At 71.3% G+C, this 55,882-nt stretch carries 51 protein-coding genes and 2 pseudogenes (2 of these 53 cut by a window edge); 15 read left to right on the top strand and 38 right to left on the bottom strand.

Features of this window, described 5'->3' with window-relative positions:
- From ACZ7L9_RS08235 to ACZ7L9_RS08245, 3 genes are all read right to left on the bottom strand, one after another.
- A protein-coding gene (locus ACZ7L9_RS08235) for a DUF2630 family protein (RefSeq protein ID WP_471413599.1) crosses the window boundary here: on the bottom strand, positions 1-44 show its 5' end (the start). 220 nt of this gene lie to the left of the window's left edge; 44 of the gene's 264 nt are visible here — the first part of the coding sequence; its start codon is at positions 42-44; its stop codon lies beyond the left edge, outside the window.
- A 56-nt stretch (positions 45-100) separates the two neighbouring features.
- A complete protein-coding gene (locus ACZ7L9_RS08240; RefSeq protein WP_471413600.1) occupies positions 101-1,075 on the bottom strand; it encodes an NADP-dependent oxidoreductase in 975 nt (324 codons plus the stop codon).
- Between the two features lie 89 nt (positions 1,076-1,164).
- Positions 1,165-2,049 carry a hypothetical protein gene (locus ACZ7L9_RS08245; protein WP_471413601.1) on the bottom strand — a complete coding sequence of 295 codons (885 nt, stop codon included), beginning with the start codon at positions 2,047-2,049 and terminating at the stop codon, positions 1,165-1,167.
- A 120-nt stretch (positions 2,050-2,169) separates the two neighbouring features.
- Here ACZ7L9_RS08245 and ACZ7L9_RS08250 point away from each other — a divergent pair, with 120 nt between their 5' ends.
- A complete protein-coding gene (locus ACZ7L9_RS08250) occupies positions 2,170-2,580 on the top strand; it encodes a hypothetical protein (protein WP_471413603.1) in 411 nt (136 codons plus the stop codon).
- A gap of 77 nt (positions 2,581-2,657) precedes the next feature.
- On the opposite strand, the gene ACZ7L9_RS08255 is transcribed toward ACZ7L9_RS08250, so the two are convergent.
- From ACZ7L9_RS08255 to ACZ7L9_RS08265, 3 genes are all read right to left on the bottom strand, one after another.
- On the bottom strand, positions 2,658-3,080 hold the full coding sequence (locus ACZ7L9_RS08255; RefSeq protein WP_471413605.1) for a universal stress protein: 423 nt from the start codon (positions 3,078-3,080) through the stop codon (positions 2,658-2,660).
- 143 nt (positions 3,081-3,223) lie between these two features.
- Complete coding sequence (locus ACZ7L9_RS08260) at positions 3,224-3,877, bottom strand: FMN reductase (RefSeq protein ID WP_471414110.1); 654 nt, start codon at positions 3,875-3,877, stop codon at positions 3,224-3,226.
- A 23-nt stretch (positions 3,878-3,900) separates the two neighbouring features.
- Complete coding sequence (locus ACZ7L9_RS08265) at positions 3,901-4,989, bottom strand: LLM class flavin-dependent oxidoreductase (RefSeq protein ID WP_471413606.1); 1,089 nt, start codon at positions 4,987-4,989, stop codon at positions 3,901-3,903.
- Positions 4,990-5,153: 164 nt separating this feature from the next.
- On the opposite strand from ACZ7L9_RS08265, the gene ACZ7L9_RS08270 reads away from it, so the two are divergent.
- Positions 5,154-5,282 carry a DUF6126 family protein gene (locus ACZ7L9_RS08270; RefSeq protein WP_362192816.1) on the top strand — a complete coding sequence of 43 codons (129 nt, stop codon included), beginning with the start codon at positions 5,154-5,156 and terminating at the stop codon, positions 5,280-5,282.
- A 92-nt stretch (positions 5,283-5,374) separates the two neighbouring features.
- The gene (locus ACZ7L9_RS08275) at positions 5,375-6,514 is read left to right on the top strand and encodes a Fic family protein (RefSeq protein ID WP_471413608.1); all 1,140 of its coding nucleotides are present in this window, start codon (positions 5,375-5,377) and stop codon (positions 6,512-6,514) included.
- Positions 6,515-6,585: 71 nt separating this feature from the next.
- Here the strand turns inward: ACZ7L9_RS08275 and ACZ7L9_RS08280 are convergent, their stop codons facing one another.
- Positions 6,586-8,013, bottom strand: a complete 1,428-nt coding sequence (locus ACZ7L9_RS08280; RefSeq protein ID WP_471413610.1) for an FtsW/RodA/SpoVE family cell cycle protein — start codon at positions 8,011-8,013, stop codon at positions 6,586-6,588.
- 479 nt (positions 8,014-8,492) lie between these two features.
- Here ACZ7L9_RS08280 and trpS point away from each other — a divergent pair, with 479 nt between their 5' ends.
- On the top strand, positions 8,493-9,566 hold the full coding sequence (gene trpS, locus ACZ7L9_RS08285; protein ID WP_471413612.1) for a tryptophan--tRNA ligase: 1,074 nt from the start codon (positions 8,493-8,495) through the stop codon (positions 9,564-9,566).
- Positions 9,567-9,604: 38 nt separating this feature from the next.
- On the opposite strand, the pseudogene ACZ7L9_RS08290 reads toward trpS, so the two are convergent.
- From ACZ7L9_RS08290 to ACZ7L9_RS08310, 5 genes and pseudogenes are all read right to left on the bottom strand, one after another.
- Positions 9,605-10,198: pseudogene (locus ACZ7L9_RS08290) on the bottom strand (3'-5' exonuclease); the annotation flags it as partial.
- A 74-nt stretch (positions 10,199-10,272) separates the two neighbouring features.
- Positions 10,273-12,273 (bottom strand): potassium channel family protein, encoded by a 2,001-nt coding sequence (locus ACZ7L9_RS08295; RefSeq protein ID WP_471413613.1) that lies wholly within the window; start codon positions 12,271-12,273, stop codon positions 10,273-10,275.
- Between the two features lie 30 nt (positions 12,274-12,303).
- A complete protein-coding gene (locus tag ACZ7L9_RS08300) occupies positions 12,304-17,316 on the bottom strand; it encodes a DNA repair ATPase (protein ID WP_471413615.1) in 5,013 nt (1,670 codons plus the stop codon).
- 121 nt (positions 17,317-17,437) lie between these two features.
- Positions 17,438-19,558: a flotillin family protein gene (locus tag ACZ7L9_RS08305; protein WP_471413617.1), complete on the bottom strand. Its 2,121-nt coding sequence runs from the start codon at positions 19,556-19,558 to the stop codon at positions 17,438-17,440.
- Between the two features lie 107 nt (positions 19,559-19,665).
- Entirely contained in the window at positions 19,666-20,319 is a 654-nt protein-coding gene (locus tag ACZ7L9_RS08310) for a hypothetical protein (RefSeq protein WP_471413619.1), read from the bottom strand.
- A gap of 305 nt (positions 20,320-20,624) precedes the next feature.
- On the opposite strand from ACZ7L9_RS08310, the gene ACZ7L9_RS08315 reads away from it, so the two are divergent.
- Complete coding sequence (locus ACZ7L9_RS08315) at positions 20,625-21,695, top strand: PucR family transcriptional regulator (RefSeq protein ID WP_471413621.1); 1,071 nt, start codon at positions 20,625-20,627, stop codon at positions 21,693-21,695.
- Positions 21,696-21,888: 193 nt separating this feature from the next.
- On the opposite strand, the gene ACZ7L9_RS08320 is transcribed toward ACZ7L9_RS08315, so the two are convergent.
- Positions 21,889-22,344, bottom strand: coding sequence for a tellurite resistance TerB family protein (locus ACZ7L9_RS08320; RefSeq protein ID WP_471413622.1), 456 nt, complete (start codon positions 22,342-22,344; stop codon positions 21,889-21,891).
- A 175-nt stretch (positions 22,345-22,519) separates the two neighbouring features.
- Between ACZ7L9_RS08320 and ACZ7L9_RS08325 the strand changes: the two genes are divergently transcribed.
- Both ACZ7L9_RS08325 and ACZ7L9_RS08330 read left to right on the top strand, forming a co-directional pair.
- A complete protein-coding gene (locus tag ACZ7L9_RS08325) occupies positions 22,520-23,065 on the top strand; it encodes a BlaI/MecI/CopY family transcriptional regulator (RefSeq protein ID WP_471413623.1) in 546 nt (181 codons plus the stop codon).
- A 7-nt stretch (positions 23,066-23,072) separates the two neighbouring features.
- The gene (locus ACZ7L9_RS08330) at positions 23,073-24,053 is read left to right on the top strand and encodes a M56 family metallopeptidase (protein WP_471413625.1); all 981 of its coding nucleotides are present in this window, start codon (positions 23,073-23,075) and stop codon (positions 24,051-24,053) included.
- A 44-nt stretch (positions 24,054-24,097) separates the two neighbouring features.
- Here the strand turns inward: ACZ7L9_RS08330 and ACZ7L9_RS08335 are convergent, their stop codons facing one another.
- Together ACZ7L9_RS08335 and ACZ7L9_RS08340 are read right to left on the bottom strand one after the other, a co-directional pair.
- Positions 24,098-25,360, bottom strand: coding sequence for a cation:proton antiporter (locus ACZ7L9_RS08335; RefSeq protein WP_471413626.1), 1,263 nt, complete (start codon positions 25,358-25,360; stop codon positions 24,098-24,100).
- 2 nt (positions 25,361-25,362) lie between these two features.
- Positions 25,363-25,833, bottom strand: a complete 471-nt coding sequence (locus ACZ7L9_RS08340; RefSeq protein WP_471413627.1) for a cation:proton antiporter regulatory subunit — start codon at positions 25,831-25,833, stop codon at positions 25,363-25,365.
- Positions 25,834-26,026: 193 nt separating this feature from the next.
- Between ACZ7L9_RS08340 and ACZ7L9_RS08345 the strand changes: the two genes are divergently transcribed.
- On the top strand, positions 26,027-26,422 hold the full coding sequence (locus ACZ7L9_RS08345; protein ID WP_471413629.1) for a nitroreductase/quinone reductase family protein: 396 nt from the start codon (positions 26,027-26,029) through the stop codon (positions 26,420-26,422).
- A gap of 120 nt (positions 26,423-26,542) precedes the next feature.
- On the opposite strand, the gene ACZ7L9_RS08350 is transcribed toward ACZ7L9_RS08345, so the two are convergent.
- Complete coding sequence (locus ACZ7L9_RS08350; protein ID WP_471413630.1) at positions 26,543-28,018, bottom strand: flotillin family protein; 1,476 nt, start codon at positions 28,016-28,018, stop codon at positions 26,543-26,545.
- Positions 28,019-28,088: 70 nt separating this feature from the next.
- On the bottom strand, positions 28,089-28,598 hold the full coding sequence (locus ACZ7L9_RS08355; RefSeq protein ID WP_471413632.1) for a hypothetical protein: 510 nt from the start codon (positions 28,596-28,598) through the stop codon (positions 28,089-28,091).
- Between the two features lie 265 nt (positions 28,599-28,863).
- Here ACZ7L9_RS08355 and ACZ7L9_RS08360 point away from each other — a divergent pair, with 265 nt between their 5' ends.
- Positions 28,864-29,136 carry a DUF1876 domain-containing protein gene (locus ACZ7L9_RS08360; RefSeq protein ID WP_471413634.1) on the top strand — a complete coding sequence of 91 codons (273 nt, stop codon included), beginning with the start codon at positions 28,864-28,866 and terminating at the stop codon, positions 29,134-29,136.
- 293 nt (positions 29,137-29,429) lie between these two features.
- Entirely contained in the window at positions 29,430-31,121 is a 1,692-nt protein-coding gene (locus ACZ7L9_RS08365; RefSeq protein ID WP_471414111.1) for a SpoIIE family protein phosphatase, read from the top strand.
- On the opposite strand, the gene ACZ7L9_RS08370 is transcribed toward ACZ7L9_RS08365, so the two are convergent.
- The 6 genes from ACZ7L9_RS08370 to ACZ7L9_RS08395 form a co-directional block, all read right to left on the bottom strand.
- Entirely contained in the window at positions 31,099-31,947 is an 849-nt protein-coding gene (locus ACZ7L9_RS08370) for a GNAT family N-acetyltransferase (protein WP_471413635.1), read from the bottom strand. The two genes, ACZ7L9_RS08365 and ACZ7L9_RS08370, sit on opposite strands and share 23 nt — an antisense overlap.
- Before the next feature lie 65 nt (positions 31,948-32,012).
- On the bottom strand, positions 32,013-32,627 hold the full coding sequence (locus ACZ7L9_RS08375; protein ID WP_471413637.1) for a hypothetical protein: 615 nt from the start codon (positions 32,625-32,627) through the stop codon (positions 32,013-32,015).
- Positions 32,624-33,916: an MAB_1171c family putative transporter gene (locus tag ACZ7L9_RS08380; RefSeq protein ID WP_471413638.1), complete on the bottom strand. Its 1,293-nt coding sequence runs from the start codon at positions 33,914-33,916 to the stop codon at positions 32,624-32,626. The genes ACZ7L9_RS08375 and ACZ7L9_RS08380 overlap by 4 nt, the downstream gene beginning before the upstream one ends.
- A 40-nt stretch (positions 33,917-33,956) precedes the next feature.
- On the bottom strand, positions 33,957-34,577 hold the full coding sequence (locus ACZ7L9_RS08385) for a toxin (RefSeq protein ID WP_471413640.1): 621 nt from the start codon (positions 34,575-34,577) through the stop codon (positions 33,957-33,959).
- Between the two features lie 6 nt (positions 34,578-34,583).
- Complete coding sequence (locus tag ACZ7L9_RS08390; protein WP_471414112.1) at positions 34,584-35,039, bottom strand: hypothetical protein; 456 nt, start codon at positions 35,037-35,039, stop codon at positions 34,584-34,586.
- A 490-nt stretch (positions 35,040-35,529) separates the two neighbouring features.
- Positions 35,530-36,297 (bottom strand): SDR family oxidoreductase, encoded by a 768-nt coding sequence (locus ACZ7L9_RS08395; protein ID WP_471413641.1) that lies wholly within the window; start codon positions 36,295-36,297, stop codon positions 35,530-35,532.
- A gap of 380 nt (positions 36,298-36,677) precedes the next feature.
- Between ACZ7L9_RS08395 and ACZ7L9_RS08400 the strand changes: the two genes are divergently transcribed.
- Positions 36,678-37,421, top strand: coding sequence for a polyprenol monophosphomannose synthase (locus ACZ7L9_RS08400; protein WP_471413643.1), 744 nt, complete (start codon positions 36,678-36,680; stop codon positions 37,419-37,421).
- 224 nt (positions 37,422-37,645) lie between these two features.
- On the opposite strand, the gene ACZ7L9_RS08405 is transcribed toward ACZ7L9_RS08400, so the two are convergent.
- Complete coding sequence (locus tag ACZ7L9_RS08405; RefSeq protein ID WP_471413645.1) at positions 37,646-38,224, bottom strand: TetR/AcrR family transcriptional regulator; 579 nt, start codon at positions 38,222-38,224, stop codon at positions 37,646-37,648.
- A 99-nt stretch (positions 38,225-38,323) separates the two neighbouring features.
- On the opposite strand from ACZ7L9_RS08405, the gene ACZ7L9_RS08410 reads away from it, so the two are divergent.
- Positions 38,324-39,496: an FAD-dependent monooxygenase gene (locus tag ACZ7L9_RS08410; RefSeq protein WP_471413647.1), complete on the top strand. Its 1,173-nt coding sequence runs from the start codon at positions 38,324-38,326 to the stop codon at positions 39,494-39,496.
- Positions 39,497-39,626: 130 nt separating this feature from the next.
- Here ACZ7L9_RS08410 and ACZ7L9_RS08415 read toward each other — a convergent pair.
- A pseudogene (locus tag ACZ7L9_RS08415) lies at positions 39,627-40,253 on the bottom strand (phosphoribosyltransferase); the annotation flags it as partial.
- An 83-nt stretch (positions 40,254-40,336) separates the two neighbouring features.
- Between ACZ7L9_RS08415 and ACZ7L9_RS08420 the strand changes: the two are divergent.
- A complete protein-coding gene (locus tag ACZ7L9_RS08420; RefSeq protein WP_471413649.1) occupies positions 40,337-41,146 on the top strand; it encodes an HAD-IIA family hydrolase in 810 nt (269 codons plus the stop codon).
- A 45-nt stretch (positions 41,147-41,191) separates the two neighbouring features.
- Here the strand turns inward: ACZ7L9_RS08420 and ACZ7L9_RS08425 are convergent, their stop codons facing one another.
- Genes ACZ7L9_RS08425 through ACZ7L9_RS08435 form a run of 3 tightly spaced genes read right to left on the bottom strand, consistent with a single transcriptional unit; the run spans position 41,192 to position 44,462 of the window.
- Positions 41,192-41,968, bottom strand: coding sequence for an ABC transporter permease (locus tag ACZ7L9_RS08425; protein ID WP_471413651.1), 777 nt, complete (start codon positions 41,966-41,968; stop codon positions 41,192-41,194).
- On the bottom strand, positions 41,965-43,488 hold the full coding sequence (locus ACZ7L9_RS08430; RefSeq protein ID WP_471413653.1) for a DUF1349 domain-containing protein: 1,524 nt from the start codon (positions 43,486-43,488) through the stop codon (positions 41,965-41,967). Before ACZ7L9_RS08430 ends, ACZ7L9_RS08425 begins: the two co-directional genes overlap by 4 nt.
- On the bottom strand, positions 43,485-44,462 hold the full coding sequence (locus tag ACZ7L9_RS08435) for an ABC transporter ATP-binding protein (RefSeq protein ID WP_471413655.1): 978 nt from the start codon (positions 44,460-44,462) through the stop codon (positions 43,485-43,487). Before ACZ7L9_RS08435 ends, ACZ7L9_RS08430 begins: the two co-directional genes overlap by 4 nt.
- 213 nt (positions 44,463-44,675) lie before the next feature.
- On the opposite strand from ACZ7L9_RS08435, the gene ACZ7L9_RS08440 reads away from it, so the two are divergent.
- Together ACZ7L9_RS08440 and ACZ7L9_RS08445 are read left to right on the top strand one after the other, a co-directional pair.
- On the top strand, positions 44,676-45,842 hold the full coding sequence (locus ACZ7L9_RS08440; protein ID WP_471413657.1) for a sensor histidine kinase: 1,167 nt from the start codon (positions 44,676-44,678) through the stop codon (positions 45,840-45,842).
- Positions 45,839-46,525, top strand: a complete 687-nt coding sequence (locus tag ACZ7L9_RS08445; RefSeq protein WP_471413659.1) for a response regulator — start codon at positions 45,839-45,841, stop codon at positions 46,523-46,525. Before ACZ7L9_RS08440 ends, ACZ7L9_RS08445 begins: the two co-directional genes overlap by 4 nt.
- Positions 46,526-46,557: 32 nt before the next feature.
- On the opposite strand, the gene ACZ7L9_RS08450 is transcribed toward ACZ7L9_RS08445, so the two are convergent.
- From ACZ7L9_RS08450 to ACZ7L9_RS08495, 10 genes are all read right to left on the bottom strand, one after another.
- Positions 46,558-47,355: a VOC family protein gene (locus ACZ7L9_RS08450; RefSeq protein ID WP_471413661.1), complete on the bottom strand. Its 798-nt coding sequence runs from the start codon at positions 47,353-47,355 to the stop codon at positions 46,558-46,560.
- A 345-nt stretch (positions 47,356-47,700) separates the two neighbouring features.
- Positions 47,701-48,651, bottom strand: coding sequence for an ion transporter (locus tag ACZ7L9_RS08455; RefSeq protein WP_471413662.1), 951 nt, complete (start codon positions 48,649-48,651; stop codon positions 47,701-47,703).
- 178 nt (positions 48,652-48,829) lie between these two features.
- The gene (locus ACZ7L9_RS08460) at positions 48,830-49,387 is read right to left on the bottom strand and encodes a CAP domain-containing protein (RefSeq protein ID WP_471413664.1); all 558 of its coding nucleotides are present in this window, start codon (positions 49,385-49,387) and stop codon (positions 48,830-48,832) included.
- Positions 49,388-49,769: 382 nt separating this feature from the next.
- The gene (locus ACZ7L9_RS08465) at positions 49,770-50,594 is read right to left on the bottom strand and encodes an enoyl-CoA hydratase/isomerase family protein (protein WP_471413665.1); all 825 of its coding nucleotides are present in this window, start codon (positions 50,592-50,594) and stop codon (positions 49,770-49,772) included.
- Entirely contained in the window at positions 50,591-51,721 is a 1,131-nt protein-coding gene (locus ACZ7L9_RS08470; protein ID WP_471413666.1) for a cytochrome P450, read from the bottom strand. The genes ACZ7L9_RS08465 and ACZ7L9_RS08470 overlap by 4 nt, the downstream gene beginning before the upstream one ends.
- 325 nt (positions 51,722-52,046) lie before the next feature.
- The gene (locus ACZ7L9_RS08475) at positions 52,047-53,438 is read right to left on the bottom strand and encodes a cytochrome P450 family protein (RefSeq protein ID WP_471413668.1); all 1,392 of its coding nucleotides are present in this window, start codon (positions 53,436-53,438) and stop codon (positions 52,047-52,049) included.
- 190 nt (positions 53,439-53,628) lie between these two features.
- On the bottom strand, positions 53,629-54,219 hold the full coding sequence (locus ACZ7L9_RS08480) for a GTP-binding protein (RefSeq protein ID WP_471413669.1): 591 nt from the start codon (positions 54,217-54,219) through the stop codon (positions 53,629-53,631).
- Complete coding sequence (locus tag ACZ7L9_RS08485; protein ID WP_266747226.1) at positions 54,194-54,568, bottom strand: DUF742 domain-containing protein; 375 nt, start codon at positions 54,566-54,568, stop codon at positions 54,194-54,196. Before ACZ7L9_RS08485 ends, ACZ7L9_RS08480 begins: the two co-directional genes overlap by 26 nt.
- On the bottom strand, positions 54,565-54,969 hold the full coding sequence (locus tag ACZ7L9_RS08490; protein ID WP_471413672.1) for a roadblock/LC7 domain-containing protein: 405 nt from the start codon (positions 54,967-54,969) through the stop codon (positions 54,565-54,567). Before ACZ7L9_RS08490 ends, ACZ7L9_RS08485 begins: the two co-directional genes overlap by 4 nt.
- Positions 54,966-55,882: the 3' portion of an ATP-binding protein gene (locus ACZ7L9_RS08495; RefSeq protein WP_471413673.1), read on the bottom strand. Its footprint extends 322 nt past the window's final position; 917 of the gene's 1,239 nt are visible here — the last part of the coding sequence; its start codon lies off the right edge, out of view — the gene reads right to left on this strand; its stop codon occupies positions 54,966-54,968. Before ACZ7L9_RS08495 ends, ACZ7L9_RS08490 begins: the two co-directional genes overlap by 4 nt.

The raw sequence follows: 55,882 nt of genomic DNA on the forward strand, positions 1-55,882 counted from the left end.
TTGTCGATGATGTCGTGTTCGATGTCGCGTTCCCGGTCGTCCATGGCGTCTCCTTCGGGTCTGCGCGCGTGGTCCGGGCTCAGAGCCTGTCGGGTTGACCTCAGAGTGCGATGACGGTCTTGCCGCGTGCGCCGCCCGTGCGGTTCCGGTCGAGGGCCTGCGGGGCCTTCTCCAGCGGGAGTTCGACGTCGATCGGCACGCGCAGTACGCCTTCGGCGGCGCCCGCGGCCAGGACGTCGAGCAGGACCCAGCTGGGTTCGAGCCGGAAGTCGATGCCGGTCACGTCCGCGGGGAGCCCGGCCCCGGCGGCGACGCCCCGCGTGGTGAGGGCGATCCCGCCGGTGCGTACCGGCGCGGCACGGGCGGCGAAGGCGTCGGAGGTGGTGGAGACCAGGTCGACCAGTGCGTCGATGCCGTCCGGGCAGCTTTCCCGTACCGCCGTTTCGAGGGGGCGTTCCGTGGTGTCGATCGTGACCGTGGCTCCCAGGGCCGCCATCCGCTGGTGTTCGTCGCCGCGCACGGCCGCGATCACGCGTACGTCGCGCGCCGAGGCGAGCTGGGTCAGACAGCTGCCGACGCCGCCCGCCGCACCGATGACCAACAGGCTCTCGTGGCCGCGGAACACCGCGATCTCCAGGATCTGGGCGGCCGTCATCCCGGTGGACGGCAGTGCGGCCGCGGTACGGAGGGGGAGGCCGGCCGGGACGAGGGTGATGGCGGAGTCCTGCGACACGGACACGTAGTCGCAGTAGGTACCGGCGCGGGCCCTCGGCCCTCCGGCCCGGCCGAAGTCGTGGGCGTCGCCGAGCCGGCCGAAGACCTGGTCGCCGACCCGGAAGCGGTTCGCACCGCGGCCGATCATGTCCACCCGGCCCGCGAAGTCCACGCCGACGACCAGCGGGAACACGCGCGGGGCGGGCCCGGCGTCCGGGGAGCCCCGGGCGGCCTGCCAGTCTCTTGGGTTGAGTGCGGCGTACTCGATCCTGACCCGTACCTCGCCGGTTTCCGGCTCGGGCTTGGGCAGCTCTACCAGTGCGGGGTCTGCCCCGAACGCGCTGACGGCTATCGCTCGCATACGGAAGACCTCTCAGTCGCCCCCGATCCGGCAGTCACGAGAACCACTCTTCCCCGGCCCGCCCGCCGCCGCACGTCGAACCCGGCCCGCTACGGAACCGTCCGTCGCCGGGCCGCCCACCACCTCCCGAGCACCGCGCACACCGCCACCGCCAGCCCCGTCCCGAACACGATCCACACCGTCGTGCGCAGGGAACTCGTGAGCGCGTCGTACACAGCCGCCGCACCGCCCGTCTCGCTCTCCGGCACCTCGGCGAGCACCCGGTCGCGTGCGATCGCGATCACCGCGCGCAGCACGAGCGCCCCCAGCGCGAATCCGGCCCCGGCCACCGCCGTGGCGAAGAGCGCGGCGCGCCCGGAGCGCCCGCGCCCCGGCCCGCCGCGCAACCAGGCCACGAGCACCGTCAGGACGGCGAACACGACCGTGCCCACGGCGGGCCGGACGCCGGCGGCGCGCAGCCACCGGAATTTCTGGCGCAACTGGTCGGCACGGTCGGCGGAGATGAGCGTGATGTCGGTGTGCTGGACCGGAATCCGGTCGGCGAACGGCACCCCATTCCCTTCCAGATTCTGTTTGACCTGTTGGGTGAGGGGTGCCAGGTCGATGGTCACGGCCTCACCGGTCCTGCCGTTCAGCGCGGCGGTGACGGCCTCGTGGGCGGTGCGGTTGGCGGCGTTCCACGCGGCCCGGAAGGCGTCCGTGGTGGTGAAGGACATGACCGCCTGGTGCAGGAAGTCCCGCACGGTGCTCTGGAGCGGACCGGCGTCGATCTGCCGCATCGTCGCGTCGGTGATGAGGTCGCTGACGGTGCCTTGCACGTCCGGGTCGGAGGCGAGCGGGGCGACCGCGGCCACGTAACGGTCCGTGTTGTCGATTTCCAGATCCACCCAGGCGGAGAGCGCGCTCAGCGGGACGAGCACGGCGAGCAGCACCAGCACCACCGCCGTCAGACCCGCCGAGATGTACGTCCGCATCCCTCCAGGGAATCCCGTACGGAGGCGTCGCGCCCCGGGCCGTACGCCATCCGAGTTGCCGGGTGCTGCGGCCGGGTGTGCTCTGGAGGGACGAAGGGGCGACGGAAGGAGTTCTCCGCCATGGCCACACATGCAGCGATGCCGACACGCGGACGGCCCCGGAGACGGTCACGTACACGTCAGCACAGCACGGCCGCCTGGGCCGTTCCCGTCACGCTGGGTGCGGCGTACGGCCTCTACGTGTCGTTCGTCCTCCGCAACCATGGCGCGAGCGGCGGCCGGCAGTTCTGGTACGGCCTGATCACCGCGGTGGTGCTCGCAGTCGTGTGCTTCGCACTGGGCCGGATCCAGCACACCCTGCTGCCCCTGGTGCGGGCGGTGGCGTACGGCGCGCTGACGGCCGCGGCGATCGGCCTGCTGGTCGGGGTGACCGGTTCGAGCGTGCTGCGGTCCTCGGCGCTGGGACTGGCGGTCGGCCTCGGGATGTTCATCACGACGTTCTACATCTTCTACACGCACGAGCAGGAGTGAACGCCCCTCCGGGCGCATCGGTACATGAGGACGGGCCCGCGCTCGGCGCGGGCCCGTCCTCATGCCGTCCCCTGTGCTCAGCCGCGTACGACCGTCACCGGGCACGGTGCGTGCTGGGTGACATGGAGGCTGACCGAGCCGAGCAGCGTCGCCTTGAAGCCGCTGTAACCGCGATCCCCGACGACCAGCAGGTTCGCGCCCTTGGCGCGCTCCAGCAGGGACTGGGCCGGGTTGCCGATCACCACGACCTTGCTGACCGCGGCCGCGCCGTCGGCGCCCAGGGCCTCTTCCAGCGCTTCGGTGAGGGCCACGGTCGCCACGGCCTGCGGGTCGAAGTCCTCCGGCATGCCCGGCATCATGGACGCCCAGCTGGTCGCGGGGTACTCCCAGCTGTTGACGGCTTCCACCGTGTCACCGGTCAGTTCCGCCTGGCGTACGGCCCAGTGCAGTGCCTTGATCGACGACTCGGAGCCGTCAACGCCCACCACGATCCTGCCCATCTCTGCCTCCAGCTCGGTTCGGCTCAGTGCGCAGATGCGTCGTGCGAGAAATCCCCGCACGACGCATCTTTCGCTCCAACTCTAATCAAACCGGACAGGGTTTCGAGCGGCGGGGCCACTCGGGCGGGGCCACTCAGAGGAGCTCAGTCGAGCCGCAGATCGGCGAGCTGCTGCTCGAACGGCACGACCTCGTCGTCGAGCCCGAGCGCCCTCGCCGCCCCGGAGACCGCCCGGCCGCCCGCGATCATGGCGGCGAGTTCGCCGCCCGCGCGCCGGATGCGGGACGGCAGGCCGTCGGTGTACTCGTCGCCGGACGAGCCCCAGTCCTCCGACGCCGCGTACACGGAGGTCGGTACGACGGTGGCCCGCAGGTAGGCGAAGAGCGGACGCATCGCGTGTTCCAGGACGAGCGAGTGGCGGGCGGTGCCGCCCGTCGCCGCGATGACGACGGGCTTGCCGGTCAGCGCCGTGTTGTCGATCAGGTCGAAGAACGACTTGAACAGTCCGCTGTACGACGCGGTGAAGACGGGCGAGACGACGATCAGGCCGTCCGCCTCCGTCACCTCCTTGATCGCCTCGTCCAGGGCGCTCGGCGGGAATCCGGTCACCAGGTTGTTGGCGATGTCGACGGCCAGGTCGCGCAGTTCGATCACGTGGACCTCGACGGTGCGGTCCTGTTCGGCCAGCAGGCGTTCGCGGGCGGCGCCGGCCAGCCGCTCGGCCAGCAGCCGGGTCGAGGAGGGGCTGCTGAGCCCGGCCGATACGGCGACGATCCGCAGGGGTTCGGTGGCGAACACGCCGGACGTGGTGGACACGGTGGTCAGGCCTCCTTCGTGGCCGTGCGGGCGGCGACGGCCGGGTGCACGGGGGCGGAGTCCGGGACTCCGGCCGGCCGCAGGCCGGCGAACTCCTTGCGCAGCACCGGGACGACCTCCTCGCCGAGGATGTCGAGCTGCTCCAGGACCGTCTTCAGCGGCAGTCCCGCGTGGTCCATCAGGAACAGCTGGCGCTGGTAGTCGCCGACGGCATCCCGGAACGACAGGGTCCGCTCGATGACCTCCTGCGGGGAGCCGACGGTCAGCGGGGTCTGCCGGGAGAAGTCCTCCAGGGAGGGTCCGTGCCCGTAGACCGGCGCGTTGTCGAAGTACGGGCGGAACTCCCGTACGGCGTCCTGCGAGTTCTTCCGCATGAACACCTGGCCACCGAGGCCGACGATGGCCTGCTCGGCGGTGCCGTGCCCGTAGTGCGCGTACCGCTGCCGGTAGAGGTCGACCATCTTCTTGGTGTGCTCGATGGGCCAGAAGATGTTGTTGTGGAAGAAACCGTCGCCGTAGTACGCGGCCTGCTCGGCGATCTCCGGCGAGCGGATCGAGCCGTGCCAGACGAACGGCGGGACGCCGTCCAGGGGGCGGGGGGTCGCGGTGAAGGACTGGAGCGGCGTACGGAACTTGCCCTCCCAGTCCACGACGTCCTCGCGCCACAGCCTGTGCAGCAGGGCGTAGTTCTCGATGGCGAGCGGGATGCCCTGGCGGATGTCCTTGCCGAACCACGGGTAGACCGGGCCGGTGTTGCCGCGCCCCATCATCAGGTCGACGCGGCCGTCCGCGAGGTGCTGGAGCGTCGCGTAGTCCTCGGCGATCTTCACCGGGTCGTTGGTGGTGATGAGCGTGGTGGACGTCGACAGGATCAGGTTCTCGGTACGGGCCGCGATGTAGCCGAGCGTGGTCGTCGGCGAGGACGGGACGAACGGCGGGTTGTGGTGCTCGCCGGTCGCGAAGACGTCCAGGCCGACCTCCTCCGCCTTCTGGGCGAGCGCGATGGTGGCCTTGATCCGCTCGTGCTCGCTCGGCGCCCTGCCGGTCGTCGGGTCGGTGGTCACGTCTCCGACGGTGAAGATCCCGAACTCCATGGCGCCGCCTCCAGAACTGTGGTTGTTGAACCTTGAACTATATGGACAGACCCTACAACGGAACACCCCCCTGACCTATTCCGCCGGGGAGAACCGGGTGCGGTGCGTACCCTGGACCGGATGCGGAGGCCGGGCGTGGCCTTCGCCGGACGGAGGCAGCGGCTGTGAGCGAGAGCGAGCGCTGGAAGGAGCGCGGCGTCGCCCTGCGCGTCTTCGTCTACGTCTTTGCCACGCACCTCTTCGCGGGCTTCATCTGGATCCTCTTCTACGTGGGCGAGCACGCCAAGAAGTGAGCGGGCGTCGAGTGGGCGGCGGGAACCCCGGGGGCGCGGTACGCAGAGGTGATGCTCCCCACTGAATGATAGAAGCCTGGTATCATTGCATCATGCTGTATGGGGCGCCCCGCCTGGACTCGCTCGACCTTCGGGTCCTGGAACAGGTCGATGCGATGCGCGACCGGCTTCGGTGTGCGGTGCAACAGGCCCCAATGAAATGGACACTCGATCTGCGCAAGGCGCTGACGGCCAGTGCCATCGCGGCGTCGAACACCATCGAGGGTTACCGGGTCGCTGCCGCAGACGTCGCCGACCTCATGGACGGTGAGCGCGAGGTCGAGACCAGCGACGAGAACAAGGCGGAGACGCTGGCCTATCAGCAGGCCATGACATACATCCAGTCGCTCCATGACGTCACCGACTTCCGGTACAGCAAGGAACTCCTCAACGGCCTCCACTGGATGCTCCAGGGGCATCACCACCCGCGCAAGGTCGCCGGCCAGTGGCGCAGGACCGCCATCCGCATCACCGCCCCCGGTGACGAACTCGCCACCGACTACGAAGGACCGGACAGCGACCTGCTCCCCGGCCTCATGGGTGAGCTCGTGGACTGGCTCAACGACGGCGACCTCGACAGCCATGTCCTGATCCGTGCCGCGATGGCTCACCTGAACCTGGTGAAGATCCATCCCTGGTCCGACGGCAACGGCCGCATGTCACGTTCGCTGCAGACGCTTCTGATCGCCCGGGGTGGAGTCCTTGCCCCCGAGTTCTCCTCGATCGAGGAATGGCTGGGCATGCCGGGCAACACCTGGGACTACTACAAGGTGCTGCGTGAGGTCGGAGGCCCCGTCTGGTCGCCGGAGCGGGACACGCTGCCCTGGATCAAGTTCAACCTACTCGCCCACCACCAGCAGACCCAGCGGGTGCAATTCCGCGTCGACCGGTCCAACGACTGCTGGACGCAGCTCACGGAAGAGGCCGACGCGTACGGGATCACCGAGCGGCAGGTGACGGCCCTTCACGAGGTGGCGATGGCCGGACGGGTGCGCCGCTCCCGCTACGAGAAGGCCGAAGCGATCAACACCCAGCAGGCGACCCGCGATCTCCAGGCACTGACCAAGGCCCAGCTGCTCACGGCCGTGGGCCGGACGAAGGGCCGCCATTACATCGCAGGGCCGCGGTTCCCGGAGCGGGTGCTGGCCACCGCCCGGCGACACCACACCATCCGCAACCCGTACGCCATGTAGCGGCACCATTCAGCGCCATCGCACGAACCGGCGTCCCGGCGCAGCCATCGCGATCCGGCGCAGGGGCTTGTTCACGGGCGCACCACCTGGGTCATCTCGGCGTCGGGGTTGGGGGCGGGCGCGGGCGCGGGGCGGCGTGCGGTGTCGCTGATGCGGATCAGGATGCCGACGAGGGCCCAGTTGGCGATGACGGAGGAACCGCCGTACGCCAGGAACGGCATCGTCATACCGGTCAGCGGGATCAGGCCCATCACACCGCCGGCGACGACGAAGACCTGCAGCGCGAAAGCGCCCGACAGGCCGATGGCGAGCAGCTTGCCGAACGGGTCGCGGGCCGCGAGGGCGGTGCGTACGCCGCGCTCCACGATCAGGCCGTAGATCAGCAGGATCGCCATGATGCCCGTCAGGCCCAGTTCCTCGCCGAAGGTGGCGAGGATGAAGTCGGAGTTGGAGGCGAACCGGATGAGGTCGGAGCGGCCCTGGCCGAGGCCGGTGCCGAGGGTGCCGCCGGAGCCGAACGCCCACAGCGCCTGCATCGACTGCTCGGAGTGACCGACCACGTTCTGGCGGCTGAGCATGTACTCGCGCATGGGGTCGAGCCAGGCCTGGACACGTTGCTGGACGTGCGGCTCGAAGGAGGAGACGCCGACGGCGCCGGCCGCGGACATCAGCAGCCCGAAGACGATCCAGCTGGTCCGCTCCGTGGCGGCGTACAGCATGATGACGAACATTCCGAAGAACAGCAGCGACGTGCCGAGGTCGGTCTCGAAGACCAGGATCAGGATCGAGAGGAACCAGATGACCAGGATCGGGCCGAGGTCGCGGCCGCGCGGCAGGTGCAGGCCCATGAAGCGGCGGCTGGCCAGGGCCAGCGCGTCGCGCTTGACCATCAGATAGCCGGCGAAGAAGACCGCGAGCGCAATCTTCGCGAACTCACCGGGCTGAATGCTGAAGCTGCCGACGTGGATCCAGATCTTGGCGCCGTATATGTCGGCGCCCAGGCCCGGGACCAGCGGAAGCAGTAGCAGGAACAGCGCGCCCACCATGGATATGTAGGTGTAGCGCTGCAGGACGCGGTGGTCTTTGAGGAAGATCAGCACCAGGATGAACAGCGCGATGCCAATCGCCGTGTACATCAGCTGCCGTGGCGCGGCTGTTCCCGCCTGCTTGATCGACTGCAGCAGCTCGGACTGGTCCAGCCGCCAGATGACGACCAGGCCGAGCCCATTCAGCAGCGTGGCCAGCGGCAGCAGCAGTGGGTCCGCGTACGGCGCGCACTTCCGTACGACGAGATGGGCGACGCCGGCCAGCAGACCCAGGCCCAGGCCGTAGCTCAGCAGGCCGGACGGCAACCGGTTGTTGATGGCCAGGCCCACGTTGGCGTAGGCGAACACTGGGACGACGACGGCGAATAACAGCAGTGCGAGCTCGGTGTTGCGCCGGCTCGGCGCGCCGACCGTCGACGTGTGGTGCGTCGACGTGTTCGTAGAACTGCTCATCGTGTGCCGGGGCCTCTCACGGCTTGCCTACTGCTGACTGAGTCGACGGAGTCGGCGGCGCTGTGGCCTTGGATGTCGTCTTAGACGTGAAGAAAGCGTGTGTGGTTCCTGTGGTGCCCGTGGTACCGCTGGACCAGCGGCTCCGGAGGTTCCACCCCGCCCGGCCCCGCCCCACCGACTGATGGGGGTACGGGGCGCGGTGCGGGCCCGGGAAGGTGGTGTGGGCGGAGCTGGTGTGCCCGCAGGTGGACGCCGGGAATGGGGCGTGACCGTATCGCCGGGGCGCGTTATCATCGCCCCATGACCTCCGTACCGTGCCGAAACTGGTGGCGCTCCTCCTAGGAGCGGCCACCTCCATCTGCACGGAACCAGGGCCGTTCGAAACGGACGGCCCTTTTTCTCTGCCCTCGTACGGGTACGCATGCCGATCCCGGCGGGCCGTCCTCCACGCAACCAGCACCCGCGAGGAGAGAGCCCCCATGAACACAGCCACCGACACCGTCGCACCCATCGCCGCCGCACCCGCCCAGCGCCGCAGTGCCGAGCTGGAGCGGCTGATTCAGCAGGAACCCGGGCGGTTCCGGGTGATGACCGGGGACCGGCCCACCGGGTCGCTCCACCTCGGGCACTACTTCGGCACCCTCCACAACCGGGTCCGGCTCCAGGACCTCGGTGTGGACGTCTTCGTGATCGTCGCGGACTACCAGGTGCTCACCGACCGGGACGTCGCCGACCGGCTCTCCGAGCACATGGAAGGGATGCTGCTGGACTACCTGGCCATCGGGATCGACCCGGCACGCACGACGGTCTTCAATCACAGTGCCGTGCCCGCACTCAACCAGCTGATGCTGCCCTTCCTCAGCCTCGTCTCCGTCGCCGAACTGAACCGCAACCCCACCGTCAAGGACGAGATCGCGCACTCCCGGCAGTCCGCCGTCAGCGGGCTGATGTTCACGTATCCCGTGCACCAGGCCGCGGACATCCTGTTCTGCAAGGGCAACCTCGTCCCCGTCGGGCAGGACCAGCTGCCGCACCTCGAAGTGACGCGGACCGTCGCCCGCCGCTTCAACGAGCGGTACGGGGCGGTCTTTCCGGAGCCGGATGCGCTGCTCTCCGCCGCGCCGCTCCTGCTCGGTACCGACGGCACCAAGATGAGCAAGAGCCGTGGAAACTCCATCGCGCTCGGCGCCACTGCCGACGAGACGGCGCGGCTGATCCGCGGGGCGAAGACGGACGCGGACCGGCACATCACGTACGACCCCGAGACCCGGCCCGAGGTGTCGGGGCTGGTACTGCTCGCCGCGCTCTGTCTGGACCGTGACCCGTACGCCGTGGCCGAGGAGATCGGCGGCGGGGGTGCGGCCGCGCTCAAGCGGACGGTCACCGATGCCGTCAACTGCCGGATGGCGCCGATCCGGGCCCGGCGGGCGGAGTACGCGCAGGACATGGCATACGTACGGTCGGTGCTCCGGGCCGGCAACGAGCGCGCCAACGAGACCGCCGAGGCGACACTGGACGAGGTGCGGGGGGTGATGGGGGGCGGACTCCGGTAGCGCTTCGTCAGGTAACAGGGCCTCTCGTCCGGACCGGGCCAGGCGCCCCGGGCCGCCACCTCCAGGATCAGCGCCGCGATGTTCCAGGCGTCGTCCGCGCCGCTGTGGTGGCGGCCCTCCAGGGGGAGGCCCGCCACCTTCAGGGCCTGGGCCATGCCGGGGCGCTTGCGCAGTCCGTAGGCGGAGGTGAAGGGGAGCTTGGCGTTGGTGTGGCGGTGGCCGAACGGATAGCGGGTTCCGGTGGCCCAGCACTGGCGGGTGAACTGGTTGCGGTCGTAGTCGCCCCAGCTGGCCCAGGGGCGGGTGCCCGACTCGTGCTCGGACGCCAGCAGGCGGCAGGCCTCCGCGAAGGACACGCCCGTGTTCACCTCGGCCTGGGTGAGGCCGGTCAGCTCGGTGCAGAAGGCGCTGACCGTGGACCGGGCGGGCCGGATCAGAATCCGGTGGCGGGCGAGCCTTCCCCGAACTCTCGACTCCTTTCGAGCAGGGGAGACCCCATCGGCCGCGTGCAGGTCGACGACGGTCAGCCCGATCTCGATGATCTCGCTCACCGAACCGGGCGGCGGCTGCCCGTCCCAGCACGTCGCCTCGATGTCGATGACGTTGAGGAGGTCGGCGGAGTCGGTGTCCATGGGGGCAGGGTAGGGACCGGGGCGCGTGCCGGGCATCCGGATTTCGGCGCCCACCGGCCCGCGCCGGACACGGCCTACGGCCTCGGGACCACCGGGCGCCGTCGGCGCAGCAGTTCGGCCAGGCCCCGGCGGGTCGCCGCGATCACCACGCGGTCCTCGGCGCGCAGTACGTACCCGGGGTGCAGGTCCCAGACCAGGCCCGAGGGGCGGTCCGGGGCGGTGGGGGCGGCCGTGGTCAGGTCCGGGCGGCGGTCGCCGGGCGGGGTGGCGTCCAGCGCGAGGACCCGCCAGAAGCCGGCCCGGAACGCCTGCTCCACCGTGCGGCCCTCCAGCTGCGGATGCCCCGCGACCTCGACCGCCGCGAACAGCATCACCTTCCGCTCGACCGGGATCGCGCCCAGGATCTGCCGGCCCATCATGGCGACGGCGAAGGACGGGGCGGCCAGGTGGGAGACGGAACGGGAGCGGGTCAGGGCCTGCGGGTGGGCGGTGCGCAGGGTGCGGTAGACGGCGGTGGCGAACTCGTCGTCGAACAGGCGCAGGGTGACGCGCAGATCCGGCTTGACCGAGCGGGCGTACAGCGCGGCCTCCAGGTTGGTGGTGTCGGCGCTGGTCAGGGCGAGGAGTGCGCGGGCGCGCTGGATCTTCGCGGCCTCCAGGACGCCCTCCTGCGTGACGTCGCCGAGGACCACCGGCACGTGCAGCCGCCGGGCCACGGGGATGCCGCGCGCGTCCGGATCGTCCTCCACGCACACCACGGGGATGCCGAGCTCACGCAGCCGGACGAGGACCCGCGTGCCGATCTTGCCGAGGCCGAGCAGCACCACATGGCCGGAAAGACCGCGCGGCGGTCGGCGCAGGGAGGACGCCGTACGGAGCGAGCCGAAGGCTTCCAGCACGCCCGCCACGAGCAGCGGGAGCAGCAGCAACCCGGCGACGCCGGAAAGGAGTTGGATGATCTGGCGGGCCGTCGGGTCGCCGATAGCCGGGTCGCCCATCGCGAACAGGTCCAGCAGCGTCAGATACGCGGCGTGCAACGGGTCGTCGCCGGTGGTGAGCGTGGACGCGACGGCGAGGCCCAGCACGGCCAGCCCGACCCCCAGCGCCGACCAGCGCAGCCGCCGCGAGAAGACCTGGCTGAGCGGTGCGCCCCTGCCGCCCATCCGGGGTGGCGGACCGGCCGGGCCCGCCTGGCTGACCGCTTCCAGGACGATCGTGCCACGACCCGCCGCGGCAACCACCTGCCGTTCGTCGGGCAGGAGTTGGGGCCCTTCGTCGCCGCTGCTGTCGGAGCCTTCCGTGCCCGCCGGGTCGTGGGTGGTGGAGGAGAGCAGCGCGAGGGTGCAGAGGCCGGGGTCGGCGGTCCGGCCGTCCTGGGGCGGGGTGCGTTCGGCGGCGCGCAGCAGCAGGCCCTCCGCCTGGATGACCTTGCTGGAGCCGGTGAGCGCGGTCGCGGCGAGGGCGGGCGCGGCGGTGTCGGCATCGGAGAGGACGGTGGTCGAGGTGTCCAGCGCGGCCCGGTCGAGACCGGGTGCGGCGACGGCCGCGGCCTGGTCGAGGAGGGTTTCCAGATACTGGCCCAGCTTGCGGTTGTAGAGCCGGATGACCAGCCGGAGACGAGGGTTGAGGCGGCGGGCGGCCAGTGCGGCGCGGATGTTGCGCTCGTCGTCGTCGTAGACCAGGGCCAGCGCGGCGGCCGATGCGACGCCCGCCTCCTCGAACGCCTCGTCGGACGGCTCCGCCGCCTCCAGGATGCGCACCGCTTCCACTCCGGCGTTGGTGTCGCCGCTCCCGGGAGCGGCCGGCGATCCGTTCCCGCCGTTGCGGTTCATCGCCTGCGACATCCGGCCGAACAGTGCCGCCGCCCGGCCCCGCCCGGTCAGCGGCAGTTCCGCCCGGTTCGCGTCGCGTCCGGGCGGCAGGACGAGGGTGACCCGTTCTCCGTACACATAACGCAGCTCTCCGGCCAGCCGCTGGGCCAGTGCGTCGTCGCCGCAGACGACCATGTGTCCGCCGAACGGGGAGCGTTGGGGCTGATGGGACTGTTGGGGAAGTGGAGGCACGGGCCCCAGCATGCCTTGCCCCTCTCCGTCTTAGACCACCGGTCAGTGATCTCCCTCGGCGGCATCGAGCGGCCGCGCCGCGTGCCGGGCCTGCGGGTTGCTGAGCAGATGGCGCGGGTCCGCGACCCGGACGATCGCCGACTCGACCGCCGCGATCCGGTCCGCGAGCAGCCCCAGCGCCGCGACCGCTCGCGTCACGGGGTCGCCGTCCGGGCCGCCGAGCGTCTGCGTACGGACGTAGGAGGCGGTGATCGCGGACCACCGCGCGGACTGTTCGGCGGTGAGACGGCCGCGCAGCGAGGCGAGTTTCAGCAGGTTGGACTCCGCGCCGGTGGTCAGCGTCTGGGCCTCGCCCGCGTAGTGGTCGTCGATGACGTCGGACAGCTCCGCCTCGTTCATCACCGGCACGATCCGCTCGGCGATCTTGTTCATGTTGCGGTACGAACCCTGGAGCCGGAACGGCGGCTCGGTGCGCGTCGCATCCGTCTGCGCGGCGGAGGCGATGTACGCGGCGTTCACGGCAAGCACCGTGTCCCGGGCCCTCAGCAGATGGCGCAGGACCGCGACGATCCGGTCCACCTCGGCGGGCGCGTACGGATGGTCGAGCCGGTCCGCGCCCGCTGCGAGCTCCGTGCCGGAGGCGAGCCGTACAAACAGGGCCAGATCGTCGCGGGAACGCCCGGCGAGCGGTGCCAGCACCGGGTTGGCGGTGAGCGCGTTCTCGATGAAGCTCAGCGCGAAGGCGTCCTCGCGGCCGCTCAGCACCTCGCCGAGATTCCAGACGTCGGCCCGGTTGGCGAGCATGTCGGGGACCTGGAACCGCGCCCCGGACTCGGTGTACGGATTGCCCGCCATGCACACCGCGAAGCGCTTGCCCCGCAGGTCGTAGCTGCGGGGTTCGCCGTCCCGGACGCCCTCGATCCGGCGGGTGGCGTCGCAGAGCGGGATGAACTTCTGGAGCAGTTCGGGCGAGGTGTGCTGGATGTCGTCGAGGTAGAGGAGCGTGTTGTTGCCCGCCTCCAGGGCGAAGTTGATCTTCTCGATCTCCTGGCGGGCGGTCGCGGTGCTCGCCTGTGCCGGATCGAGGGAGGTCACGTCGTGGCCGAGGTTCGGTCCGCTGATCTTGACGAGGACCAGGCCGAGCCGGTCGGCGACGTACTCCATGAGCGTCGTCTTGCCGTAGCCGGGCGGCGACACGAGCAGCAGCAGGCCCTGCGAGTCGGTGCGCCGGTCGGCGTCGGCGGTGCCGAGCTGTTTGGCGAGACTGTCGCCGATCAGGGGCAGATACACCTCGTCCAGGAGCCGGTTGCGGACGAACGCCGACATGACGCGCGGCCGGTGGTCGTCCAGCCGCAGCCGGGCCCGCTCGGTGGTGACGAGCGCGGTGCGCAGACGCTGGTAGGCGCGGAAGCCGGGAACGGCGGTGGTGCGGAACTCGGCCGTACGGGCTAGGAGTTCGTCGAGGCGAACGGCGAGCCGGCCCCGGTCGATGCGCGGGTGGGTGCCGAGCAGGCCCTCCACGGTGGCGGTGAGCGGCGCCTCGCACTCGTACCGCGCGAGCACCGGCTCCGGGCAGAGCTCCACGGCGACGGCCTCCGCCAGATCGCCCGCGTCGGTCTCCGTGCCGCTCGCGGCGGCGTACGAGGCGAGCCAGCCCTCGACCAGCTGGCGCCGGGCGGGGAGGTCGTCGCGGAGGGCGGCGAGGTCCTCGTCGTACGCCGAAGAGCCCGTCGCACGACGGAACTTGTCCAGGAACTCCACGACGGCGGCGCTCGTGACGAATCCGGCGGGACCGCTCGTCAGCTCCTCGAAGAGGTACGCGGCGACAGCCCGGGAGCCGTCGGCCGGCGAATCGTCGGGCCGGGGGTCCCCGCCCCAGGAGCCGTCGGCCCGGATGATGTCCGCCCACTCCTCCTGAAGGGCCGCGATGGCCGGGGCGAGGCCGAACGTCTCGCGGGCGCGGGCCAGCGAGAGGGCCCGCCGGGTCCAGGAGGTGCGCCGGGCCTCGTCCGTCCCGTACGCCCAGAAGAGCTGTGCCGCCGCTCGTACGGCGGGCGTGCAGCGCAGCAGTCCGGCCCCGGCGTGCAGATCGAGCAGGGTGGTGAGGATCGCCTCGGCGTCCTCGTCGTGGACGCCGCGCTGGTAGCCCTCGTCGTACGCGGATGCCGCCGCCTCCCGTACCAGTGCGGCCAGTTCGTCGGCGTCCAGGGCGGCGAGCGGGTCGGCGCCGTGCTCGTCCAGGAGCCGGGCGGCCAGGTACTCGGAGCGGTATACGTGCGGGGACTCGGAGGGCAGCGTCCGGTCCCAGTACGGGCGGGTCGCCTCGAACTCCGGGTCGGTGACCGGCGCCCGGTAGTCCGTGCCGGTGAGGGCGAACGCCAGCCGGTCCCCGTGCGGGACGAGCGTCAGGTCGAAGGGCTGGGTGTTCACGGCGAACCGGTGCCGGCCGAGACGGATCGTCGCACCGCCGTCCGCGTACAGCTCACTGCGGTCGCGCAGTGAGCGCCCGGCCTCCTGGCGGGCGGCCAGCAGCTGCCCGTCCAGCTCCTCGGCGCGCACCGGGTCACCGAGTTCGCGCAGCTCCTCGGCGGTGCGGCGGACCTTGGCGACCATCGGGTCGGAGGCGAAGTACGTGTGGACGGCGTCCAGGTCGGGCAGGGCGGCCAGCCGCCGGGAGACCGTCTCCAGGACCCGGGCCGCCGAATCCGCCAGCCGCTCCGCCCGCCGGGCGCGGGCGTCCTGCAAGGTCTGCTTGCGGGCCGAGAACGCCTCGTACACCTCCGTGCGCCGCTCGGACAGCTCGGCGAGGAAGTCGTCGAACTCCGCGAACCGCGACTCCAGGTTCTCCAACTGGAGCAACAGCCTCGCGAGTTGCTCGTCACAGGCGTCCGGGGTGTCCGCCGCGGCCAGCGCTCCGGTGACGGCCTGCCCGAGCAGCGCGAACTCGGCCGCGAACTCGGCGCGGCCCTCGTGGTCCAGGAGCTCGCGGCGGCGCGCGTCGAGCGTGGCGCGGGCCCGGTTGACCCCGCCGAGCACCTCGGCGATCCGCTCCAGGATCGACGTGCGGACCGTCGCGTCACCGATGTCGAGCCCGGCGACGACATCGGTGACGGTGCTCAGGCCCTCCGTCATCTCCGTCAGCCGGTCGCCGAGCGCCGTCGCGTCCACGACGCCGGTGAGCGCGCCCGCCTCGGCGGTGAGGCGGGCGATGTCCTCGTGGTAGTCGGCGAACGCGTCTTCGCGACCGAGGAACGCGACGGCGCGCCGGCCCGCCGTTTCGATGTCCTCGGCCGTGGCGGCGGTGAGTTCGGCGATCCGCTCGGTGTCCGCGTACCGCATCTCGGCCAGCGTCGCCAGATGGCCGTGCGCGCGCCGCAGTTCGGTGAGCTGCGCGACCCAGGCGGCGGCCGAGCGCGGGGCCTCGCCCCGGATACGACGGACGAGCGCGGTGAGCCGGTCGGCCGTCTCGGTGAGTGCGTCGGCGGCCTGCCGGGTCAGCTCCCGCACCGTCTCGAACTCGCCGAGGACCTGCTGCGCGGTGTCCCGCAGCTCCGCCAACGGGTCGGCGAGTGCTCCGAGTTCGGGATCGGTCAGCCAGTGGTAGCGGTCGCAGGCGCGGGTGCAGTCCGCGACCAGCCGCGCGTACACGGCGGCGGTCGGGGTCGTCTCGGCGGCGCTGTGCGCGAGCGCGAGGCAGTCGGAGATGCCGCGCACCAGGTCGGCGTTGCCGACCCGGGCGAGGGGGCCGTTCCCGGCGGGGCGGGAGGCGGCGTAGGTGTCGGAGACGTACGGGGTCTGCCAACGCTGCAACGGGTGGACCCGGGCCGGTTCGTCGCCCGTGGCGGCGGCACGCAGGAGGACGAGCGTGCCGGTGTCCAGCAGGGCGTGGCCTCGGCCCTGGAGGGGAGTGGCGACCTCCTGCCGGATCAGGTTGTAGGGCAGGAGCAGGCTGCGGCCGTCGTCGGGGGAGCGGAAGACGTAGAGGACGTCCTCGCCGTTCGGGGAGCGGACCGCGCCCTCGAAGACCGGGTCGGTGAGCGGTTCGGCGATGTCGAAGGTCTTGGCGGTGCCGGTGGTGAGGTAGTAGCCGCCGGGGAAGATGATCCCCTGGTCCTCCGGGAGCCGGTGGCAGGCGGGCCCGATGAGGTCCAGGCGCAGGACCGTGCCGAGCAGCGAGTTGAAGACCAGGTACCGCCAGGACTCCTCGTTGTACGGGCGGACGCGGAGCAGGACCAGCGGGCCGATCACGGCATGCTCGACGTCCGCGTCGGCGAGGGACTGGAGGGGTTCGGCGACCGGCTCCTGGTAGATCCCGTCGGGGGTTTCGGTGTCGTTGACCGTCTTGACGGTGAGGCTGCCGCCCAGCGTGTCGACGAAGAGGACGGCGCCCGTGCCGTCGCCGTCGCCGCCCACCGCGATGTGCGGGTGCCGGCCGAGGACGTGGGACTCGCGGCCCGCGACCGTCCAGCTGAAGTCGTGCGACGGCGGGAAGACGTGGTCGCGGTCGCCGCGCGCGTCGAGGAACGCGCCGGGCGACCCGTCCGGGCCGAGCGCCCAGCGCAGCACCCGGATGCCGTCGGCGCTCTCCCCGGTACGGAAGACGGCGAGCAGTCTGCCGTCCACCCGGCGCAGCCGCAGCAGGCGGGCGTCGCGGTAGTAGCGGTGCAGGGCGGTGAATTCGCGTACGAAGGCGTCGTCGTCGAGCAGGCCGCCCTCGCCCGCAGGTACCTCCTCCAGCTCGGGTCCGTACAGGGCGAGCACGTCGCCCACCCTGGCCGGATCCGCCGCCCCCGGGCCCCGTTCGAACCCGAACAGCAGCCGGCCGCCGACGGCCACCAGGTCACGGGGTACGGATGCCTGCTCGGTACGGATCTGCTCGGTGCCGGTCAGCCGGAGCTCGGTCGAGCCGAACTCCTCGGTGCGCCGCGCGTTGAGCTCCTCGGCGCGGCTCGCGAGTTCGGCCGCCCGGTCGTTCAGCCGGCGCCGCAGCACGTCGTACGTCCCCGCGTCCACGGGGCCGCCGGCGGCCGGTGCGGTTGTGGTGTCGGGTTCCATACGTGCGGCTCTCCCTACGAGGTGTTACGAGGCGTGTGGTGCGGGTGCGAGGGGGCGTCGCGCCGGGTCTTCGGTCGCCGGACGGGGGTGAGCTGCCCCCGTCCGGCGACCGGGGTCCGCCCTACGCGACCGGCGACCCGTTCCGCGAGGCAGGTACCTCGGAAACGTCCGCGCCCGTCACCGCGGACACCGGCATGTCCGCCAGCCCCAACTCCCGTGCCGCGGCCAGCAGCTGCTGCACCTGGCCCGGCGCGACCCCGGCCCCCGGCGCCCGCATCATCCGCATGAGCAGCGCCGAGACCGTCAGGTTCTGCACGTCCCCCGTCGACACCGACCCCAGCACCCGCGTCAGATCGTCCGTGAACGACGACGTGCCGTTCAGCCACGGCCCCGCGAGCGCCTTCGCCGTGTCCGAGTTCTCGACGAACCCGTCGAGGCTCTTGCCCATCGAGATGGACGAGACGAGCCGGTCGAAGAAGACCGACTCCCCGCCGACGATGTCGATGTCGGCGTTCTCCAGCCCCGCGGCCAGCACCGTCGCCTGCGCCTCGGCGACCTGCCGCTGCACATCGAGCCCGGCCAGCCGGATCTCCTTCTCCGCGGCGAGCCGCAGCCGGTACTCCTCGTGCCCGCGCGAGGCGTCGTCCAGCGCCGCCATCGCGGCGGCCTTCTCGGTGAGCCCCGCCGCCTCGGCCTTCAGCTTCTCGCCGATCATCGCCGCGTCGGCCGTGGCCTGGGCCTGTGTACCCTCCGCCGCGGCGAGCGCCTTGAGCCTGGACCCCTCCGCCTCGGCCTTGAGCCGGGCGGACGCGGCCTCGGCCTCGGCGAGACCGGTCTTCTCGATGACATCGGCCTCCGCGTCACGCACCTGGACCTCCGCGAGGCCGGGCGCCGCGGACTCCGCCTGGATGCCCTCGGCCAGCCGCAGCTTGGCCTGTGCGTCCAGGTCCGCGGTCTTCAGCCGGGCCTCGGCGAGCGTCAGCTGCTCGGCCGCCACGTGGGTGGCCGCCGCCTCGGCGGCCTCCGCGGCCTTGATGTCCTTGACCAGCTTCTCCTGGGCCTCCGCCTCGGCGGCGATGATGACCGACCGGCGGGTGCGCTCCGACTCCTCGACGGCCCGCAGCGTCTTGATGGACTCCTCCTGCTCGGCGACCGTACGGTCCACGGCGATCCGCTCCCGGATCACATCGGCGACCTCGCGGCGCTCGGCCTCGACCTCCTTCGTCGCGGCGATCCGGTCGAGTTCGGTCTGCCGCTCGCGCCCGATGACCTCGATCAGGCGGTCCTTCTCGATGCGCTCGTTCTCCACGGCGATGACCCGCTCACGGTTCTTCTGCGCGACGGCGATCTCCCGGGCCTGGTTCTCGCGCTGGATGCCGAGCTGCTCCTCGGTGCGGATGAACGCGGCCTGGGCGCCGAGCCGTTCCTCCTCCTGCACCTTGGCGGTCGCGGCCTCCTCGCGGGCCCGCAGCGTCTCGACCTCGCGGCGCTGCTTGATCTCCGCCTCGGCCTGCCGGCGCTCCAGCTCCAGGATGGTCTCCCGGGCGTCGACGTCCTGCCGGGTGATCTCCTTCTGCTCGGTGCGCTGGAACTCGTTGGTGCGGACATGCTCGATCGCGGTCAGCTCGGTGATCTTGCGAATGCCCTGCGCGTCGAGGATGTTGGCGCCGTCGAGCTGCGTCATGGGCGTCTGCTCAAGGAAGTCGATCGCCGCGTCGTCGAGGTGGTAGCCGTTCAGGTCCGTGCCGATGACCCGGATGATCCGGTCCCGGAACTCCTCGCGCTTGGTGTACAGATCGACGAAGTCCAGCTGCTTGCCGACGGTCTTGAGCGCCTCGGCGAACTTCGCGCCGAAGAACTCCTGGATCGCCGCCTTGTCGCTGGCCCGCTCCGTACCGATGGACTGGGCGACCTTGATGACGTCCTCGACGGTCTTGTTGACCCGGACGAAGAAGTTGATGTGGATGTCGGCTCGGATGTTGTCCTGGCAGATCAGCCCCTCGCGCCCGGTGCGGCGGATCTCGATGGTCTTCACCGAGATGTCCATGGTCTCGGCCTTGTGCAGCACCGGCAGGACGACGGCCCCGGTGAAGGTGACGTCGACCTTCTTGGTCTTGGAGATGATCAGCGCCTTGCCCTGTTCCACCTTGCGGAAGAGCCGGCTGATGACGAGGAGCAGGGCGACGGCGATGAGCAGGACGACGGCTACGAGCACACCGAAGCCCAGGGTGATGGCATCCATGGCAGTCCTTGGCAGCTGATGAGAGGAAGGTGAAGAGGCGGGTGGGTCCGCCCGGACGGTTTCGGCGAGACGTTTCGACGGGCCGGTCCCGGCGGCAGGCGGGCAGGTCAGCCGGAGCGTGGTGGTCCCGGATCCAGCGCCCTGTCGTACGGCGAGACCCAGAAGAACTCGCCCTCGTCGTCGTACGCGTACAGAAGCCCCGCACTGCCCGAGGTGAGCGCTGTGAGTTCCGTACCGTCCGCGCCGTCCGCGTCATGCGCCGGGCCGAGCAGTCTGACCTGGACGATCGCGGTGGAACCGTCGGCCGCCGCGACCTCGGCCTGGCCGAAATCGGAGCTGACGGAGCCGGTACGGATCGTGCAGATCCGGCCGAGGAAGTCCTGCCGCGACGGAGGAGGCTCCTCCGGGAAACGCCGGCGCACCAGGCGCACCAGCACCCGCATCACGGCCCAGGCGATCAGCAGTGCCCCGGCAAGCACGGCGCAGGCGAGCCCGGCGCGGGTGAGGCCGGTGACACCGCTGCGGTGCAGCAGGACCGTACCGGTCAGGCTCGCGAACCAGCCGACGACGACCATCACGGACACCGTGACGGTGACCGGCACTCCGCCGACCCCGACCATGCCTGTGTCGAGGTCTCCGTCGAAGGAGTGGTGGTCGGCCGCACCGGCCAGTACGAGGAGCCAGAAGACGACGACCACCGCCAGTGCGGCGCCGAACAGGACGGCCGGAAAGGCGGTTCCTGCACTCAGGAACTCCTGCATCGGCCCACCCCCTGTCTGTTCGTGCGGGCGATCTCCGTACGGGGGCCATTGGTGCGGGCGATCCGGCGGTGAGTGACTCCGCTGCTGCGGCACCGCGCATCGCGGCGCCGCAGCAGCCGGGTCTCCCCCGTACCCCCGTATCCCCCGAGTTCCCCCGTGTGTTGCTGACCGGATCGTCTCAATCGGGGCCGTGCATCGCATTGCCGGAATCCGGCAATCTTTGTAGGTCCTTGATGCCGGGCACCGGCACCTGCTCGTATGCGTTGAGTGGGTGTCGATGTCGCGTCAGGACTTGAGGAGTGCGCGTGCCGGAGCCGGAGATTCCCGACGAGTACTTGGCGGGCTATGCCCGCATCCTGGCCGAGGTCGCCGCAACCGGCCGCCGGTTGACCCGGGACGAGCTGGAGGCGCGGCGGCTGCTGGGCCGGGAGGCCGCCGAGGCCGGATTCCAATTGCGCGCCCTGGTCGGCCTCCATCTCGCGACGACCCGTACCGCCTGGCCGCACACCGCCTCCGTCGATGCCGCGTCCACCGACCGCGTGCTGGCGGCGGTCGAGCAGGCCGTCGACGCCTTCGCCGAGGGCTTCGAGCGGGCCCAGCGGCTCACAGTGCGGCGCGAGGAGGCGGCACGGCGCGAGTTCATCGACGATCTGCTGTACGGACGCAGCGACCTGGGCCGGCTCGCCGAGCGGGCCACCCGGTTCGGACTTCGGCTCTCGCGCGCCCACGCGGTCGCGGTGGCGACGGGCCCGGAGGCGTACACGGAGACGGACTCCGTGCCGCGCGCCGTCGAGGCGGCGCTGCTCGCACGATTCGGCGGCCGGAAGATCCTGATCACGACGAAGGACGGGCGGCTGGTCTGCATCGCCCCCGCCAGCCAGCCCGATGTCCTGCGGTATTTCGCCAAACAGTCGCACGTGGCGACGGACGGCGGCCGGGTCGCGGTCGGCCGCCCGCACGAGGGCCCCGGGGGCGTGGTCCACTCGTACGACGAGGCGCTCGAAGCGCTCGACCTGGGGGAGCGGATGGATCTGGAGGAGCCGGTTCTGTACGCCGCCGACCTGCTGGTCTATCCGGTACTGACCCGGGACCGGCAGGCGATGGTCGATCTGGTGCGCAGTCAGCTGGGTCCGCTGGAGCAGGCCCGCGGCGGTGCCGAGCCCCTCCTGAAGACGCTCACGGTCTACTTCGACGCGGGCTGTGTGGCCGCGGAGACGGCGCGCCGGCTGTCGCTGAGCGTGCGCGCGCTGACCTACCGGCTGGAGCGGATCCACCAGTTGACCGGCGCCGACCCGTCCGACCCGATGCACCGCTACACGCTGCAGACGGCGGTCATCGGCGCCCGGCTGCTGGACTGGCCGGCCAAGGAGGTGTGACCCGGGGCGCCGCAACCGTGACGCGATGCTGATGCGTGTGACGGCTGCGGGGGTCGGGGGCCCGGAAGAAGGTGGCCGGAGGTGCGCATCGGGGGGAGTAGCACACCTCCGGCCTGCCGGAAGCGGACCGGTGGTCAGTCGGTCCGCGGTCTTCCGGCGGTATGGGGGCGTCCGGTGATCCGGACGAGAGGCCCTACAGGTCGAACTCGTGCGGCGGAAGGTCGAGCGCGAAGCACGCCTCCCGCACGACGGCCTGCTCCGACTTGTCGAAGTCGCCGTCGGCACCGCCGATCACGATGCCGATCTGGATGACGGCACGCGCCTCGGCGGGCTTCTTCTTCGCCTTGCCGATCTCCTGGAGCACGCTGACCTTGCCGAAGGCGAAGTCGGCGGTGAGCTTGTTCACGTAGTCGTTGAAGCGGCGCTGCAGATCGTCCGCCGGGAAGTTCTGCAGAACCTCGTTGGAGGCGATCAGCGCGGCGACACGCTGGCGTTCGGACGGGTCGATGGAACCGTCGGCGGCGGCGACCAGGGCGCACATGGCCATGCTCGCGTCGCGGAACGCCCCGCTCTTCAGGTCGTTCTTCTTTGCTTCCAGCTGCGACTGCATCGACGAAGCGGATTCCTTGATCCGATCCCACAGTGCCATGTCGTCGTCTCCATACGTTGCGTTGCGTTGTGTTGCCGGAATGAGAACCAACTCTACAGACGTGTAGAAGTTAGCAGGACGGGTGCCCGCTGTGCCCTGGAAACAGCGGTGAGCTCCTCTTAAGTAGGATGCTGCGACGCCGCGGCTGACGCGGTATCGCAGAAGGGCGGATCAGATGGACTCGGCCAGGCCCGGCCACCCACCGGACAACGAACCGCCCCACCAAGAAGTGCCCGACCAGGTACGCCCCGACACCCGGCGGCTTCGCAGGCGCGGGCAGGGCGAACTGGAGGCCCAGGTCCTCGCCGTACTGCACTCGGCGAACGGCCCGGCGACCGCCGGCTGGGTGCAGGAACACCTCGACGGCGACCTCGCGTACACCACCGTCATCACGATCCTCTCCCGCCTCTACGCGAAGAACGCCGTGACCCGGTCCCGCGAGGGCCGCTCCTACACCTGGACGTCCGCCTCCGACGAGGCCGGTCTCGCGGCCCTGCGGATGCGGCGCGTACTGGACGGCGAACGGGACCGGGACGCCGTGCTCGCCCACTTCATCTCGGCCCTCTCCCCCGGCGACGAGGAACGGCTGCGCGCGCTCCTGGCGCGGGCGGCGGCACCGGACGACCCTGGTGAGCCGGCCGACCCCGGCGGCCTGCGCGATCCGTCCGATCCGTCCGATCCGTCCGATGCGGGCAACTCCCCCGACTCGGAAGGCCGATAGCGGTCCGATGGGTGTCTTCGTCTGTCTGCCGCTCGTGCTCCCGTTGACCGCACTGCCGGTCGCGCGCCTCGCCGAAAAGCATCTGCACCCGCGCAGCGCGACCCTGCTGCTCACCATCGTCGGCACGCTGCTCGCCCTGTGCAGCACGCTGTGCCTGGCCCTGCTGATGGTGGTCGGCACGGCCCAGCTCCCGGGCAATCCGCTGCCGGACAGCTGGTCGGACCCGGAGGTACGGGAAGCGGTGCCGTACGAGGTGAAGGCGGGCATCGTCGCGATCGGGGCGCTGGCGGCGGTGCTCGGGGCGTGCGGGTGGACGGTGTACCGCCATGTACGGCTGCGCGTCCGGGCCGGCCGCGCCCTGTCCGCCGCCCCCTCCGTCGCCGCGGGCGACGTCGCCGTGCTTCCGGACCCGGAGCCGTACGCCTACGCACTGCCCGGAAATCCGGGCCGGGTCGTCGTCTCGACCGCGATGACCGAGTGTCTGGACGCCCGTGAGCGCCGGGCCCTGATCGCCCACGAGCGGGCCCATCTGGCCGCCCGCCACCACCGCTACCTGCTGGCCGTCCAACTCGCCGCGCGCGCCAACCCGTTCCTGCTGCCGTTGCGTACGGCGGTGGCGTTCAGCACCGAACGGTGGGCGGACGAGGAGGCCGCGCGGGCGGTCGGCGACCGGCGGGTGGTGGCCATCGCGGTCGGCAAGGCGGCGCTCTTCTCGCACCGGGCGCCGGACGCCTCGGTCGGCTTCGCGGCCTTCGCCGCCTCCGCCGCCGCTCCCGCCCCGGCCTCCGAGTCCGCCGCGGGCCCCGTACCGCGCCGGGTGGCGGCGCTGCTCGCCCCCGTTCCGTCGGCGCGGCTGTGGCCCCCGTCGTCCGCCCATGCCGCCCTGGCGGCGCTCGTCGCGACAACGGGCACGGCGAGCTCGGCGCTGTCATCGCTCAACGCGACGGTGACGCTGGTGCAAATCCTGCACACGGCAACCCCGCTGTGAGCCGTACGAAGCAGCCGGGCGCCGCCGCGACACCACGGTACGGCTCAGTCGGCCGAGGACGCGAACGCCTCCTGCGCGGCGGGCGCCGGGCGGCCCGCGGGAACGCTGTCGCCTCCCGTACCGCCGCCTCCTGTTCCGCTACCGCCGTCCCGGCCCCGCCAAGCCTGGATCCTGGCCGCGACCGGCTGGGTCCAGCGGGCGGTGAGCGGTCCGACGATGACGAGGATGAGGACGTACGCGGTGGCGATGGGCCCGATACGCGGCTCGGTCGCCACGGCCAGACCGGCGATGACGATGGAGAACTCACCGCGGGCGACGAGCGTTCCACCGGCCCGCCACCGCCCGCGCGAACCGATCCCGGCCCGCCGGGCCGCGTACCATCCGGTGGCGATCTTGGTGAGGACGGTGACGACGGCCAGCAGCGCCGCCGGGATCAGCACCGGCGGAATCTCGGACGGATCGGTGGAGAGCCCGAAGAACACGAAGAAGACGGCGGCGAACAGGTCCCGCAGCGGCGTCAGCAGCTTGCGTGCCCCCTCGGCGACCTCGCCCGAGAGCGCGATGCCGACCAGGAACGCCCCGACGGCCGCCGAGACCTGCAACTCCTGCGCCACACCGGCCACCAGCACCGTCAGCCCGAGCACCACCAGGAGCAGCATCTCCGGATTGTCGGAGGACACGGCCCGGCTGATCAGCCGCCCGTGCCGCAGTGCCAGATAGAGCACGAACCCGACGGTGCCGAGCGCGACGAGCAGCGCGATGCTGCCCCCGGCGAATCCCACGCCCGCGAGCATCGCGGTGAGCAGCGGCAGATACACGGCCATCGACAGGTCCTCGATGACCAGCACACCGAGGATGACGGGCGTCTCCCGGTTTCCCAGCCGCCCCAGGTCGGTGAGCACCTTCGCGATGACCCCGGACGACGAGATCCAGGTGACCCCGGCCAGTGCGACGGCGCCCACGGGCCCCCAGCCGAGCAGCAGCGCGGCCACCGCCCCCGGGGTCGCGTTGAGCACGAAGTCCACGGCGCCGGAGGGGTATTGGGTCTTGAGACTGGTCACCAGTTCCGATGCGCTGTACTCCAGGCCGAGCAGGAGCAGCAGCAGAATGACCCCGATCTCGGCGCCCACGGCGGTGAATTCCTCACTGGCGCCGAGCGGCAGGAGCCCGCCTTCGCCGAAGGCGAGCCCCGCCAGCAGATAGAGCGGAATCGGCGAGAGCCCTATCCGCCCGGCGAACCGCCCGATGATGCCCAGGCCCAGAATGACGGAGCCGAGCTCCACCAGCAGTGCGGTCGTGTCGTGCACTGTCAGCCCTCCGCAATGATCTCGGAGAGCGCGTCGACGCCCTCCCTCGTACCGACGACGACGAGCGTGTCCCCGATGGCCAGCCGGAAGTCCGGCCCGGGTGACGGATGCGCGCTGTGCGTCCGCAGCACGGCCACGATCGAGGCCCCCGTCCGCGTCCGCGCCTTCGTGTCCCCGAGCAGCCGCCCGCCGTACGGGGAGCGCGTCCCGAGCGGGATGTGCTCGGTGACGAGATCGATGCCCTCGGTCCGTACGGCGTCGATGGGCGCCGCGTCGATGAGGTGTGCGAGGCCGGTGGCCTCCAGTGGTGTCAGGGGTACCGACAGGCGACACGAATCGGGATCGTCCTGGTCGTAGAAGCCGATGAACCGCCGCCCGTCGTGGTGGACGACGACGGAGATGTGCTGTCCCGACTCGGTCGTGTAGTCGTACTGCACGCCGACTCCGGGCAGCGTGGTGCGGTGGGTTCCCATGGCTTCCTCCCGAGTGGTGCGGCGACATGGCGACGCACTTGGCGATCTCTTTAACTGCGCATTACTTTATCCGGAGGGTTCCGCCGGTCCCGGCACACGGGCGAGAGGCGGACCCACGGCTACACTCGCCCGGGCCGGACGGCGGCCGGGGCCGCCGTCCGGACGACCGCAGCAACCGGCGGAAGGGCCGAGGATGTCGCGTAGCCGAGAGCTCCAGTTCCGGGTGGTCACGTCGTTCCAGCGGCATGTCGCCAACCCGCTCACCAGACGGTTGCCTTCCCAGACCCTCCTGGAGACGACGGGCCGCACGTCCGGCCTCCCGCGCCGCACCCCGCTCGGCGGCCGGCGCGTGGGCCAGGCGTTCTGGCTGGTCTCGGAGTACGGCGAGAAGTCGCAGTACGTCCGCAACATCCAGGCCGACCCCCGGGTCCGGGTCCGGATCAAGGGCCGGTGGTACCCGGGCACCGCCCACCTGCTCCCCGAGGACGACGCGCACGCCCGGCTCAAGCAGCTCCCGCGTTACAACAGCGCGGCGGTGCGGGCCCTGGGCACGAACCTGCTGACGGTGCGGGTGGACCTGACGGAGTGACGCCGGAGCGGCGGCCGCCACGAGGCCGGACGTGCGCGTGCCCGGGACATTCCCGTGCCCGGACGTGCGCGTGCCCGGCCGGTGCGGTGCCGGCCGGGCACGAGCGGGGTGTCGGCCGGATCAGTCGGTGATCTCGATCTTCCCGTCGGGAGATGCGGCGGGAGATGCGGCCGTGCCGCTCACCGCGTCCTTGGCCTGAGCGGGCAGACCGGCCGAAGTCACGGCTGCGGCACCGCCCTTGAGGTTCTTCAGCAGGGCTGCCAGGTCGACTCCCGTGGTGGAGCTGAGGAGTTCCATGCCCTGGGCGACGTTGTCCGTGACCGTGCGCGACAACTGGCTCGCACCGTCCGTGGAGATGACGGTCATCTTGTCGATGGCGCTCAGCGGCTCGGCCGCCCTGGCGACGACCTGCGGCAGCACCTCGACCAGCATCTGGAGCACGGCCGCGTCGCCGTACTGCGCGAATGCGTCCGCCTTCTTCTGCATGGCCTCGGCCTCGGCCGCACCCTTGGCCGCGATGGCCGCGGCTTCCGCCTCGCCCTCGATGCGCACCGCGTCGGCGAGGGCCGAACGGTGCAGCTTCTCGCCCTGACCGGTCAGCCGGGAGCGCTCGGCCTCCGCCTCGGCCTCCTTGACCTGGGCGATCCGGCGGGCCTCGGCCTCCTGCTCGGCCTGGTAGCGGGCGGCGTCGGCGGGCTTGCGGACCTTGGTGTCGAGTTCGCGGTCGGTCAGCGCGGCCTGGCGCTGGGCGACCTTCTCCTGCTCCTGGAGAACTTCCTGCCGGCGGGCCGCCTCGGCGAGCGGGCCCGCCGCGTTGGCCTTGGCCGCGGCGGCTTCCGTCTCGGCCTTGATCTCGGCCTGCTTGAGGTAGAAGGTCCGCTCGGCGATGGCGATCTCCTCGGCCGCCTTGAGCCGGGCCTGCTCGGAGGCGCGCTTGGCGATCGCCTCGGCGATGTCCGCCTCCTGCTTGGCGCGAGCGGCCTCGGGGCGGCCGAGGTCTTCGAGGTAGGAACCCTCTGTGGTGATGTCCTGGATCTGGAAGGCGTCCAGGATCAGGCCCTGCCCGGAGAGGCTGGCCTCGGCCTCCTCCGCGACCTGGCCGGCGAACACGGCACGGTCGCGGATGATGTCCTCGACCGACATCCGGCCGACGATGGCACGCAGCGCTCCGGAGAGCACTTCCTGGGTGAAGCCGACGATGCCGTCCTGCTGCTGGAGGAAGCGCTGGGCGGCGGCCCGGATCGCTTCCTCGCTGCCGCCGACCTTGACGATCGCGACGCCTTCGAGGTTGGACTTCACACCCCGCAGGGTGACGGCTCCGCGCACGGCCACCGGGATGTGCCGGCTGGACAGGTCAAGGGTGAACTTCTGCTGGACGAACGGGACGACGAAGACGCCGCCGCCGACGACGACCTTCTGGCCGCTGTTGTCGATGCTGGTGCGGCCGGTCACCGGGTCGGTCGACTTCTTGCCGCGGCGTCCGGTGATGATGAACGCCTCGCTGGGCCCGGCGACCTTGTAGCGGGTGATGACGACGAGGGCGAGCAGTACCACGAGTACGACGACTCCGATGACTGCGGTCACGACTGGGCTCATAAGGGTGTCCCCCCTGCCTCCCTGCGGGGGCGGCAGCTTGTTTTTCGGGCGGTGTGTCGGCCGGCGGTGATCAGCGCTCGACGGGGCGGACCGCGACCGAAGTGGTCGACAGCGTGGCCTCCACCCAGATCTCGGTGCCGCGTTCGACCGGCACCGGGCTCTTCGCCGCCAGCTTCACGGTCTGGCCCGCGAGGCGCAGCAGGACCTCGCCGTAGCCGTCGGCCGGGATCGCGGTGACGACCGACCCGGACGTGCCGACGAGATCGTCGCCGCGCGGGGTGGTGCTGGTCTGGTCCCGCATCAGGGCCCGGCTGAACTTCCAGGTCAGCCAGGCCGCGACGATCCCGGCGAGCACTCCGGCGGCGGTCGCGGCGACCGTACCGACGCCGGTGGTGCCGAGCACGATCGCGCCGCCGAAGCCGAGCATCGAGAGGAATCCGGCGATGACGGGGAGCGAGAGGAGACCGTCGAAGAGGCCGTCCAGTACGCCTCCGAAGAGACCTTCGAGGATGCCGTCGAAGATCAGGGACAGGGCGAGCAGGATGATTCCCGCGATGCCGAGACCGAGAAACAAGGTCACGCGATCACCCTCCCCGTTCCACGAATTCCATCGAACTGGCTGGATGATCCCATATACACCCGGCAACGGATACTGCCGGGTTACGGCAATCTTTTACTCGCTTTTGGTGCCGGATGACTGTCCGGACCAAGGCCGGTCTGTCCACAGGCTGTGGACAGACCCTGGATTTCGTCTCACCGACTGGGTCACGACCGGCCCGCAAGCCGGTTCTGTTCGTGGTGCAGGGGCGGGGGAACGGGAGCACCCTGGTAGGGAGGTGATCGTCATGATGCACACAGCAGTCGGGTGGCATGTGGAGTTGGAATTCGAGGAGGACAGTCAGCGCACCCGTGCGGCCGCACTGGTGCGGCTTCCGGACGGGGCCGAGGTGCGTGCCCACGGATATGCGAGCCGTCACCCTTCCGACAAGCAGCAGGCGAGGGTCGGCGAGGAGATCGCGGGGGCCAGAGCACTCAATGAGCTGGCGATGAAGATGCTGACGAAGGCGCACGACGAGATCGACGCGGCGTCCGGCCGGACGTCGCACCCGCTCACCTGAGCCGGAGTCATGGAGCCCCGGGCGTTCACCCGCCCGGGCCCTGGGGCAGTGCACGGACCGTGGGCGCGCGGCGGGGGCGGGCCCAGGGCCCGCCCTGCGGATGAGGACGTGGCGAGGGGGTGGCTGCGGATGAGCGGCCGGGGTGGGCGGCCGACGATGTGAGGCCGGGCGGCGGGAGGTCCGCGCCGCCGCCCCAGGAGGTTGATGTGTCGGCCGATGTGTACGACCACAGCGTCGTGCCGTTCGACGTGCCGTTCGACGCCGCGACTTTGACGGCCCTGGTCGGCGACTCCATGGCCGGGGTGGGCGTGCTGGACACGGGGCTGCGCTATGTGTACGTCAACCCGGCCCTCGAACGGCTCAACGGCGTGCCGGCCGCCGCACACCTCGGGCGCACCGTCGCCGAGGTCCTTCCCGGGGTCGACGCGCGCGAGGACCTGATGCGGGCCGTGCTCGCCGACGGAAAGCCCCGCGAGATCACGTCCAGCGGGTACACCGCCGCCGCGGGGGGCAAGGTCCGGCGGTACTGGCACGGGGCGTTCCACCGGCTGGAGATCGACGGGCGGATCGTGGGCCTGGCCGGGATAGTGCTGGAGGTCATGGCCTCGGATCAGGGGCGGCGCGAGCTGGAACAGGCCCGGCGGCACATGGTCATGCTCGAAACCGCGGCCGCCCGGATCGGCACCACGCTCGACATGGACACCACCTGTGCGGAACTCGTCGACCTCGTCGTGCCGGGGCTGGCGGACCTCGCCACGGTCGAGGTGTTCCCGCCCGACATCGCCGCCCCGGTGCGCCCCGCACCGCCGGGTGTGCTGCGGCTGCGCAGGGCGGCGCTGACAGCGGTGGCCGGACTGCACGCCGCGCTGCCGGGGTTCGGGCTGACCGGTGAGTACGTCGACTACCAGGAGGGCGCGGCCGTAGCACGCTGCCTGGCGACCAATCAGCCGGTGGTGGAGAACCACACCACCGACGAAGACCTCAGGCGCTCCGCCCCCGCCCCCGGACGGGTCGCCGCCTACCGTGCCCTCGGGATGCATTCGGCGGTCATCGTGCCCGTCACCGTACGCAGCCGTCCGCTCGGCGTCCTCAGCCTGATCCGGGCAGGGGACTCGCCGCCCTTCACGGACGAGGACGTGGTGGTCGCCCGCGAGCTCGCGAGCCGGGCCGCCGTCGACCTCGACCACGCCCGCCGGTACGGCCACGAGCACACCATCGCCCTGGAGCTGCAGCGCTCCCTGTTGTCCGAGCCGCGCCCGCCGCACCCGCACATCGAGGTCGCCACCCGCTATCTGCCGGCCGACCGGAGCGTGATGGTCGGCGGCGACTGGTTCGACATCATCCCGCTGCGGGACGGGCGGCATCTGAAGGCGATGGGCGATGTGATGGGCCACGGGGTGGAGGCGGCGGTCGCCATGAGCCACTACCGCTCGTTGCTGCGGATGTTCGCCGATGACGATCTGCCCCCGCACCGCATCCTGGAACAGCTGGACCGGATGGTCGAAAAGTCCGGCCTCGACCGGGCGGCGACCTGTCTGCTGGTCGCTGTCGACCGGTTCGGCGGGGCCTGCGAGGTGGCGAGCGCCGGCCATCTGCCGCCGGTGCTCATCGATCCGGGGACGGTGGGAGCCAGGGTGTGCGAGGAGGTACCGGTGGGCCCACCGCTCGGCACCGGGGCCGGCGGGTACCGGACGGCGCGGCTGCGGTTCGGGCCGGGCACGGTGCTGTTCCTGTACACCGACGGCCTGGTGGAGCGGCGCGGCGAGGACATCGATGTCTCGGTCGGCCGGCTCAGGGAACTGACCCTGCCCGTGAGCGGCAGCCTGGAGGACCTGCTGGACGAGGTCCTCGAACGGTTCGGACCGGGCGCGGAGGACGACATAGCGGTACTCGCCTCGCGCACCCGGCCCGTACTACCGGCACCATCGGTTGATCCGGGCCGCCGCCGGAAGGGACGGCGGGTCAGCCCAGCTCCAGGCTCGTGATCCCGAAGAGCCCGGTGTGGTCGACGTCCGGCGACGGGCCCGTGTACATCCGGGCGGTCTCGAACGACGGGCTGAGGCCCAGCTGTTCCGCGAGGCGCACGGCCGCCGGGTTGATGTCGGGTACGTCGATCGCCACCGGGGTCTGGGGATCGGTGGCCGCGAGCGCGCCGACCAGGGCGCCGGCCACCTCGGGCGACTCCGCGTACACCGGGCCGATGCGGGACGACGTGCGGCAGGGACGCAGCACGGCGAAGCCCCGCAGCTCCCCGTCGCGGACGGCGGCGAGCGAGGTACGGGCGGGCCCGGCGATCCACGGCGCGAGGAAGCTGTCGCGCTCGGCGGGGAAGAACCGGCGGTCGTACGCGGCCAGCCGCCCGAAGGGGATGCTGCGGGCGTCGACGAGATCGGTGCCGGGCGGGGCGGGCAGGCCGGCGGGCGGCCGGCCCTCGTGACGCATCGTCGTCCAGACCGGACGGAAGCCGGATCTACGGTAGTTGGGCTGCTGGGCCACCACCCCGTCCAGTCCGACGTTGCGCCCGTCCAGCCGTGCCATGCCGGCCTGCCAGAGCCGGCTGCCGTAACCCTGCCCGCGCAGCTCGGGGCGGGTGAGGTAGAAGCCGAGGAACCCGTGGCCGGAGCCGTAGCGGACCACGGAGACGCAGGAGACCGGATCACCGTCGAGCCGGCCGATCAGGAAGCCGCACGGGTCGGCGGCGAAGAAGGCGTGACGGTCGGTCAGTCCGGGGTTCCAGCCCTCCGCGTGGGCCCATTCGGCCAGCATCGTGAGGTCGTCGGCGCTTGCGGTGGTGATCTCGAGATTCGGCACGGGGCACCTGTACCCGGGGGCGATCGATTCAACGCCCGCCCCGGGACCGGACGCCCGCGCCCGGATCACCCGAAGAGGAACGCGCTCGCCGTCGCGGCCCCCAGCGACGCACCGGCGACCGTCTGCGCCACCGAGTGGTACCCGAGCGCGACCCGCGACCAGCACACGCCGACCGTCATCGCGTACGCGAGCAGCCACCACGGCGAGTGGACCGCGGCGGACAGCGCGACGACGGCCGAGGCGACCGCGGCGTCCACCGAGATCTTCCAGACCGTGTTGACGGCCAGGAGGATCACGGTCATCGCCCAGAGGGCGAGCATCGCCACGAGGATGCCGGTGGGGGCGTGGCCCAGGACCATCACCAGCGAACCGGCGCCGATGGAACCGAGGATGACGAAGAAGATCGGGGCCCGCTTGGTGCGGTCGACGACATGTCGGTCGCCCCAGGTACCGCGCCCGCGCTCCCATTCGATGTACCCGGCGGGGACGAGTCCGGCACACAGGGCGCCGAGGAACCCCCACAGGAGACCGGTCCAGTGACCGGCGGCGGCCAGGCCGATGCCGAGCATGCCGACCAGCAGGACGTTGCGGGGCTGGAACACGTCGGTGACGGTGCGCGCGGCGGCGGTGCGCGGCGATACGGGGGCGTCGGCGCTCCCGGCGGTGTCGGTGGTGGTCATTGCGTCTCCTCCAGGGAGGGCGTGGGAGTCGTCCCGGTGGCTTCGGCGGCGGATCTGGCGTCTTCCAGCACGCACTCCGCCCGGTCCTGGGTGACCGTCCGGTACGCGGCGGCCACCCGTACCAGCCAGGCCACCTCGCCGTCCTGGTCGGTGGCGTGCTGGGTCCCGACCGTCGCGGCGGTCGTGGCGGGCGCTCCGGCGTTCCTGGCCCGCAGCGCCGCCTTGATCCAGTACGCGTCGGCGAGCGGTCCGGCCTTCCCGCGGTCGGGGGTGCCCTCCGCGGCGGCGGCCTCGGCGGCCGGGAGCAGCGTGTCGGGGACGTAGTGGCGCAGCTTCTCGACGGCGTCGGCGATATCCGCGGCCCAGCGGTCGACGCGCAGGTCCGCGGGGGTGTCGAAGCGGGTCAGTTCGCGGGCCAGCGAGGCAGGGGGGTCGAAGGGCTGGTCGGGGAAGGCCGTCATCAGCTCGCGCCAGAGGCCGTGCAGTTTGACCTGGGCCCGCCACAGCTTCGCCCGGCGCTGCCCCTTGCTGAGGGCGGGGATGGAGGCACCCACCGCGAAGAAGGCGAACAGCACCACCTGCGCGGCCTCGGTGACCTCGTCGAACCGGAGGGCGAAGGCCCCGCTCGGGGTGTCGACGACGCTGACCCACAGGAACAGGGTCCGGCTGACGGTGTAGCCGACCCCGATGAACATGGCGAAGGTCATCATCCCCAGGCCCACGCGCAGATGACGCGTCCCGGCACCTGCGGTGGCCAGCGCCCACTGGTACGCGCAGACGGCCGACGCGGCACCCAGGTAGAGGTAGAACACGCTCATGTACAGCGTGGCGCCCCACTGTCCCGCATGGTCGGCGACGAAGCGGTCCGAGGGCACGGACCGGTCGACGACGGTGAAGAACAGCACCGTCAGCAGGATCAGCGTGGCGATCGACGCCTTGGCCGCGACCTGCTGGACGGCGCGGGCGAACCGTACGTGCCGCGGGACGGTTCCGGCGTCGGGGTACCGGCCGTAGATCGCGACGATGTAGCTGAGGATCGCCAGGATCGCGATCGTCGCCGTGTAGTGCTTGATCAGGACGGCGAGGTCGGTGACGGCGCTGTCGTTGAGCGCGATGCGCACGGCCCGGGTCTTGGTCCACAGGGCGGCGGCGAAGCCCGCGTAGCAGCCCCACAGCGCCCGGCGGCGCTTGTCTTCTTCGTCGCCCCACAGGGCGGCCGGCATGCGCCAGAGGGCGACGGCCGTCATCAGGGCTGCTATGAGATAGCCGGCGAGGTCGAGCGGGTTCACGGCGGAATCCTCGGGGGTGAGGGAAAAGTGAGGTGCGGTGTCAGGTGCGGCGGAACAGCCCGCGGCGGCGGGTGGCGACGGGGCGGGCGAGGGAGTTGGCCAGCCGCCCCACCATGTCGTCGCTCGTGACGTCCCTGGCCATCCGGGGAATGAGCGACGCGCCGAACTCTGCCATGCGTTCGTCGTGGGTGTCGTACTGCGCGCGGGCCTGTACGGTGCGGTCCCCCGCCACGATCGCGTCGGCGATCGAGTCGGCCACCGGCGGCGGGGCGGTGCCGGCGGGCCGCGGCGGGGGGTCGGCTCCGAGGACCCGGCTGATCAGCGAGGTGTCGAAGACCGGCAGCAGCCGCCGGAGCTGCTCCGGGTCGAGCGAGGTGCCGTGGTCGAACCACTCGTGGCACAGCTCGTGCAGGATGACGTGCTGGGTCTGGTACTCGGTCGGCCGCCGCCGGTAGAGCACGAAGCTGGTCCCGCCGGTCTTCAGCCGCAGACCGCAGGCGGCGTTGACGCGCGCCAGCCGGTCGGGCATCTCGTGCAGCACGATGGTGCGGCCACGGGCCGCCTCCATGTTCGCCACCAGTGCGTCGATGGAGAAGGGTGCGGGGATGGGCAGGTCGGCCAGCCCGGCCTCGCACTCCTTCCGTAGTTCGCGCAGCGACATGGAGACCTACTTCTCCGGCTCGCCATGCGCGGTGGCGCCCGCGCCCTGCCGGCCCCTGGCGTCTTCCAGCAGGGAGAGCGCGAACTGCAGCAGCTCCGGCGGGAGTCCGTCCTCGTCGAGGCCGCGCCCGGCCAGTCCGCTGATCTCCCCCGTACGCCGCTTGGCGAGGAACTGCAGACCGGCGACGACGTCGTCGACGACCTCGGACTCCTCCTTGAAGAACCGCCAGTCGACGCCGAAGCCCAGACCGAGCGCCTTGAGGATGTCCTCGGACGGCTGGGTGACCTTTCCGGCCAGGATGTTGGAGAAGTAGCTGTGCGAGAGTGAGCCGCCGCGTTCCTTGACCAGATCGGCGAAGACCCGCCCCGAGATCTTCTGACCGGGGAACGTCTTCTCCACCATGTACTCGACCTTCTGCTGCAACGTCCGCAGCTCCGGCGCGCGTTCCTCGCCGCTGCCCATCCGGCCCCCCACGTATCCGTCCCCGTCCGACCGGTGCCGCACGGTCTTCGATTCCGTCAACGGGGTCGTACTGTAACGAACCCGGCCGCGGTGTCCTCGGCGCGGGAGGCGGAACCGGGGGCGTATCGGGGGCGAATCAGGAGGCGGCGCGGGCGGCCGTACGGGAGTGGGCTTGCGCAAACACTCTACGTCACTGTTAACTCGAAAAAACATGGGCAGGGGACCACGAGGGGAGTCCCCTGCCCGCGAAGTCGGCTTGAACAAAGGGGACATGTCCCACACATGGACGTAGCCCTTCACGACGGGGGATGCGTGAAGGGCTACACGCTCATTATGACCGCTGGTCAGGTCGGCATCAACTGACCGCACAGTCAGTGAGACGACGGGGCTGAAGAAATCCGGAAGTTCCGGGCGTGCGGTGCGCGTTCGGCGATCCGGACGGAGTCGGGCCTGCCGCGCCGACGGTTCGGCCGCCCCTCTTCCTCTTCCGCTACCGCCCGCCCGAGACCCGCAGCACCGCCCCCGTCACGTAGGACGCCTCGCTCGACAGCAGCCACGCGATGGCGGCCGCGATCTCCGGGGCCGCTCCCGGGCGGCGGAGCGGGATGCCGGACGCGGCCGCGGTCGCGCGGTCGGGGTCGCCCGCGGTGGCGTGCATGTCGGTGTCGATCATTCCGGGGGCGACCGCGTTGACCCGGATGCCGTCGGGCCCCAGTTCCTTGGAGAGCCCGATCGTCAGGGCGTCCGTCGCCGCCTTCGTGGCGGCGTAGTGGACGAAGTCCCCGGGGCTGCCGAGGGTGGCGGCGGCCGAGGAGACATTGACGATCGCGCCGGAACCGGTGGCCGTCATGTCCTTCGCGGCCCGGCGGCAGCACAGCAGACAGCCGAGGAGATTCACGTCGAGGACCCGGCGCAGCGTCTCGGTGGACGTGTCGACGAGCCGGCCGAGCGGGCCCGTCACCCCCGCGTTGTTGACCAGCCCGGTGACGGGGCCGAGCTGTGCGGCCGCGGTGTCGAAGAGCCGTTCCACATCGGCCTCCACGGCGGTGTCCACCCGCACCGTGACACAGCGCGCCCCTGCGGCCCGCACCGCCGCCGCGGTCCGCTCGGCGGCCCCGGCGTCGCGCACGAAGCCCAGGGCGAGGTCATGCCCTTCGGACGCCAGCCGCACACAGGTGGCGGCACCGATGCCGCGACTGCCGCCGGTGACGACCGTGACGGGGCGCGCCGACGCAGGAGCGGTGTTGCTGACTGCCACTGGAGGAACCTCTCGCTCTCGGGTCATGTGTGCACGTCGCATCGTACGGAGAGCGGCTGCCGTTGGAGTGGCGCCCGGCGGGCCGTCAGCGTGGTGTGCGACGGGGCGGCGCACCCGCGCCTAGCGTCGGCGGCTGACGGACCGCTGCCGGCGTGGAACGGGTTGAATCGCCCGGGACCGGTGGCGGTTCCTCTTCAACGGCGTTCCCCTGCCGCCGCCTCGCATCGCGGTGGCAGGGGACGCCGGCCGACTTCCCCGTGAGCCCGTCACTGACGGATGCCGGAGGAAAAGTGTGACGAGAGGCCCGGGCGGCGGATGCTAGGCTCGCGCGATCCTGCGCGGAGAACGATGCAAAAGCGCCTCAAGCGGACATGGGGGGAATGGCCGTGGAGAAGGCCTCACCGAAGACCGTGGTGGTCGTGCCCACCTACAACGAACGCACGAACCTGCCCGTCCTCGTGGATCTCCTGATGGATCTGGGCCTGCCCGACCTGCACATCCTCGTGGTGGACGACAATTCGCCGGACGGTACGGGCGAGGTCGCGGACAAGCTCGCGGCCGGCACCGGCGGGGTGGTCGGTGTGCTGCACCGCACGGAGAAGGACGGGCTGGGACGCGCCTACGTGGCGGGGATGGCGCGTGCGCTCGCCGAGGGCGCGGACGTGGTGGTCCAGATGGACGCCGACCTCTCCCACCCGGCGTCGAGGCTCCAGGTCATGATCGAGACGCTGTTCGCCGAGGACGCCGCCGTGGTGATCGGTTCCCGCTACGTCGCGGGCGGTTCCCTCGCCACTGAGTGGCCCTGGCACCGCAAGGCGCTCTCCGCATGGGCGAATTTCTATGTGAACGCGATCCTGCGGTTGCGGGTGAAGGACGCCACCGCGGGTTTCAAGGCCTGGCGGGCGTCGACGCTGAAGGCGATCGATGTGTCCTCGGTCCGCAGCAACGGCTATTCCTTCCAGGTGGAGATGAACTACCGCACGGTCGAACGCCATTTGAAGATCGTCGAGGTGCCGATCCGGTTCGAGGAGCGGGTCGAGGGCGAGTCGAAGCTCGGCCTGAGCGTGCAGATCGAGTCCGCCATCGCACCGTGGAAGCTGCTCTTCGGCAGGAACAGTCGCTGAATGAAAGAGAGTTGTCCCGGGGGCTGACCGTTCGGCTCAGCAAACCGACAGCAGCTCACAACCCCACCGGGTACCGTCATGCCTCCCGGACGGGCTGCGGCGTTCGGCTCAACAAGGCTTGCGGCACGACGACTTACCGCAGATCTTTCACGCTCCTCGCCCGGTCCGTCACTGCTGCCGCCACCGCCCTCACCGGGGCCGCGGCCCCCCTCCCCCTGCCCCCGCTACCCGCCGCCCCCGGCGGCCCCCCGCAGCGCTGCCGCGACCAGGCCGCGGATCTCCTCGTGGAGTACGCCCCCGCCGCCCACCAGCCGGTCGAAGACCAGCCCGTCCACGCACGCCAGCAGGGTGAGGGTGCGGCCCTCGGCGTCCGCCACGCCCTGTCCGTCCAGGAACGCCCGCACGCTGTCCCGTGCCGCGTTCTCGCGGGGCACGAGAATCTCCCGCAGCTCCGGATGCCGCACGCTCTCGACGGCACACGCATAGCGCGCGAGGGACCGCTGCCGCCCCTCGCCGAAGAGCCGCCGCTCGACGAAGGCGGCGATCCCGTCCGCCAGCTCGTCCGCGTTCCGCGGCGCCGGCACCTCCTCGCCGGCCGTCCGGAGCTCCGCCTGGTCGCGGGTGACGAGCCGCCGCACGAGCGCGGTGAGCAGCGCCTGACGGGTACGGAAGTACGCCGAGGTCGTGCCGGGCGGGAGATCCGCCGCCCGGTCCACGGCCCGGTGGGTGAGGCCCCGCATCCCGGATTCGGCCAGCACGCCGATGGCCGCGTCGGCGAGGAGGGTGCGTCGTTCTGTGGTCACCACCCCTTTCTACACCTGTAGAGAGACAGGCATACTCTTGCCCGTACCTCCTTCTACAGCTGTAGAAGGAGGTACGGGCGACAGAGAAGGGGACCTGACATGGGCAACAGCGCAGTGGTCGTCGGTGGCGGAATCGGCGGTCTGGCGGCCGCGATCGGGCTGCGTCTCATCGGCTGGGAGACGACGGTCGTCGAACGCGCCCGCGTCCTCGATGACGTGGGCGCGGGCATCTCCCTGCACGCGAACGGCATCCGGGCGCTGAACGCCCTCGGCGTCGGCGAGGCGGTACGCGAGGCCGCACGGCCGCAGTACACCGGAGGCACCCGGACCCCGGACGGCCGCCTGCTGGCGCGGATGGACGGGGCCGCGCTGGAGCGCGAGCTGGGCACGCCGATCGTCGGCATCCCCCGCGCCACCCTGCACCGTCTGCTGCGCGAGGCCCTGCCGCCCGAGTCACTGGTCGTCGGAGCCGAGGTGGGGCGCGTCGACGAGAACCGCCCCGCACGGGTACGGACCACTTTCGGGGACACGACCCTGGACGCGGACCTGATCGTGGCCGCCGACGGCGTCCACAGCCGGCTGCGCGGCCGGCTCTTCCCCGGCCACCCCGGCCCCGTCCACAGCGGGTCGACCGTCCTGCGTGCCATCACCGAGCGCCCCGTCGACCTGCGTACGGACTTCGAACTGACCTGGGGCCGGGGCGCCGAGTTCGGCCACATCGCCTTCGCCGACGGCCGGGCCGAGTGGCACGCCGTGCTCAACGCGCCCGCCGGTGTGCGCCACCCCGACCCGCTCGCCGAGCTGCGCCGCCGGTTCGGCGGCTGGCACGAACCCATCCCCGCCCTGCTCGACGCGACCCGGCCCGACGCCGTCCTGCACCACGACGTGACCGAACTGGTGACCCCGCTGCCCTCCTACACCGCCGGTCGCGTCGCGCTCCTGGGCGATGCGGCCCACGCCATGACGCCGAACCTCGGCCAGGGGGCCTGCCAGGCGCTGGAGGACGCGGTGACCCTGGCCACCGCGCTGTCGACCGAGCCCACCGTCGAGTCCGCACTGCTGCGCTACGACGCCGAGCGCCGGCCCCGCAGCCAGTCGGTCGCCCTCGCCGCGCGCCGGGCCGGACGGATGGGCCAGCAGCTGAGCAACCCGGTGGCTGTCGCCCTGCGCGACACCGCGCTCCGGCTGGCACCGTCGGGCGTCACGGTCCGCGCGATCCTGCGCCACGCCGCGTGGACGCCGCCGCCGCTCGGCCCGCACCACGGGAACTGAGCACCACGGGAACCGGGACGGCCGCCGACCCGGTGCCGCCCGTCCCCGTGCGTGCCGGGCGCCGCGAGCCGGGCGCCCATTTTGTGAGCTCCGCTCAGTCGGTGCCTGGCGTCACATGCCCGCCCTGCCTGGCTTGTGCCAGCAGGGAGATGACCTCCGCGTCCGAGGTCTGCCCGAAGTCCCGGTACCACTCGCCGACGGCGTAGAACAGGCGCGGCATGGACAGGCACACCACGTCGTCCGCGCTCTCCCGCAGCCGGGCGACCGCGTCCGGCGGCGCCACCGGTACGGCCGCCACGATGCGTGCCGGGTGCTGTGCCCGTACCACCCGGCAGGCGGCCTCGGCCGTGGCGCCGGTCGCTATGCCGTCGTCCACGACGATCACGGTCCGGCCCTCGACCGGTGTCCGCGGCCTGCCCGCGCGGTACGCCTGCGCGCGCCGCGCGAGTTCCGCCGCCTCGACCCGTTCGATCGCCGCGAGATCCTGCTTCCCGACCCGGATATGGCTGACGACGTCCTCATTGAGGACGCGTACGCCGCCCTCGCCGATGGCCCCGAAGGCCACCTCCTCGTGGTGCGGTACACCGAGCTTGCGGACCACGATCACATCGAGCTCGGCACCCAGTGTCTGCGCCACCTGGAAGGCCACCGGGACTCCGCCGCGGGGCAGGCCCAGCACGACGGGGCTCTCCCGCTCCAGCTCCCGGAGCGCCTCGGCCAGCTGCTGTCCCGCGTCCGTACGGTCGGCGAACAGCACGGTAGTTCACCCTTCCCATTCGCTTCCCTTCTTCGAAACAACCCCAAGTGCGGCGGGCGCGCAACTCGGGCAGGGTCGGTTGCATGGAAGGAATCGGAGCGGTCCTGATCGACATCGACGGCGTCCTCACGGTGTCCTGGAAGCCGCTGCCCGGCACCGTGGCAGCCATGGAGCGGCTGCGCGAGGCGCGGCTCCCGCTGGCACTGGTCACGAACACCACCTCCCGCACCCGCGCCTCGATCGCCGGGAGACTGGCCGGCGAGGGATTCCCCGTCTCGGCCGACGACATCCTCACCGCCCCCGCCGTCACCGCCGCGCACCTGCGGGAGCACCACCCCGGCGCCCGCTGCCTGCTGATCAACACGGGCGACATCCGGGACGACCTGACGGGCGTGACACTCGTCGACGAGGACGAATCCGGTCCGGCTCACGGCGCCGAGCCGGACGTCGTCGTCCTCGGCGGGGCCGGGGACGCCTTCACCTACGCGGCGCTCAACCGCGCCTTCCGCCATGTCCGGCGCGGTGCCCGGCTCGTCGCCATGCACCGCAACATGTACTGGCGCACGGCCTCCGGCCTCGACCTCGACACCGGGGCCTTCCTCCTGGGGCTGGAGCGGGCCGCCCGCGTCGAGGCGGAGATCACCGGAAAGCCCGCCGGGTCGTTCTTCGCCGCGGCCCTGGCCCACCTCGGCGCCACCCCGGCCCAGACCCTGATGGTCGGCGACGACATCGAGTCCGACGTCCTGGCGGCCCAGCGCGCCGGGCTCACCGGCGTACTCGTCAGGACCGGCAAGTACCTCCCCGAGACCCACCGGGCAGCCACCGGCACCCCGGACCACGTGATCGACTCCTTCGCCGATCTGCCGGACCTGCTGGAGCGGCTGGGGGCGTGACGGCCGGGGCGGCGCCCGCCCCTCACGCGCCCGTGCCCCACTCCCTCACGCGTCCCGCAGCCGCAACATCGCCGCCCCCGCCAGCAGCGCCGCTCCCGCCCAGGCCGTGAGGACGCCGAGGCCGGTCCAGGGAGCGATCGGCAGGGTGTCCAGGTTCCGGGTGGCCTGGACCGCCAGGCCCGCCGACGAGGGGGCGAGCTCCTGCAGGCGCTCCCGCCAGGTCTCGTCGGCGACCATCAGTGCCACCACGGGAAACGCATACAGCAGGCCGAGCACGGCCGTGATCGCGCCGGCCGTGTCCCGTACAACTGTCGCCGTCCCCAGGGAGAGCAGAGCGATGAGGCCCAGGTAGAGCACCGAGCCCGCGGCGGCACGCAGGGTCGGGAGCTCGGTGAGGGAGAGTGCGGCCGTGCCGAAGCCGTTGCCGGGGAGGAGGAGGCGGCCCGCCAGCAGCGAGCCCAGGACCGCGAGTGTGCCCGCCGCCACGGCGGCCCCGGTGACGACCGTCGCCTTCGCGGCAAGAACCTGGACGCGGCCGGGCACCGCCGCCAGGGTGACGCGGATGGTGCCCGTGCCGTACTCGCTGCTCATCGCCAGCACCGCGAGGACGGCGACCGCCGCCTGGCCGAGCCAGACACCGGTCAGGCAGAGCTTGACCGTGTCCTCGTGGCAATCGGCCGGGGACGGGCACTGGTCGGCCGAGACGGAGCCGGTGACTGCCGCGCCGAGCGCCACCGTGAGTGCGGCGACGGCGAGCAGCAGCCACCACGTGCTGGGCACGGTACGGAGCTTCGTCCACTCCGCGTGCAGGGCGCCCCTCATACGTCCCGCCCGCGCAGCCGCCACATGGCGAGGCCCAGGGCGACAGCCGCGTACGCGCACAGCACCGCGAGCCCTGTCCACGGGCCCTGCGGGTAGCAGCTGTTCTCGGGCAGGCAGACGGTGCTCACGAAGTCGTATCGCGGCGTCGTCTGCTGCACGGCGAACCCGGCGAGCGGTGTCACCTTCATCACCCAGTGCGCCGTGTCCACGGGCAGGCCTGCGAGCAGGACCATCGGCAGTACGAACACCACCACGATCAGCGTCACCGCGGCGGCCGTGTTCCGCAGCAAGGCGCCCACGGCCAGCGCCAGCACGGCGACGGCGGCCAACAGCAGGGCGGTGCCGAGGACGGCACGCAGCACCGGGCCGTCGGTGAGCGCCGCTTCGGGGTACGACCCGGGGTTGGGTCTGTTGTTCCGCAGTGCCGGTTCGGCGAGCAGGAAGGAGAGCACGGCGGCGAGCAGCCCGGTCAGGAAGGCGATTCCGGCGAGTACGAGGGCCTTGGCGGCGAGCGTCCGGCCCCGGCGAGGACTCGCCGTCAGCGTTGTACGGATCATGCCGCGCCGGTATTCGGCGGTGATGAACAGCACCCCCAGCGCGGCCAGCGGGATCAGCCCGATCTGGGCCCCGCTCAGGGACCGTTGGGTGAGATCGATGTCCGGGGTGAGGGGGCCGATCTCGCCGGAGCCGGTCAGGGTCCAGGTGCCGGACGTCTGCGCCGAGCGGTCCGGGCTCCCGGCGGCCCTGGTGGGATCGATGCCTACCCGGTCCTGGCGCCAAGTGCCGGTGCCCCGGTTGCCGTCGTCGAACGTGATCCGGTCGAAGGAAGCGGTGACCTCGGACGGGCCGCCACCGACGGAGCTGGAGCCGAAGTGCCGCTGCACGGTGACGAGTTCTGGTGTGGCGACGAAGAGGCCCGCCTGGACGGTCTTCGGCAGCCCGGCCGGGGTGGCCCTGCCGACCTCGGTCCACTTCTTGCCGTCGGCCGACTCGGACGCGGTGATTACGCTGCCGGATCGGGTGAGCCGCAGCCAGCGCGGTTCGGTGCCGGAGGCAGTACTGCCTGCCGTGTCGTGGGTGAAGTCCGACTGGAGCCGGACCCCGTGCGCCGGTGTGAGCATGACGGCCGCGTACGGAGAGCCCGGCTCGGTACTCGCCTTGAGGATGACCCCGGCCTTGGCCCAGGGCGCGATGCGGCCTTCGCGGCCGGTGAACGGTGACACCCTGGCCGTGATGCTGCCGTCGCCGGTCAGCTTCTGGTGGACGAAGGGGAAGCTGTCGGTGACGGGGGTGCCGTCCGGGCCCTTCGGCGGTGGCGGCGGACTGCCGTTGACGTCGAAGCTGCCGCTGAGGGCGGAGAGCAGCGAGACGAAGACGGTGATCACGACGGCGGCGAGCAGGGTGACGCTCCACCGGCGCACGCTGCGGGCCTTGGTCCACTCGGAGTGCAGCAACTGCGGGAATCCGTCGCGTGCGGGCGGCAGTTGGGAGTGGTAGGGGGTGACGGTGGGGGCGGTCATGGGGTCGACTCCTCGCCGTCGTGGGCGGTGGCGGCCGGGAACTCATTCATGACCGGGAGCCCCTCCCCGGCCCGGAACTCCGCCGCGTCGCGGGTCAGTTCCATGTACGCCTCCTCCAGCGTCGCCCGGTCCGATCCGACTTCGGAAAACGGCACCCCGGCCACGCCGAGCAGCGCGGTGATCCGTTCTGCGGGGAGCCCGGTGACGGACAGCGAGTCGGGCCCGTTGGCGGTGACGGTTGCACCCTCCCGGGCCAGCAGTGACATGGCGTCCGTACGTGCGGAGGTGCGCAGCGCGACCCGGTCGCCGGAGGCGGCGGCCAGGAGTTCGGCCACGGAGGTGTCGGCGATGAGCCGGCCGCGGCCGATGACCAGCAGATGGTCGGCGGAATCCTGGAGCTCGCTCATCAGATGGCTGGAGACCAGCACCGCACGGCCCTCGCGGGCCAACGCCCGCAGCAAGCCGCGGATCCACAAAATGCCCTCCGGGTCGAGCCCGTTGACCGGTTCGTCGAGCAGCAGCACCGGCGGGTCGCCGAGCAGCGCCGACGCGATCCCCAGCCGCTGCCGCATGCCCAGCGAGTAGGTGCCCGCCCGCCGCCGCGCCGCCGACGCGAGACCGACCTGTTCCAGCACCTCGTCCACCCGTCGGCCCGGCAGCCCGTGCGTGTGCGCCAGCCACAGCAGATGGTCGCGGCCACGTCGGCTCGGGTGCACGGCCGCCGCGTCGAGCAGGGCCCCGACCTCGGTCAGCGGCCGACGCAGCGACGCGTAGGGCCGCCCGCCGATCAGGGCGTTGCCCGCGTCGGGCGCGTCCAGGCCGAGGAGCATGCGCATGGTGGTGGACTTGCCCGCGCCGTTGGGGCCGACGAAACCGGTGACCTGACCGGGGCGCACGGTGAAGGACAGGTCGTCGACGGCGACGGTCTGCCCGAACTGTTTGCGCAGTCCCCGGACTTCGATGGTTGCTGCCACGGTTGTTTCCATGGTGCAGAAGGCTAGGGAGGCGGCAGGCCCGCGGTCGTCACGCGACGGAGTGCTCTTCGGCACCCCTTGCGTGGGGGACGGCGGCTGCCGGCCTCCCTCGTGCAAGGGATACGGGGACGGCCGACGAGGAGGACGTCAATGGGCGCCGACGCCGTGACAATGGCGTGCATGAGCGAAAGGGCGTGCACGAGCGAAGGAATCATGCGGAGGGTGCGAATGATCGCCGTCTCGCCCGACGGCCCGGCGGTGGCCGCGGTGGCACTGGGGCTGCTCGCGGCCGTGGAGAGCGCCGTCCGCGCCGCGGCCGGACAGCCGGATCTTCCGCTCACGCTGCCGCTCGCCATGCTGCTCGGCCTGTGCACCACGGTGCCGCTGGCGCTCCTGCACGTCCACCCGGCCGCCACGGCCACCGCCGTCACCGCGGCAAGTCTTTTGGCGCTCGCGGGCTACCGGGACCTGACCCTCGCCGGGCTCGTTGCCCAGCTGCTCGCCCTGCACCACCTCGGCAACCGCGGCTCCCGCCGCCTGGCCGTGTTCCTCGTGGTGCCGTACGTCGCGGTGGCGCTCACCGACCCCGACGACACGGTCCTGCGCGTGTACGCGGTGACGGCCGCCGTACTCGCGGCGGCGGCCGTCGCGGACGGCATCGGCCGCCGCACCCGGGCCGAGGCGGTGGCCCGCGACGCCACCGAACGGGCCATCGCGGACACGCTCCTCGAACACGTGGCGCGCGGCGAACGGGCCCGCATCGCCCGCGAGCTCCACGATGTCGTCGCCCACCACATCTCGGTGATCTCCGTCCAGGCGGAGACGGCCCGCCTCACCACCCCGGGCATGCCGGAGGCCGGGGCGAAACGGCTGCGGGACATCGGCGACACGGCACGCACCGCACTGACGGAGATGCGACGACTGCTCGGCGTACTGCGCGAGGACGCGGGCGCACCACCGGTCACCCGGAAGCCCCAACCCGGCCTCACCCAGCTCAACGAGCTGCTGGACGAGGCCCGTGAGGTCGGCGGCGCGGGCGCCCGGCTGATCGTCAGCGGCCCTGTGAGTCCGCTCGGCCCGGGCATTGAGCTCACCACGTACCGGATCGTCCAGGAAGCCCTCACCAACGCCCGCAGACATGCGCCCGGCGCGGCCGTGGACGTCGAGCTGCGCTACGCCCCGCAGGCCCTGGACCTGCGCATCAGGGACAACGGCCCGGGACCGGATCGCTCCGGCTCCCGCGCCCTGGGCCATGGCCTGCTCGGTATGCGCGAGCGCGTCGCGGCGGTCGGCGGCGAACTGCGCACGGGCCCGGCGCCGGGCGGCGGCTTCCTCGTCGAAGCACGGCTCCCCGTCGACACGAAGGAGGCCCTGCGATGACCGCGACGACCATACGGATCGTCGTCGTGGACGACCACGAGGTGGTGCGGGACGGGTTCGCCGGACTCCTGGACACCCAGCCGGACTTCATGGTGGTCGGGACGGCGTCCGACGGCGCGGAGGCGGTACGCGTCTGCGCGGAACAGCGCCCCGACGTCGTGCTGATGGACGTCCGGATGCCGGGCACGGACGGCATCGAGGCCACCGCGCGGATCCGGGCCGCCGCCCCGGACGGCGGTGGCCCGCGCATCCTCATCCTCACCACGTTCGACCTCGACGAGCATGTCTACGACGCGCTGGGCGCCGGGGCGGGCGGCTTCCTGCTGAAGGACGTCACCGCGGAGCGTCTGTTCGACGCGGTGCGCGTGGTCGCCGCGGGCGAGGCCCTGCTCGCGCCCACCGTCACCCGCCGCCTCATCGGCGAATTCGCCCGTATGCGCCGCAAAACCCCGGCCGCGCCGGCCGCCCCGCTCACCGCGCTCACCCCGCGTGAGACGGAGGTACTGCGCCTGATCGCCGAGGGCCTGTCCAATCCGGAGATCGCAGCCCGGCTGAGCGTCAGCGAGGAGACGGTCAAGACCCATGTCAGCCGCATCCTGAACAAACTCGGTCTGCGGGACCGTACCCAGGCGGTGGTCGCGGCGTACGAATCCGGTCTGGTGGTGCCACGGACCCGGGGGTGACGCGGGACACGGACACGTGGCACCGGACCACGTCAGGACACCGGGGACGTCCTGGGCACCTCGCCCTCGGTCGTGTTGACGTCGATCACGGAGAACGCCGCGCCCTGCGGGTCCGTCAGTGCGGCGAAGCGGCCGAATGGAATGGTCATCGGGCCGAACCGCAGGATCGCGCCGCGCTCGGTGGCCTTCGCGACGGCCGCATCGCAGTCCGGGACGGTGAAGTACACATTCATGTACGGCGGCACCTCGGGCGGGAATTCGTCGCCCATCTTCATCCGCCCCATGACCGTCTTGTCGCCGAGGTTGTACATCCTGAAGTCGACGTGCTCGTCCTCCATCTTCACCACGCTGTACGGGAAGACGGCGGGGAAGAACGCGTCGGACTTCTCGGGCTCCCGGGTGAACACCTCGGCCCAGCAGTAAGCACCGGGCACGCCCTGGGCCTCGAAGCCCTCATGGGCGCCCGCCTGCCACACGCCGAAGGTGACACCGCTGGGGTCGCGGGCCAGCAGCATCGTGCCGAACTCGCCGACCTCCATGGGGTCCATCAGCGTCTCGCCGCCGTTCTCACGGATCTTCGCGGCGGTGGCGGCGGCGTTGGGCGAGGCGAGGTAGAGACACCAGGACGGCTGTCCCTCCTGGCCGGGCATCGGGGGCACGACGGCGGCGACCGCCTTGCCGTTGGCGTACGCCTGCGTGTAGTCGCCGAACTCCGCCGAGGACTCGCCGAACGTCCAGCCCAGCACATCACCGTAGAAGCTCTTCGCGCCGTCGAGATCGGGGAACATCGCGTCGGCCCAGCACGGGGTGCCCTCCGGTTGTACAGCCATGACGTCGACTCCTTCGTCTTCTTCGTACTCGCGTGTACTCGTGCTCGGTGGGTGGTACGGCCTTTCACGCTAGCCAGCCCACCGGTTCCCCGCGCGCCGGACGCGGGCCGCCACACCGACGGCGTACGCGGTACGCGCCCCGTACCCCGGCAGTCACAGAAGACGCCGAGCTCCCGCGCCACGGTGGGGCACCCGGGTGAGTGAGCCCTCAGGCACCCCTCGCGCCGGGAGGATGCCGGCGAAGGCCGCCGGTTCGGGAAGAGCGTCGGCCTCCCCCGGCGAAAGGCCGCCTCTGACCCGGTGAGGCCGTGGGTCGCTGCCGCCGACACGAGGGCGAGGAGGGGCCTACGTACCGGACTCCCCGACCGCCACGAGTTCCCCTTCTCCCTCACCCGCGCCTCGGCAGCCGCACGAGTGCCGGGTCTCCGCGAGGTTCGCCTCGATGGAGTCCAGGGCCCGGCGAGCGGCGTCGATCTGCGCCCGGAGCGCCTCGGCGGTGTCGGCGGCAGGCAGCCGGGGGCCTGGAGGCGTCGCGTCCCGCGCGCTCTCCTCCAGCTCGCGTTCCTTCTCCAGCTCGCGTGCTTCTTCGAGGGAGTTGATGACGACGCCGATGAGGAGGTTGACGAGCAGGAAGGAGCCGAGCAGGACGAACGACGCGAAGTAGAGGATCGTCCAGCGGGAGATTTCCAGGGCCGCGCGGACCGCGTCCCCGAGGCCGTCGAGAGTGATGAGGAGGAAGAGGGTGAGCGCGGCGCGGCCGAGCGAACCGAAGCGCTCGGGATTGTCGCCGGCGAAGAAGACCCAGCCGACCATGGCGTACACGTAGAGCAGGAGCGCCCCGACGAGCAGAAAGCTCAACGTGCCGGGGAGGCTCTTGCCCACCGCGACGATCACGATGCGCAACTGGGGCAGGAACCTCGCGGCGCGCAGCACCCGGGCCAGCCGCAGGAGCCGGAGCACCGTCGCGTTCTCGCGGGCGAACGGCAGGAAGGCCAGGGCGACGACGAGTACGTCGAACACGTTCCAGGGGTCGCGGAAGAAGTCCCGGGGCCGGTCGGCGTGGGCCGCGGCGCGGAGCAGGATCTCCGCGGTGAACGCGGCGAGAAAGGTGTGCTCCGCGACCTTGAGGACGTCGTGCCACTGCTGCACGACGCCGCTGTACGTCTCGACTCCCAGCAGCGCCGCGTTGGTCACGATGAGGCAGAACACGGTGCCGGCGAAGGCCGAGGAGTCCACGACGTGGCGGCTGCGTACGGCGATCTCACGCCGTAAGTGAGCGGCGACCTGTTCGGACATGGTGTGATTCGTTTCCTCGCAGAAGTTCGGTCCCCCGCAGACCGGTTGCCGCTCGCCAACAGAAGTGGATCTTAAACGCACCGGGCGCCGAGGGCGGGCCGCCGGCAGAGAACGAGAAGCCTGTGAGCTCCTCCTACGCGTAGCCGTGGCCTCACCCGGCTGTGACCGAGCGGGGTGTTCACCGGGCCGATCCGAAGTCCTGCGTCCAGTAGTTGCCGGGCTGGGCGACGCCCACGCCGATCTCCTTGAACGAACAGTCGAGGATGTTGCGCCTGTGACCGGGGCTGTTCATCCAGCCCGCCACGACCTCCTCGGGGGTGGCGTAGCCGTGGGCGACGTTCTCGCCGTACGCCCTCCAGTCGTAACCGGCGCCCGTGATGCGGTCGCCCGCGACCGATCCGTCGGAGCTCGTGTGGGACATGTTGCGGTGGGACGCCATGTCCGCGCTGTGGGCCCGGGCCGCCTTCGTCAGCTTCCTGTTCCTGGTCAGCGGCGAGCACCCGGCCTCGGCGCGTGCGCGGTTGACGAGCGTCAGTACGCGGGCGGCGGCATGGGACGCCGGAGCCGCGGGCTTCGGGACGCTCCCCTGTGCGGTGTGGGGCCACCACGCCCCCACAGGGGGCTGGTCCTGGGGGGCGTAGGAGGCCATGGCGGCGGAGGGCACGCCCACGGCGACGACGGCGACGACGGCGACGGTGATCTTCCGGTAGGACGTCTTCCTGCGGTGCTTCCTCATGCGTGACCTCGCTCGATAGTCGCGGAGCGGCCCCGCGGTCGTCGTTCCCGGAACGGCTTCCGGAACGGCTTCCGGAACGGGCAACAAGCGGAAGTACTGCCCGGGTCCGTACGACCGGACGGGTGGGCGGGAGTGCCCGGCGGGGCGCATGCCGACGAACGTAGCGCGCGCATACCTGCGCAAAGGCGGACAGACATCACCATGCCGTCCAGGTGGCGGCTACTCATCAGTGTTTTGAGTGGCAAAAAGCTCTGCGGCCGATGTCACCGGCCGGTTGCGCAACCCCGGCTCCGGCGTCTTCGGTGCGGGGCGGACGGTCCGGCCTCGCACACATACCGCGTCCGGACCACCACCCCGGCACCCACCACGTCCTCGACCGCCTCTAACGCACCGGTACGGCCCCTGCGCCCGTCCCACCGGCGTCGCGGGTCCGGCGGGCCGCGGCCGCGACGGTGGCCATCAGCTCCGCGTCCAGGACGGACGGGTCGGCCAGCCGCGTCGAGGCGGCGTACGAGTTGAGCAGGGCCTTCGTGACGCGCAGGGCCGCCTCGGGGCGGCGCACGATGGGCTTGGCCCACGCGTCGACCGCCGCGTCGAGCTCGTCCTCGGGCACGACGCGCTGGAGGACCGACAGCTCGTACGCCTCCGCCGCCTTGAACGGGCGCCCGGTCAGAATCAGTTCGCGCACCCGAGCGGCGCCGACCTCGTGGAGCAGGCGCGGCAGCATTCCGCCCCAGGCGGTGGGCAGGCCGAGTGCCAGTTCCGGCAGCCGGAATCCGGCGGTGTCGGCGCCGACGCGCAGATCACAGGCGAGGGCCAGCGCCATGCCCGCGCCGATCGCCTTGCCCTGGACCCTGGCGATGGTGACCGCCTGGCTGGTGGTGATCGCCTCGCAGACGCGGCGGCCCTTCTCGGCCGCGATGCGGATGCCCCGCCCGGTGGGGTCCTCGTCGAGCCAGTCGACGAACTCGTTGCGGTCCCCGCCCAGCGAGAAGTGCTCGCCGGCTCCGCTGAGCACCACCACCCGGACATCGGGGTCCGGCACGGTCAGGATCGCCAGCAGGTCGTCCAGCATCGCCTCGGTGACCGCGTTGCCGGTGTCGGGGCTGTTCAGCTCCACGCGCAGGATGCCGTCCTCCCGCGCGGTGCGTATGGGGCTCGGTGCCGCCCGGTACGGCGACAGGTACTCGGTGAGGGAAAACTTCATATCGCTACATTCATCGAGGTCACACGTCTGAATACCAGACGGGACGCATAGCTGGGCGCCGTCACGGCGCGCAGGGTGGGGAAACGTTTCAGGAGCTGGGCCAGGAGCGTACGTGCCTCCAGACGGGCGAGAGCCGCGCCCAGGCAGTAGTGCACACCGCCCCCGAAGGTGAGGTTGGTGCCGGTGCGCGTGATGTCGAAGGCGTCCGGGTCCTCGTTGCGCCGGGGGTCGTGGTTGGCGGCGCCGAACACGACGTGGACCATGGTGTCCTTCGCGATCGGCACGCCCGCCAGGACCGTGTCGTCGGCGGCGACCCGCGTGTTGATCTGGATCGGCGGGTCGTAGCGGAGAACTTCGTCGACGGCCGCGTCGATGTATCCGGGGTGCTCCTGGAGCCACTCCCACCGACCGGGCTCCGCCAGCAGCAAGCCCACCATGGCCGACAGCAGCGTCGCGGTGGTCTCCAGCGAGGCGATGGTGACGAACATGGTCAGACGGTAGAGGATCTCGTCCGCCGCCTCGCGGTCGGGCGCCATCGCGTCCCAGGTGTGTATCCAGCCGGTCACGACATCGTTGCCGGGGTTCGCGCGGCGCTGCTTCACCATCTCGGTGAAGTACGCGCGTAGATGCAGGGTCGCTTCTTCGGATACGGCGAGTTCGCTCTTGGTGGGCAGCAGTTCCTGGGCGTGCACCTGGTTGTGGGTGATCTCCAGGATGTGGGCGTAGTCCTCGGGCGGGATGCCCAGCCAGGTGCCGATGGTGCTGATCGGGAGCTGCTCGCTGACCGTACTGACGAAGTCGGCCTCGCCCCAGCGCAGTTTCTCGGCGAGCTCGTCGAGAAGGCGGCTGACGTGCTCCTCGATCTGCGGGGTCAGCCGCTCGATGGTGGAGCGGTCGAAGAGGTTGCCGAGGCTGCGGCGCTGGCAGGTGTGCTCGGGCGCGTTGAGGCGCGCGAGCGTCTTGGTCATCTCCTGGGTGGCGATGGCGTCCCACTGTCTGGCGTCCTCCTGGCGTTCCTGCCAGGCAAAGTCCGGTGCCAGCCAGTTGCGGCCGCGAAGCACCTCGTTGCACGCGTCGAAACCGGTGACGAAGTACGCGTCCCAAGGAGCGCGTACGACGTCTCCCATGGATCTCAGCTCCCCCAGAAGGGCGTAGGGATCAGCCTGCCCCTCCGGTGATTTGAGACGCCTCAGGAGGGAAATGAGGGCACGCCGGTCGACGGTAGGCCGGTCCGTGCCACATATAGCACTCACGCAGAGTTCCTTGCCTTGGGCTCATGGTTACGGCCAGAACCTACCCCTCCGCATATATCCGCCAAGCGTCGATCTTTGTTGCTCCTGTCACAGGGAAATGTGTCGCTGACCCCTTGTCATATGCCGACCGGCCATCAACCTTCCTTGTTGCAAAGGAGAGTTATGCGTACATGCCGTGAATTCCGGTCGCCGGACCGCGTCACACGCGGAACACGTCCAGGAAGGAACTCCACCAGCCCTTCGTCTTCTTCTGCGGCTCCGTCTGCTCGTACCGCGCGGCGGGAACCTCCTCAAGGGCGCCGGCACGGGACGAAACCGGCGACTGGGTCGCCGCCTTCGCTGCTTGGCGGGCCGGACTCGGGCTGAACCGGACCGGCAGCGACACCAGGGCCCGGTGGAACGGTCCCGGCCGCCATTCGACCCCGGAGGCGGGAACGGCGAGGGTGAGGTCCGGCACGGAGTTGAGGATCTTCTCGATCGCGGTGAGGGCGATGAGCTGCGCAGGGGACTTCGCCGGGCAGACGTGCGGACCCGCACCCCAGGCCAGATGGGCGCCCTTGCTCAGGGTCTGGCGGGCATCGGTGAGCGCGGGATCGCTGTTCGCGGCGGCGAAACTGATCAGTACGGGGGTGTCCGCCTTCAGCGTCACGCCGCCGAGGTCGATGTCCTGGACCGGGTAGTGCGCCGCGTAGTTGGCGATCGGCGGGTTGTTCCACAGCACGTCGTCGAGGGCATCCTCGACGAGCAGCCCGGTACCTCGCCGCTGCGAATTCCCGGTGTCCTCGGACAGCAGGAGGAGCAGCGCGTTGGCTATGAGGTTGCGTTCCGGCTCGATGCCCGCGCCCATCAGCATGACGAGCTGGTCCTTGAGCTCCTCGTCCCGCAGGCCCGCCGGGTGCTGGATGAGCCAGGAGGTGATGTCCTCGCCGGGCTGGCGCCGCTTGAGCGCGACGAGTTCCATCAGGCACTCGGTCAGCTCTGCGTTGGCCCGCAGTACGTCCTCGCCGTCGAAGATCGCGGACATGCTGCGGGTCAGCCGGTCGCCGATCTCACCGGGGCAGCCGAAGAGCTGGTTGAAGAGCAGCAGCGGCAGCAGCTTGGCGTAGTCGCCCAGCAGGTCGGCGGAGCCGCGTTCGATGAACTGGTCGATGAGGTAGTCGGCGATGCGCTCGACGTCCCGGCTGAGACGGGTGGTGTTGAGGCGGCCGAGGCTCTCGGTGACCGCCTTGCGCAGCCGCAGATGTTCGGTGCCGTCCGTGAACAGGCAGTTGGGCCGGTACACCATCATGGGCAGCACCGGACTGTCGAGCGGTACGCGCCCCTCCCGCAGTGCCGCCCACCGCCGCGAGTCCCGGGCGAAGTAGGAGGGGTTCTGCAGGACCCGGAGCGCGGCCTCGTGCTGCACGATGAGGGTGGCCTCCACGCCGGGGGCCAGCTCGATCGGAGCGGCGAGCCCGTGCGCCCGGAACTCGTCGTACACACGCTGCGGATCGGACGCGAACTCCGGCCCGTAGAGCGACGTCTGGCGCTCACCGCGCATCGGGCACCCGGTAGGTGCGCTGTACGGGTTGGCTCCCGGCTGAGAGTCCATGTGTGATTCCTCGGTGTGATCGCGGGCCTCGCAGGACCCGGACGGCGGACGGAGAACGGGGATCGGGCCACCCTCCCCGTTCGTACCCGCGGACGGAGAACGAGGATCGGGCGACCCTGTACGTACGTGCCGGCGGCCGGCGAATGAGGGTCGGGCCACCCGTACCGGAGGACGGCGGGCGGAGCAGGGGTCAGGCCACCCGTGCGAGCAGGTGCTGGACCAGGGTGATCAGGGCCTGCGCGGACGACTTCTCGTCCCGGGCGTCGCAGTACACCACCGGGGTGTCCGGCAGCAGGTCGAGCGCCTCGCGCAACTCCTCCTCGGCATGCCGGGAGTACGGGTCGAAGCTGTTGACCGCGACCGCGTACTCCAGCCCGTACGTCTCGACCAGGTCGATCACCGGGAAGGTGTCGGAGAGACGGGCCGGGTCGACCAGGAGCAGCGCACCGAGCGAACCCCGCGCCATGTCCTCCCACAGCTCGACGAAGCGCTGCTGGCCCGGCGTACCGAACAGGTACAGCACCAGCTCGTCGCTCAGTGTCAGACGGCCGAAGTCCAGCGCGACCGTCGTGGTCACCTTGTCCGGTGCGCCGCGCAGATCGTCGATGTGCGCGCCGGCCTGCGTCATCCGCTCCTCGGTGCGCAGCGGAGTGATCTCGGAGAGGGTGCCGATGAGCGTCGTCTTGCCCACGGCGAAGTGTCCGACGACGAGGATCTTCGCCGCACGCTGTACCGCGTCCGGCACATAGATGCTCTCAGCCGAACCGGACGTGGAGTCCATGCAACACCTCTTCGAGGATCTTCCTGTCAACGAGCTGAGCCGGCGGTGGCGCCTTGCGGCGTATCAGGTGACCTTGTTCCGTTAAATCGTTCAGCAGCAGCCGCGCCACTCCGACGGGCAGCTCCAGATGGCCCGCGACCTCGGCCACCGACAGATAGCCGCCGGAACACAGGTCCCAGATCGCCCGGACCTCGGGGCTCGGGTTCGGGGGCCGCTGCCGATCGGGGGCGATCATGACCAGAGTGACGAGGGAGAGACCCTCCGCGTCGGGCAGGCCCCGACCGCCGGTGATGACGTAGGACCGGACGAACCCGCTGCTGACCGCCTGCTCCTCGCCGGGCGTCGTCATGCTTCGCTTCCAACGTTCTGGCGGAGCGGCGTGGTCATCGCCTTCCCCAGCGCGGTGACCTGCTGCTGCATACGGAAGGACATGGCCTCCATGTCCACGTCGGCTGCGGCGGCCGCCGCCAAGTAGGCGCCGGTGCCTGCGGCGATCAGGAAGATCCAGCCGTGCTCGTACTCAAGGAGGGTCTGCCGCCAGCGGCCGGGGGTCTGGGTGCCGATGAAGGGGGCGACGGCCCGGCTCAGCGACTGCATGGAGCTCATCGCCGCTGCCACGGTCTCCGCGTCGTCCCGGCCGATCTGGCTGGAGTTGGCCAGTAGCAGGCCGTCGGCGGAGACGAGGATCGCGTGCCGCGCACCGGGTACCTGGAGCACATCGTTGAGCACCCAGGACAGATCGGGGTTCACTGGATCTCGGGTCCTTCCATCGTCGTCATGTCACGTCCGGACCGGGTTCCGCGCTGGAAGGCGCCCAGGCGGGAGGCGGTGTCCTCGTTGCTGCGCACCGGCCCGGGGTCGGTCGACGGCACCACGGACACCGGACTCTTGCGACGACGCTTGGGCAGGCCGCCGGCGGTGGTGAAGGACGCCGCGGGCTGCGAAGCGGGGGCCGGCTGTGCGGCCGGGGGGAACAGCGGGGTCGGAGCCGGCGCGGGCGCCTGGCGGTAGGGAAGCGCCGCCACGTCCGCGTCGCGGCCACCGGCGGCCGCGGGGGCCACGGGGGCCGGGGGCGCGGGCGCGTCGCCGGTGAGAAGCTCGTCGGGCAGGAGAACCACCGCGCGTACGCCTCCATAAGGGGATACGGAGTCCACCGAGACCTTGAACCCGTAGCGGGCGGCCAGCACGCCGGAGACGGCGAATCCGAACTGTGGGGGAATGCCCAGGCTGGAGACGCTGATCGCGGCCTGGGGTGCGAGGAGAGCCGCGGCGCGGTCCTTCTCCTCCTGGCCCATGCCGAGGCCCGCGTCGTCGATGATGAGGCAGACGCCCTTCGGGACAGCCTGGATGTTGATCTCCACCGGGGTGCCGGGGGCGGAGTAGTTGGTGGCATTGGCGAGCAGCTCGGCGAGGACGACCGCAACCGGTTCCACGGCCTTGCTGACGACGGAGAAGTTGACCTGCCCGTTGACCCGGACCCGGTCGAACTGCCGGATACGGCCCTGGGCGCTGCGCGCCACGTCGAAGACGGACGCCACGGTCTCCCGGCGTCCGAGCCAGCCGCCGCACAGCACCGCGATGCCCTGCGCCCGGCGGCCGAACTGGCTGTTGGCGTGGTCGATGGCCATCAGGTCGGCGAGCATGCCGGGGTCGTCGCCGTACT

This window comes from Streptomyces sp. NPDC111516 (assembly GCF_055635345.1).

What these genes read in the sequence shown, in the direction of transcription:
- ACZ7L9_RS08245 (WP_471413601.1), bottom strand. Translation starts at nt 2,049, where the DNA reads ATGCGGACGTACATCTCGGCGGGTCTGACGGCGGTGGTGCTGGTGCTG.
- ACZ7L9_RS08410 (WP_471413647.1), top strand. Translation starts at nt 38,324, where the DNA reads ATGGGCAACAGCGCAGTGGTCGTCGGTGGCGGAATCGGCGGTCTGGCG.
- ACZ7L9_RS08390 (WP_471414112.1), bottom strand. Translation starts at nt 35,039, where the DNA reads ATGGGCAGCGGCGAGGAACGCGCGCCGGAGCTGCGGACGTTGCAGCAG.
- ACZ7L9_RS08330 (WP_471413625.1), top strand. Translation starts at nt 23,073, where the DNA reads ATGGGTGTCTTCGTCTGTCTGCCGCTCGTGCTCCCGTTGACCGCACTG.
- ACZ7L9_RS08470 (WP_471413666.1), bottom strand. Translation starts at nt 51,721, where the DNA reads ATGGGAGACGTCGTACGCGCTCCTTGGGACGCGTACTTCGTCACCGGT.
- ACZ7L9_RS08240 (WP_471413600.1), bottom strand. Translation starts at nt 1,075, where the DNA reads ATGCGAGCGATAGCCGTCAGCGCGTTCGGGGCAGACCCCGCACTGGTA.
- ACZ7L9_RS08255 (WP_471413605.1), bottom strand. Translation starts at nt 3,080, where the DNA reads ATGGGCAGGATCGTGGTGGGCGTTGACGGCTCCGAGTCGTCGATCAAG.
- trpS (WP_471413612.1), top strand. Translation starts at nt 8,493, where the DNA reads ATGAACACAGCCACCGACACCGTCGCACCCATCGCCGCCGCACCCGCC.
- ACZ7L9_RS08360 (WP_471413634.1), top strand. Translation starts at nt 28,864, where the DNA reads ATGATGCACACAGCAGTCGGGTGGCATGTGGAGTTGGAATTCGAGGAG.
- ACZ7L9_RS08295 (WP_471413613.1), bottom strand. Translation starts at nt 12,273, where the DNA reads ATGCTGGGGCCCGTGCCTCCACTTCCCCAACAGTCCCATCAGCCCCAA.
- ACZ7L9_RS08480 (WP_471413669.1), bottom strand. Translation starts at nt 54,219, where the DNA reads ATGGACTCCACGTCCGGTTCGGCTGAGAGCATCTATGTGCCGGACGCG.
- ACZ7L9_RS08365 (WP_471414111.1), top strand. Translation starts at nt 29,430, where the DNA reads ATGGCCGGGGTGGGCGTGCTGGACACGGGGCTGCGCTATGTGTACGTC.
- ACZ7L9_RS08425 (WP_471413651.1), bottom strand. Translation starts at nt 41,968, where the DNA reads ATGAGGGGCGCCCTGCACGCGGAGTGGACGAAGCTCCGTACCGTGCCC.
- ACZ7L9_RS08385 (WP_471413640.1), bottom strand. Translation starts at nt 34,577, where the DNA reads ATGTCGCTGCGCGAACTACGGAAGGAGTGCGAGGCCGGGCTGGCCGAC.
- ACZ7L9_RS08465 (WP_471413665.1), bottom strand. Translation starts at nt 50,594, where the DNA reads ATGAAGTTTTCCCTCACCGAGTACCTGTCGCCGTACCGGGCGGCACCG.
- ACZ7L9_RS08375 (WP_471413637.1), bottom strand. Translation starts at nt 32,627, where the DNA reads ATGACCACCACCGACACCGCCGGGAGCGCCGACGCCCCCGTATCGCCG.
- ACZ7L9_RS08440 (WP_471413657.1), top strand. Translation starts at nt 44,676, where the DNA reads ATGCGGAGGGTGCGAATGATCGCCGTCTCGCCCGACGGCCCGGCGGTG.
- ACZ7L9_RS08340 (WP_471413627.1), bottom strand. Translation starts at nt 25,833, where the DNA reads ATGGGAACCCACCGCACCACGCTGCCCGGAGTCGGCGTGCAGTACGAC.
- ACZ7L9_RS08400 (WP_471413643.1), top strand. Translation starts at nt 36,678, where the DNA reads ATGGCCGTGGAGAAGGCCTCACCGAAGACCGTGGTGGTCGTGCCCACC.
- ACZ7L9_RS08450 (WP_471413661.1), bottom strand. Translation starts at nt 47,355, where the DNA reads ATGGCTGTACAACCGGAGGGCACCCCGTGCTGGGCCGACGCGATGTTC.
- ACZ7L9_RS08460 (WP_471413664.1), bottom strand. Translation starts at nt 49,387, where the DNA reads ATGAGGAAGCACCGCAGGAAGACGTCCTACCGGAAGATCACCGTCGCC.
- ACZ7L9_RS08305 (WP_471413617.1), bottom strand. Translation starts at nt 19,558, where the DNA reads ATGGATGCCATCACCCTGGGCTTCGGTGTGCTCGTAGCCGTCGTCCTG.
- ACZ7L9_RS08265 (WP_471413606.1), bottom strand. Translation starts at nt 4,989, where the DNA reads ATGGAGTTCGGGATCTTCACCGTCGGAGACGTGACCACCGACCCGACG.
- ACZ7L9_RS08310 (WP_471413619.1), bottom strand. Translation starts at nt 20,319, where the DNA reads ATGCAGGAGTTCCTGAGTGCAGGAACCGCCTTTCCGGCCGTCCTGTTC.
- ACZ7L9_RS08325 (WP_471413623.1), top strand. Translation starts at nt 22,520, where the DNA reads ATGGACTCGGCCAGGCCCGGCCACCCACCGGACAACGAACCGCCCCAC.
- ACZ7L9_RS08250 (WP_471413603.1), top strand. Translation starts at nt 2,170, where the DNA reads ATGGCCACACATGCAGCGATGCCGACACGCGGACGGCCCCGGAGACGG.
- ACZ7L9_RS08420 (WP_471413649.1), top strand. Translation starts at nt 40,337, where the DNA reads ATGGAAGGAATCGGAGCGGTCCTGATCGACATCGACGGCGTCCTCACG.
- ACZ7L9_RS08320 (WP_471413622.1), bottom strand. Translation starts at nt 22,344, where the DNA reads ATGGCACTGTGGGATCGGATCAAGGAATCCGCTTCGTCGATGCAGTCG.
- ACZ7L9_RS08350 (WP_471413630.1), bottom strand. Translation starts at nt 28,018, where the DNA reads ATGAGCCCAGTCGTGACCGCAGTCATCGGAGTCGTCGTACTCGTGGTA.
- ACZ7L9_RS08455 (WP_471413662.1), bottom strand. Translation starts at nt 48,651, where the DNA reads ATGTCCGAACAGGTCGCCGCTCACTTACGGCGTGAGATCGCCGTACGC.
- ACZ7L9_RS08445 (WP_471413659.1), top strand. Translation starts at nt 45,839, where the DNA reads ATGACCGCGACGACCATACGGATCGTCGTCGTGGACGACCACGAGGTG.
- ACZ7L9_RS08475 (WP_471413668.1), bottom strand. Translation starts at nt 53,438, where the DNA reads ATGGACTCTCAGCCGGGAGCCAACCCGTACAGCGCACCTACCGGGTGC.
- ACZ7L9_RS08485 (WP_266747226.1), bottom strand. Translation starts at nt 54,568, where the DNA reads ATGACGACGCCCGGCGAGGAGCAGGCGGTCAGCAGCGGGTTCGTCCGG.
- ACZ7L9_RS08280 (WP_471413610.1), bottom strand. Translation starts at nt 8,013, where the DNA reads ATGAGCAGTTCTACGAACACGTCGACGCACCACACGTCGACGGTCGGC.
- ACZ7L9_RS08345 (WP_471413629.1), top strand. Translation starts at nt 26,027, where the DNA reads ATGTCGCGTAGCCGAGAGCTCCAGTTCCGGGTGGTCACGTCGTTCCAG.
- ACZ7L9_RS08430 (WP_471413653.1), bottom strand. Translation starts at nt 43,488, where the DNA reads ATGACCGCCCCCACCGTCACCCCCTACCACTCCCAACTGCCGCCCGCA.
- ACZ7L9_RS08300 (WP_471413615.1), bottom strand. Translation starts at nt 17,316, where the DNA reads ATGGAACCCGACACCACAACCGCACCGGCCGCCGGCGGCCCCGTGGAC.
- ACZ7L9_RS08275 (WP_471413608.1), top strand. Translation starts at nt 5,375, where the DNA reads ATGCTGTATGGGGCGCCCCGCCTGGACTCGCTCGACCTTCGGGTCCTG.